Source organism: Methyloligella halotolerans (assembly GCF_001708935.1).
GTDB classification, from domain to species: domain Bacteria; phylum Pseudomonadota; class Alphaproteobacteria; order Rhizobiales; family Methyloligellaceae; genus Methyloligella; species Methyloligella halotolerans.
Window position 1 is genome coordinate 1 of sequence record NZ_MASI01000012.1, and the last position, 53,299, is coordinate 53,299.

At 64.2% G+C, this 53,299-nt stretch carries 48 protein-coding genes, 1 tRNA gene and 5 pseudogenes; 24 read left to right on the forward strand and 30 right to left on the reverse strand.

The genetic code is table 11. From position 1 onward, the window contains the following. A partial coding sequence (locus A7A08_RS14740) for an autotransporter outer membrane beta-barrel domain-containing protein (protein ID WP_208430651.1) occupies positions 1 to 2,050 on the reverse strand: 2,050 nt, incomplete at its 3' end. Positions 2,051 to 2,328: 278 nt separating this feature from the next. Between A7A08_RS14740 and fmt the strand changes: the two are divergent. From fmt to murJ, 3 genes and pseudogenes are all read left to right on the forward strand, one after another. Continuing rightward, positions 2,329 to 3,254: pseudogene (fmt, locus tag A7A08_RS14745) on the forward strand (methionyl-tRNA formyltransferase). Between the two features lie 9 nt (positions 3,255 to 3,263). Then, positions 3,264 to 4,000: pseudogene (truA, locus tag A7A08_RS14750) on the forward strand (tRNA pseudouridine(38-40) synthase TruA). A 10-nt stretch (positions 4,001 to 4,010) separates the two neighbouring features. After that, complete coding sequence (gene murJ, locus A7A08_RS14755; protein WP_069096231.1) at positions 4,011 to 5,636, forward strand: murein biosynthesis integral membrane protein MurJ; 1,626 nt, start codon at positions 4,011 to 4,013, stop codon at positions 5,634 to 5,636. 15 nt (positions 5,637 to 5,651) lie between these two features. Here the strand turns inward: murJ and murI are convergent, their stop codons facing one another. The 12 genes and pseudogenes from murI to A7A08_RS14815 all read right to left on the reverse strand — a co-directional run bounded on the left by murI (position 5,652) and on the right by A7A08_RS14815 (position 15,265). Beyond that, positions 5,652 to 6,479 carry a glutamate racemase gene (murI, locus tag A7A08_RS14760; RefSeq protein WP_069096232.1) on the reverse strand — a complete coding sequence of 276 codons (828 nt, stop codon included), beginning with the start codon at positions 6,477 to 6,479 and terminating at the stop codon, positions 5,652 to 5,654. Between the two features lie 14 nt (positions 6,480 to 6,493). Further along, positions 6,494 to 7,675 (reverse strand): succinyl-diaminopimelate desuccinylase, encoded by a 1,182-nt coding sequence (dapE, locus tag A7A08_RS14765; RefSeq protein ID WP_069096233.1) that lies wholly within the window; start codon positions 7,673 to 7,675, stop codon positions 6,494 to 6,496. Positions 7,676 to 7,693: 18 nt separating this feature from the next. Next, a complete protein-coding gene (locus tag A7A08_RS14770) occupies positions 7,694 to 8,179 on the reverse strand; it encodes a DUF805 domain-containing protein (RefSeq protein ID WP_069096234.1) in 486 nt (161 codons plus the stop codon). A gap of 14 nt (positions 8,180 to 8,193) precedes the next feature. After that, positions 8,194 to 9,035, reverse strand: a pseudogene (gene dapD / locus A7A08_RS14775) (2,3,4,5-tetrahydropyridine-2,6-dicarboxylate N-succinyltransferase). Positions 9,036 to 9,066: 31 nt separating this feature from the next. After that, positions 9,067 to 9,834, reverse strand: coding sequence for a pyrimidine 5'-nucleotidase (locus A7A08_RS14780; RefSeq protein WP_069096235.1), 768 nt, complete (start codon positions 9,832 to 9,834; stop codon positions 9,067 to 9,069). Further along, the gene (gene argB / locus A7A08_RS14785) at positions 9,831 to 10,679 is read right to left on the reverse strand and encodes an acetylglutamate kinase (RefSeq protein ID WP_083226842.1); all 849 of its coding nucleotides are present in this window, start codon (positions 10,677 to 10,679) and stop codon (positions 9,831 to 9,833) included. Before argB ends, A7A08_RS14780 begins: the two co-directional genes overlap by 4 nt. A gap of 243 nt (positions 10,680 to 10,922) precedes the next feature. Next, positions 10,923 to 11,573 carry a ribosome biogenesis GTP-binding protein YihA/YsxC gene (gene yihA, locus A7A08_RS14790; protein WP_245290960.1) on the reverse strand — a complete coding sequence of 217 codons (651 nt, stop codon included), beginning with the start codon at positions 11,571 to 11,573 and terminating at the stop codon, positions 10,923 to 10,925. Positions 11,574 to 11,697: 124 nt separating this feature from the next. Beyond that, positions 11,698 to 13,524: a membrane protein insertase YidC gene (gene yidC, locus A7A08_RS14795; protein ID WP_069096237.1), complete on the reverse strand. Its 1,827-nt coding sequence runs from the start codon at positions 13,522 to 13,524 to the stop codon at positions 11,698 to 11,700. A gap of 129 nt (positions 13,525 to 13,653) precedes the next feature. Further along, positions 13,654 to 14,034, reverse strand: a complete 381-nt coding sequence (gene rnpA / locus A7A08_RS14800; RefSeq protein ID WP_141694028.1) for a ribonuclease P protein component — start codon at positions 14,032 to 14,034, stop codon at positions 13,654 to 13,656. A gap of 28 nt (positions 14,035 to 14,062) precedes the next feature. After that, positions 14,063 to 14,197 (reverse strand): 50S ribosomal protein L34, encoded by a 135-nt coding sequence (gene rpmH, locus A7A08_RS14805; protein WP_069096272.1) that lies wholly within the window; start codon positions 14,195 to 14,197, stop codon positions 14,063 to 14,065. A 214-nt stretch (positions 14,198 to 14,411) separates the two neighbouring features. Beyond that, positions 14,412 to 14,762: a hypothetical protein gene (locus A7A08_RS14810; RefSeq protein ID WP_069096238.1), complete on the reverse strand. Its 351-nt coding sequence runs from the start codon at positions 14,760 to 14,762 to the stop codon at positions 14,412 to 14,414. Positions 14,763 to 14,989: 227 nt separating this feature from the next. Beyond that, positions 14,990 to 15,265 (reverse strand): hypothetical protein, encoded by a 276-nt coding sequence (locus tag A7A08_RS14815; protein WP_069096239.1) that lies wholly within the window; start codon positions 15,263 to 15,265, stop codon positions 14,990 to 14,992. A gap of 356 nt (positions 15,266 to 15,621) precedes the next feature. Here A7A08_RS14815 and A7A08_RS14820 point away from each other — a divergent pair, with 356 nt between their 5' ends. From A7A08_RS14820 to A7A08_RS14830, 3 genes are all read left to right on the forward strand, one after another. Then, the gene (locus tag A7A08_RS14820) at positions 15,622 to 16,236 is read left to right on the forward strand and encodes a TVP38/TMEM64 family protein (protein ID WP_083226837.1); all 615 of its coding nucleotides are present in this window, start codon (positions 15,622 to 15,624) and stop codon (positions 16,234 to 16,236) included. A 164-nt stretch (positions 16,237 to 16,400) separates the two neighbouring features. Beyond that, on the forward strand, positions 16,401 to 17,825 hold the full coding sequence (locus A7A08_RS14825) for a dihydrolipoyl dehydrogenase family protein (protein ID WP_069096240.1): 1,425 nt from the start codon (positions 16,401 to 16,403) through the stop codon (positions 17,823 to 17,825). 40 nt (positions 17,826 to 17,865) lie between these two features. Beyond that, positions 17,866 to 19,323 (forward strand): sensor histidine kinase, encoded by a 1,458-nt coding sequence (locus A7A08_RS14830; RefSeq protein ID WP_245290961.1) that lies wholly within the window; start codon positions 17,866 to 17,868, stop codon positions 19,321 to 19,323. Positions 19,324 to 19,487: 164 nt separating this feature from the next. Here the strand turns inward: A7A08_RS14830 and A7A08_RS14835 are convergent, their stop codons facing one another. After that, positions 19,488 to 19,850, reverse strand: a complete 363-nt coding sequence (locus A7A08_RS14835) for a hypothetical protein (RefSeq protein ID WP_141694029.1) — start codon at positions 19,848 to 19,850, stop codon at positions 19,488 to 19,490. 202 nt (positions 19,851 to 20,052) lie between these two features. On the opposite strand from A7A08_RS14835, the gene A7A08_RS14840 reads away from it, so the two are divergent. The 4 genes from A7A08_RS14840 (at position 20,053) to A7A08_RS15760 (ending at position 23,153) form a co-directional block, all read left to right on the forward strand. After that, a tRNA-Arg gene (locus A7A08_RS14840) sits at positions 20,053 to 20,129 on the forward strand. A 79-nt stretch (positions 20,130 to 20,208) separates the two neighbouring features. Then, positions 20,209 to 21,735, forward strand: coding sequence for a mechanosensitive ion channel family protein (locus tag A7A08_RS14845; protein ID WP_069096242.1), 1,527 nt, complete (start codon positions 20,209 to 20,211; stop codon positions 21,733 to 21,735). Between the two features lie 18 nt (positions 21,736 to 21,753). Beyond that, positions 21,754 to 22,404, forward strand: coding sequence for an OmpA family protein (locus A7A08_RS14850; protein WP_280948858.1), 651 nt, complete (start codon positions 21,754 to 21,756; stop codon positions 22,402 to 22,404). A gap of 83 nt (positions 22,405 to 22,487) precedes the next feature. Next, entirely contained in the window at positions 22,488 to 23,153 is a 666-nt protein-coding gene (locus tag A7A08_RS15760) for an RDD family protein (protein WP_083226839.1), read from the forward strand. Between the two features lie 118 nt (positions 23,154 to 23,271). On the opposite strand, the gene A7A08_RS14860 is transcribed toward A7A08_RS15760, so the two are convergent. The 3 genes from A7A08_RS14860 to A7A08_RS14870 all read right to left on the reverse strand — a co-directional run bounded on the left by A7A08_RS14860 (position 23,272) and on the right by A7A08_RS14870 (position 25,568). Further along, positions 23,272 to 24,018 carry a hypothetical protein gene (locus tag A7A08_RS14860; protein ID WP_069096244.1) on the reverse strand — a complete coding sequence of 249 codons (747 nt, stop codon included), beginning with the start codon at positions 24,016 to 24,018 and terminating at the stop codon, positions 23,272 to 23,274. Beyond that, positions 23,982 to 24,356 carry a hypothetical protein gene (locus tag A7A08_RS14865; RefSeq protein ID WP_069096245.1) on the reverse strand — a complete coding sequence of 125 codons (375 nt, stop codon included), beginning with the start codon at positions 24,354 to 24,356 and terminating at the stop codon, positions 23,982 to 23,984. The genes A7A08_RS14860 and A7A08_RS14865 overlap by 37 nt, the downstream gene beginning before the upstream one ends. 207 nt (positions 24,357 to 24,563) lie before the next feature. Next, positions 24,564 to 25,568, reverse strand: coding sequence for an OmpA family protein (locus tag A7A08_RS14870; RefSeq protein WP_069096246.1), 1,005 nt, complete (start codon positions 25,566 to 25,568; stop codon positions 24,564 to 24,566). Positions 25,569 to 25,740: 172 nt separating this feature from the next. Here A7A08_RS14870 and A7A08_RS14875 point away from each other — a divergent pair, with 172 nt between their 5' ends. Then, positions 25,741 to 26,709 (forward strand): helix-turn-helix transcriptional regulator, encoded by a 969-nt coding sequence (locus A7A08_RS14875; RefSeq protein WP_141694030.1) that lies wholly within the window; start codon positions 25,741 to 25,743, stop codon positions 26,707 to 26,709. Between the two features lie 5 nt (positions 26,710 to 26,714). Here A7A08_RS14875 and chrA read toward each other — a convergent pair whose 3' ends face one another. Together chrA and A7A08_RS14885 are read right to left on the reverse strand one after the other, a co-directional pair. Beyond that, complete coding sequence (chrA, locus tag A7A08_RS14880) at positions 26,715 to 27,947, reverse strand: chromate efflux transporter (protein WP_069096248.1); 1,233 nt, start codon at positions 27,945 to 27,947, stop codon at positions 26,715 to 26,717. Positions 27,948 to 28,108: 161 nt separating this feature from the next. Beyond that, a complete protein-coding gene (locus A7A08_RS14885) occupies positions 28,109 to 28,579 on the reverse strand; it encodes a MarR family winged helix-turn-helix transcriptional regulator (protein ID WP_069096249.1) in 471 nt (156 codons plus the stop codon). A 66-nt stretch (positions 28,580 to 28,645) separates the two neighbouring features. On the opposite strand from A7A08_RS14885, the gene A7A08_RS14890 reads away from it, so the two are divergent. From A7A08_RS14890 to A7A08_RS14910, 5 genes are read left to right on the forward strand one after another with little or no spacing between them, the layout of a single operon-like run. After that, complete coding sequence (locus A7A08_RS14890) at positions 28,646 to 29,014, forward strand: DUF1428 domain-containing protein (RefSeq protein WP_069096250.1); 369 nt, start codon at positions 28,646 to 28,648, stop codon at positions 29,012 to 29,014. Positions 29,015 to 29,037: 23 nt separating this feature from the next. Continuing rightward, positions 29,038 to 29,445 (forward strand): VOC family protein, encoded by a 408-nt coding sequence (locus tag A7A08_RS14895; RefSeq protein WP_069096251.1) that lies wholly within the window; start codon positions 29,038 to 29,040, stop codon positions 29,443 to 29,445. 53 nt (positions 29,446 to 29,498) lie between these two features. Then, positions 29,499 to 30,176 carry a glutathione S-transferase family protein gene (locus A7A08_RS14900; RefSeq protein WP_069096252.1) on the forward strand — a complete coding sequence of 226 codons (678 nt, stop codon included), beginning with the start codon at positions 29,499 to 29,501 and terminating at the stop codon, positions 30,174 to 30,176. A gap of 32 nt (positions 30,177 to 30,208) precedes the next feature. Beyond that, a complete protein-coding gene (locus tag A7A08_RS14905; RefSeq protein ID WP_069096253.1) occupies positions 30,209 to 30,706 on the forward strand; it encodes a VOC family protein in 498 nt (165 codons plus the stop codon). A gap of 37 nt (positions 30,707 to 30,743) precedes the next feature. Next, on the forward strand, positions 30,744 to 31,289 hold the full coding sequence (locus A7A08_RS14910; protein ID WP_169823029.1) for an SRPBCC family protein: 546 nt from the start codon (positions 30,744 to 30,746) through the stop codon (positions 31,287 to 31,289). Here the strand turns inward: A7A08_RS14910 and A7A08_RS14915 are convergent. Together A7A08_RS14915 and A7A08_RS14920 are read right to left on the reverse strand one after the other, a co-directional pair. Next, positions 31,286 to 33,016 (reverse strand): SulP family inorganic anion transporter, encoded by a 1,731-nt coding sequence (locus A7A08_RS14915; RefSeq protein WP_069096254.1) that lies wholly within the window; start codon positions 33,014 to 33,016, stop codon positions 31,286 to 31,288. The two genes, A7A08_RS14910 and A7A08_RS14915, sit on opposite strands and share 4 nt — an antisense overlap. Before the next feature lie 27 nt (positions 33,017 to 33,043). Continuing rightward, positions 33,044 to 33,310, reverse strand: coding sequence for a helix-turn-helix domain-containing protein (locus A7A08_RS14920; RefSeq protein ID WP_069096255.1), 267 nt, complete (start codon positions 33,308 to 33,310; stop codon positions 33,044 to 33,046). Positions 33,311 to 33,446: 136 nt separating this feature from the next. Between A7A08_RS14920 and A7A08_RS14925 the strand changes: the two genes are divergently transcribed. The 6 genes and pseudogenes from A7A08_RS14925 to A7A08_RS14955 all read left to right on the forward strand — a co-directional run bounded on the left by A7A08_RS14925 (position 33,447) and on the right by A7A08_RS14955 (position 40,245). Beyond that, entirely contained in the window at positions 33,447 to 33,857 is a 411-nt protein-coding gene (locus tag A7A08_RS14925; RefSeq protein ID WP_069096256.1) for a DUF2946 family protein, read from the forward strand. 246 nt (positions 33,858 to 34,103) lie between these two features. Further along, a complete protein-coding gene (locus A7A08_RS14930; protein ID WP_083226841.1) occupies positions 34,104 to 34,658 on the forward strand; it encodes a copper chaperone PCu(A)C in 555 nt (184 codons plus the stop codon). Positions 34,659 to 34,770: 112 nt separating this feature from the next. Continuing rightward, positions 34,771 to 36,026: pseudogene (locus tag A7A08_RS16615) on the forward strand (MFS transporter). A 122-nt stretch (positions 36,027 to 36,148) separates the two neighbouring features. Then, positions 36,149 to 37,846, forward strand: coding sequence for a YbaL family putative K(+) efflux transporter (ybaL, locus tag A7A08_RS14945; RefSeq protein WP_069096259.1), 1,698 nt, complete (start codon positions 36,149 to 36,151; stop codon positions 37,844 to 37,846). A gap of 118 nt (positions 37,847 to 37,964) precedes the next feature. Next, the gene (locus tag A7A08_RS14950) at positions 37,965 to 39,713 is read left to right on the forward strand and encodes a cation:proton antiporter domain-containing protein (protein ID WP_069096260.1); all 1,749 of its coding nucleotides are present in this window, start codon (positions 37,965 to 37,967) and stop codon (positions 39,711 to 39,713) included. Positions 39,714 to 39,804: 91 nt separating this feature from the next. After that, positions 39,805 to 40,245, forward strand: a complete 441-nt coding sequence (locus A7A08_RS14955; protein WP_208430654.1) for a DUF4112 domain-containing protein — start codon at positions 39,805 to 39,807, stop codon at positions 40,243 to 40,245. 149 nt (positions 40,246 to 40,394) lie between these two features. Here the strand turns inward: A7A08_RS14955 and A7A08_RS14960 are convergent, their stop codons facing one another. Together A7A08_RS14960 and adh are read right to left on the reverse strand one after the other, a co-directional pair. Next, entirely contained in the window at positions 40,395 to 40,763 is a 369-nt protein-coding gene (locus tag A7A08_RS14960) for a DUF779 domain-containing protein (protein ID WP_069096261.1), read from the reverse strand. A gap of 164 nt (positions 40,764 to 40,927) precedes the next feature. Continuing rightward, positions 40,928 to 42,448, reverse strand: a complete 1,521-nt coding sequence (gene adh, locus A7A08_RS14965) for an aldehyde dehydrogenase (RefSeq protein WP_069096262.1) — start codon at positions 42,446 to 42,448, stop codon at positions 40,928 to 40,930. 147 nt (positions 42,449 to 42,595) lie between these two features. Between adh and A7A08_RS16410 the strand changes: the two genes are divergently transcribed. Continuing rightward, positions 42,596 to 42,757 (forward strand): hypothetical protein, encoded by a 162-nt coding sequence (locus A7A08_RS16410; RefSeq protein ID WP_169823028.1) that lies wholly within the window; start codon positions 42,596 to 42,598, stop codon positions 42,755 to 42,757. 11 nt (positions 42,758 to 42,768) lie between these two features. Here A7A08_RS16410 and A7A08_RS14970 read toward each other — a convergent pair whose 3' ends face one another. The 5 genes from A7A08_RS14970 to mobA all read right to left on the reverse strand — a co-directional run bounded on the left by A7A08_RS14970 (position 42,769) and on the right by mobA (position 49,777). Then, positions 42,769 to 43,755 (reverse strand): zinc-dependent alcohol dehydrogenase family protein, encoded by a 987-nt coding sequence (locus A7A08_RS14970; RefSeq protein WP_069096278.1) that lies wholly within the window; start codon positions 43,753 to 43,755, stop codon positions 42,769 to 42,771. 90 nt (positions 43,756 to 43,845) lie between these two features. Continuing rightward, entirely contained in the window at positions 43,846 to 44,481 is a 636-nt protein-coding gene (locus A7A08_RS14975) for a hypothetical protein (protein WP_069096263.1), read from the reverse strand. Positions 44,482 to 44,636: 155 nt separating this feature from the next. Then, positions 44,637 to 46,547 carry a hypothetical protein gene (locus tag A7A08_RS14980; RefSeq protein ID WP_069096264.1) on the reverse strand — a complete coding sequence of 637 codons (1,911 nt, stop codon included), beginning with the start codon at positions 46,545 to 46,547 and terminating at the stop codon, positions 44,637 to 44,639. A 143-nt stretch (positions 46,548 to 46,690) separates the two neighbouring features. After that, the gene (locus A7A08_RS14985) at positions 46,691 to 49,054 is read right to left on the reverse strand and encodes a transglycosylase domain-containing protein (RefSeq protein ID WP_069096265.1); all 2,364 of its coding nucleotides are present in this window, start codon (positions 49,052 to 49,054) and stop codon (positions 46,691 to 46,693) included. Positions 49,055 to 49,150: 96 nt separating this feature from the next. Then, positions 49,151 to 49,777 (reverse strand): molybdenum cofactor guanylyltransferase MobA, encoded by a 627-nt coding sequence (gene mobA, locus A7A08_RS14990; RefSeq protein WP_069096266.1) that lies wholly within the window; start codon positions 49,775 to 49,777, stop codon positions 49,151 to 49,153. An 84-nt stretch (positions 49,778 to 49,861) separates the two neighbouring features. On the opposite strand from mobA, the gene apbC reads away from it, so the two are divergent. Further along, positions 49,862 to 51,112, forward strand: coding sequence for an iron-sulfur cluster carrier protein ApbC (gene apbC / locus A7A08_RS14995; RefSeq protein ID WP_069096267.1), 1,251 nt, complete (start codon positions 49,862 to 49,864; stop codon positions 51,110 to 51,112). Positions 51,113 to 51,143: 31 nt separating this feature from the next. Here the strand turns inward: apbC and A7A08_RS15000 are convergent, their stop codons facing one another. Both A7A08_RS15000 and A7A08_RS17500 read right to left on the reverse strand, forming a co-directional pair. Next, on the reverse strand, positions 51,144 to 51,968 hold the full coding sequence (locus tag A7A08_RS15000) for a putative bifunctional diguanylate cyclase/phosphodiesterase (protein WP_342586702.1): 825 nt from the start codon (positions 51,966 to 51,968) through the stop codon (positions 51,144 to 51,146). A 63-nt stretch (positions 51,969 to 52,031) separates the two neighbouring features. Then, positions 52,032 to 53,098, reverse strand: a pseudogene (locus tag A7A08_RS17500) (diguanylate cyclase domain-containing protein); the annotation flags it as partial. Between the last annotated feature and the right edge of the window lie 201 nt (positions 53,099 to 53,299).

The following is a 53,299-nucleotide window of genomic DNA, read 5'->3' on the forward strand; positions in this document are numbered from 1 at the left end:
CACCGTAAGATGCCTGGACCAGACGCCCCATCACCGCATCGCGCACATGCCGGCCCTCATCCAGCAACGCGCCGCCAACGCTCGCATGAATCTCGCCGGACAGAGCATCGAACGCCTGGCGCGCCCCGGCCGCCGTCTGGTTCAGGACGGCAAGGTAAAGCGCATTGTCTAGGGAGAAGTCGTTCAGCGCTCCCGCCACTGCCCGCTGGTTCGGCGTATTCGCGATGCCGGTGAACGAGACATTATTCCGGGTCAGAATGAGATAGACGTTGTTCGGGTCGTAGGTGAGCGACGGCGTGAGAAAGGCCAGATTGCTGGTCACGCCGTTGAAGGTTCCATTCACGCCCGCGCCCGCGGTCAGGATCGTGTAGGTCGTTATCCCGTCATACGTCCCGCTCTGAGCCAGCACCTCGACCGTGCCGCCATTGAGCGTCGCCGTGCCCGAGGCGTTGATCAGATCGGAATTCCCCGCCGCGTCAACCTCGACCTGATAGGTCGAACCTGAGTTGAAGGTGACGTTTCCGGCCACATTGAGCGTGCCGATCGAGTTGCCCGGCGCGAATGTGCCGCCGCTCATGATCGTCGTGCTGCCCACGGTACCAGTGCCGCCGAGAGCGCCGCCATTCACCGTTACGGTAGAATTGGCGATCGAGCCGTTCACGGCCAGCGTGCCCGCATTGACGAAGGTGGACCCGCTATAGGAGCTGACGCCGCTCAGGGTCAGCTCGCCGGAGCCAGCTTGGGTGAGGGTGCCGCCACCGGAAATCGCGCCGGCAAAGCCGAAATCGTCTGAGCGGTTGAAGACTAGCGCGCTGTTATTCGTGACGTTGCCGACGATGGATCCCGTGGTGCCGCCATTGCCGATCTGCACGGTGCCGCCGGAAATCGTCGTGCCGCCCGTATAGGTATTCGCGCCCGAGAGTGTGAGGGTACCCGTTCCCGTTTTGACCAGGGAGCCGCCGGTGGAGCCTGAAAAACTGCACTGCGATCCGGTCGCGCCGCAGTCGCTGATAACGCCGCCAACCTCGGTCGAGAGGTTGTTGCCGCCCACGCCAAGTTCGTTTGGCCCGAGATAGTATCGGCCCGCGCCGGCGATCGAGCCGGCCGTAAGCACCCCGTTGTTGCCGGGGCCGGCGCTCGCGGAGAAGTCTGTCACGCCGGAGGAATTGGTGACGATGCTGGCGTTGCCGGCGGTGGCGTTCGTTCCGAACGTCAAAGAATTGTTGTTGATGATGCTGGCGTTGCCGGCGGTGCTTGCGAGATTGAAACTGAGAACGGCCTGGTTGGTGATGTTGGCGTTGCCGGCGGTGCTTAGGCCGAGAAACGCTAGTGCACCACCGACTTGGTTGGTGATGTTGGCGTTTTCGGCTGAGCTGCCGCCGTTGAAATTCAGGAAGCTGCTGTTGAAAATGGTGGCGCTGCCGGCGTCGCTGTTACTCTCGAAGTTCATGAAGTCAGCGTTGGTGATGGTCGCGCTTCCGGCGGTGCTGTTTCCGTTGAACGAAAAGTTGCCGACACCGCCGGCAAGATTGTTGATGGTGGCGCTACCGGCGCTGCTGTCGTTGTTGAAGGTAAGATCGTTGCTGTTGTTGATTGTGGCGTTGCCGGCGGTGCTGTCGCCGTTGAAGGTCACACTTTCGGCGTTGTTGATTATGGCACTGCCGGCGGTGCTGGAATTGATGAACCGCAAGTCGCCACCCGCGATGGTGTCGATGGTAGCGCTGCCGCCAACAACACTGATGCCGGCATCATTGAACACCAACCGTCGATCCAAGCTGAAGTCGTAATCGTCAGCGCCCGCGAGGAAGGTCCACCCGCCGACTGTCGTAATAGCCGAGAACGTCAGGCTGGTGGTGAGCGACGTGCCGAAGAAGGCGGTGTCGTCTGGAACCTGAGTGTTGGGGTCCCAGTTCGCCGCAGTGTTGTAGTCGCTCGTGCAAACGTCCGGAGAGGGGCACCAAGTGCCGTCTGCCGCCTGGGCAAAGGCGACCGGGAGGGTGCAGGAGGCAGCAAACGCGACGCAACAATACCAACGCGCGAGACAATTCATCCGGCTCCGCCCCCCATGCGCCTCAGCCTGATGATTTTTCTCGCTCGATCCGAGATGCCAGCCAAGGTGTTACCTGACTCTAGAATGCACCTCTAAATTGCGGAACGTACAAGGATTTGTGCACCGGAGAGCCGCCGCTTTCTATGCGCTGTGACTTTTGTGCCGCTGAAATGTCGGGTATCCGACATTGCTAGGGTGCAGGAGCGCGTTCACCGGGCGCGCGGCTTCGCCCCCATCTGCGCCACGCGAATCGCCCGTCCTCATGCTAAACAGCGCTCATGCGCATCGTCTTCATGGGCACGCCGGATTTTGCCGTGCCAACCCTCAAAGCAATTCTCGCAGCGGGCCACGAGGTCGTCGCGGTCTATAGCCAGCCGCCGCGGGCCGCCGGCCGCGGTATGAAGCTGCGGCCCTCTCCGGTCCATGCCTTCGCCGAGGAGCAGGGGCTGGATGTCTTTACGCCCGAACGTCTGAAATCGGAGGAAGAGCAGGCGCGGTTCGCGTCCTTGAACGCCGATGCCGCCGTTGTCATCGCCTATGGGCTGATCCTGCCGCGTGGGATACTGGAGGCGCCTCGCGAAGGCTGCTTCAACGTTCATGCATCCCTGCTACCGCGCTGGCGCGGTGCCGCTCCGATCCAGCGGGCGATCATGGCGGGCGATGCCGAGACCGGCACCACAATCATGCGCATGGATGAAGGTCTCGACACCGGCGATATCTGCCTGCAGGCCGCGCTGCGGATCGCGCCGGAGATGACCGCAGGCGAGCTTCATGACGCCTTGGCGGAGCAGGGAGCATCCCTCATGGTCGAGGCTCTGGGCCGGGCCGAAGAGGGGCAGCTGACATGCACCCCTCAGCCGCCGGAGGGCGTCACCTACGCGGCGAAGATCTCTTCCGCCGATGGCCGCATCGATTGGACGAAGCCGGCCAGCGAAATCCACGACCAGATCCGCGGCTTGAGTCCCTATCCGGGTGCTGGTGCGAGATCGAGCGGGAGGGGAAGGTGGAGCGTCTCAAGTTGCTCCTCTCAGAGATCGCCGATGGAAAGGGAGAACCAGGCACCGTGATCGCCGACCCACTGGTCGTTGCCTGTGGGAAGGGAGCTATCCGGCTGCTCCAGATCCAGCGCGCGGGCAAGCGGCCCATGGAGGCCCAGGACTTCCTGCGCGGCGTGCCCCTGGCGCCTGGCGCAAAGCTCCTCTAGGGAGGAGATATGCCCCGCTACAAGCTGACAATCGAATATGACGGCACGCCCTATTGCGGCTGGCAGGCGCAAGGCGATGTGCCGTCCGTTCAGGAGCATTTGGCTCACGCTGTGAAGGCGTTTTCAGGTGAGGATTTTATCCCGCGCGGGGCAGGGCGGACCGACGCCGGCGTGCACGCTCTGGGGCAGGTGGCCCATCTCGATCTGGAAAGGCAATGGGACCCGGAGACCGTCCGCGACGCCATGAACGCCCATCTCAGGCCCGAGCCCATCGTGGTGCTGGCGGCCGAAGCGGTGGATGACGATTTCGATGCCCGGTTTTCGGCGACGAAGCGCTATTACATCTATCGCATCGTCAATCGGCGCAGCCGCTCGCCCTCGACAAGAACCGGGCCTGGGTAGTCTTCCGCTCTCTCGACGCGGAAGCCATGCACGACGCGGCGCAGCGCCTCGTGGGCCGCCATGATTTCTCCACCTTCCGGGCCGCGGAATGCCAGGCGAATTCGCCGGAGAAGACCCTGGATGCCATCGAGGTTACGCGCGCGGGCGACGAGATCGTCATCCGAACTCATGCGCGGTCCTTTCTGCACACCCAAGTCCGCTCTATGGTCGGATCGTTGCAGCGCGTGGGGGACGGAAGTTGGACAGCGCAGGATCTGAAGGCGGCACTGGAGGCACGCGACCGGGCCGCTTGCGGGCCGCTCGCCCCGCCTTATGGGCTCTACCTTTCACGGGTCGACTATTGAGCGCCCATCCATGATCCGTCACGTCTTCACCGTCGGCGGGTTCACCCTGCTGTCCCGCGTCACGGGCTTCATTCGCGACGTGGTGATGGCGGCCGTTCTGGGCGCGGGGCCTATAGCCGATGCCTTCTTCATCGCTTTCCGGCTGCCCAACCATTTCCGCGCCATCCTGGCCGAAGGCGCCTTCAACTTCGCCTTCGTGCCCGCCTATGCGCGGGAGCTGGAACAGGCGGGGCAGATGCGCGCCAGGCTGTTCGCCGACCGGGTGGCCGCGGCGCTGCTCGCGGTCAATATCCTGATCCTGGCGCTTGCCCTTTTCTATACCCCGCAGCTCGTGGGCTTGCTGGCCCACGGGCTTCAGGACGACCCGGAGCGCTTCCAACTCGCGGTCACCCTGACCCGTATCACCTTTCCGGCGCTCCTGCTGGTGTCGCTTCAGACCCTGATCTCCGGCGAGCTGAACGCCAATAGCCGCTTCGCCGTCGCCGCAGGAGCGCCGATCCTGCTCAATCTATGCATGATCGCCACCCTGCTGCTGGCGTTCTGGTTCCCGACCGCGGGTCACGCCGCGGCTTGGGGCGTTTTGATCGCCGGTGTCGCGCAGCTCGTTCTCGTCGGCATCGACGCGGAGCGTCACGGCTTCGGCCTGCGCATCCGACTCCCCGTCCTGGACAAGCCGACCCGTCGGTTCCTGAAGGCGCTCGGTCCCGCAATTATAGGCGCGGGCGGCGTCCAGCTCGCCCTCTTCGCCGATACGCTGATCGCGAGCTTCCTACCTGCCGGCGCGCTCTCCGCCCTCTACTATGCCGACCGTATCAATCAGCTCCCCATCGGGGTGGTGGGCATCGCGGTGGGCATCGTACTCCTGCCGGAGATGTCTAAGCGCTTGGCGGCGAACGATAAGCAAGGCGCCGCCGACGCCCAGAGCCGGGGCATTCAGCTGGCGCTGCTCTTGACGCTGCCAGTGCTGGCGGCAAGTCTCACCGTGCCCGATCTTATCATGCGGGCCCTGTTCGCCCGCGGTGCCTTTACGGCGGAGGATGCCGCCGCCGCAGGCGCTACGCTCGCCGCCTACGCCGTGGGCATGGTGCCCTTCGTCCTGATGCGGAGTTTCACCGCGCCCTTCTTCGCCCGGGGCGACACGGCGACACCTGTGATCGCGGCCCTGTCGGCCGCCGCCATCAATATCGGTCTCAAATTCCTGCTTATGGGCCCGCTGGCTCAGGTCGGCCTGGCGCTGGCCACCGCCATCGGCGCCTGGATCAATCTCGCCCTATTGGTCTGGTTCGCCGAGCGCCGCGGCTTCGCCCTGTCGCTCGGAAGGCTCGGCCCGCCGGTCGTGAAGTTGCTTGCCGCCGGGTTCATTCTCGGCGCGACGCTGTACGGCGCCTATCTGGTTCTTCCGGGCCTGCTGCAGGGGCTGCCGGCCTTCCGCGACGAGACGGCGCTGGGTTTGCTGGTCGTGATCGGCGCCGTGGTCTACGGCCTCGTGCTGCTTCTGCTCCTCGGCAAAGGCTGGCTGCGGAGCCTCCTCCGCGAGGCCGGCAGCGGCAACCTCACGGCCAAAGACCTGGCCGAGGAGGAAGAGGCTCGCGCCATCTCCGGCGCACCGACCGGCGAAGGGACCGAGGGGCGGTAGAGGCCGCCTCTCGACCTACAAATCCACCTGCTCGATATCGTCGGCGTCGAGCCTGCGCCCCAGAAAGATCTCGCCCACCCGGGCGAAGCGCTCCGGGGAATCCGTGGCGAAGATCCTGGCCGCATGATCGGCGTCCGGAGCCTCATGGCTCTCGATCCCGAGACGCGAAAGCGCCTCGGCCACCGCATCCGCCGTGGTGCGGGCGGAATCCACGATGGCAACCTTGGGTCCGGCCACCTCGCCCAGCATCTTGGCCAGCACGGGGAAATGGGTGCAGCCCAGGACCAACGTGTCCGGCGCATCCTCCCCCGCGAACACGGCCGAAAGATACTGTTCTGCAGCCGCCCGCGCCGCCGGCCCGTCGGTCCAGCCTTCCTCCGCCATGGCCACGAAGACTTGGCAGGGCTGCTGCAGGACCCGGGTCTCCGGGCTGATGGCATGGATCGCCCGGACATACGCGTTGCCCTTCACAGTGCTCTCCGTCGCAAGCACTGCGATATGCTTGTTCTTGCTGGCAGCGACGCCGGCTTCCGCGCCGGGCTCGATGACGCCCACGACGGGGATCGGCGCGAGCGCATCGGACAAGGGGCCGATCGCGACGGATGAGGCGGTGTTGCAGGCGATGACCACCATCTTGACCCCTTCCGCCAACAGTAGCCGCGTCGCCTGGAGCGCGTAGGCCTTGATGGTTTCTGGGCTCTTGGTGCCGTAGGGCAGGCGGGCCGTATCGCCGAGATAGACGAAGCGCTCGTTGGGCAGGCGTTCGGCCATGGCGCGCAAGACCGTCAGTCCGCCCATGCCGGAATCGAAGACGCCGATTGGGCGCGTGTCGCCTTGAGTCATGGTGCGTGGCCCGCCTAGCTCGCCGTCCCGCCGTTGAAATAGAGATCGAGGAAGCGCCTGTAGATCACCGCGAGCTTCTCAAGATCGGCAACGGACACCCGCTCATCCACCTGATGCATGGATTCCGTTGTCAGCCCGAATTCGACCACCGGGCAGTAATCCTTGATGAAGCGCGCATCGGATGTGCCGCCCGCCGTCGAGAGCTCCGGCGTCAGACCCGTGACGTCGCTGATCGCCTCAGAAAGAAGCGTGCTCAGCGTGCCGGGCTCGGTCACGAAGACCGGGTTCGCGGGCTCGTAGTCGAAGATCGCTTCCAGCCCCGAACCCTCGAGCGCCATGAACGCTTTCTCCCGCGCCCAGGATTGCAGGGATTCCGGTGTGTGATCGTCGTTGAAGCGGATGTTGAACAGGGCCTCCGCCTTGGCGGGGATCACGTTGGTTGCCGGATTGCGCACATCGATGGTCGTCACCTCCAGATTGGAGGGCGCGAAATGGGCGTTGCCGTGATCCAGCGGCTCCTCGTAGAGGCTGGACAGCACCGCGATCAGCCCGCGGATCGGATTGTTTGCCAGCGCCGGATAGGCCACATGGCCCTGCACGCCTTTCACGGTGACCTTGCCGTTCAGGCTGCCCCGTCGCCCGATCTTTATGGTCTCGCCGAGTTGGGTCGCGTTGGTCGGCTCGCCGACGATCGCGTGATCGAGAACTTCGTCATGAGCGGCCATCCATTTCAGCACCTTGTCGGTGCCGTTGACGGCAGGGCCTTCCTCGTCGCCCGTGATGAGGAGGCTGATGGAGCCCGCCGGTTCGCCCCGCGCGAAGGTCAGGTAATCGAGAGCGGCCGCGACGAACGCCGCGACCCCGCCCTTCATATCGGAGGCGCCGCGCCCGTACAGCAACCCCTGGTCTATATCGCCGGCAAACGGCGCATGGGTCCAGGCATCGTCGTCGCCGGGCGGCACCACATCCGTATGGCCTGCGAAGCAGAGATTGGGCCGGCCCGTGCCGATCCTCGCATAGAGATTGTCGACCGTCGGCGTGCCCGCCGCCTCGAAGGGCAGGCGGTGGCAGGTGAAGCCCGCGGCCTGAAGCTTCGTCTGCAGATAATCCAGCGCGCCGCCTTCGTCCGGCGTCACGCTCTTGCAGCGGATCAGCCCCTGGGCGATCTCGACGGCATCTTCGGAAAGGCTGGCCATCGGCCGTAAATCCTGTGGTTAGGAGGCGGTATTGCCTTCCGTCGCTTCCAGCGGGTCGGGCCCGTATGCGTTCGACCCGCGCGTGCCCCGCATGATGCCGAGCTCAATGATGAGCCAAAGCAGGATGCCGAGCCAAAGGGCCGTCAGCATGTTGCCGAGGGAGGTGAAACCCACCGGTGTCATCGCCAGCCCCGACGACGTGGCGACGAAGATGCCCGCCAGGCTCACCGCATAGAGACCGGCCATCCACCAGCCTGATTTACCCCGGTCGTGCAGCCGCTTTACGCAAACCGCGATGAAGCCGATGAGGAACGCAGCGCTCACGACCATGATCATGCCCGAGGCGAGCGCCCCCATGACTTGGTTTCCTGCCATGGAGGCAGCCATGACATGGATGAGGATACTCGCCACCCAATACGCGACGAAAAGCGGGATCATCGCCATCCAGAAGGTCTGGCGGCCGATCCGTCCCCGCAGCGTCAGATAGAGATGCTTCAGATCCATTGAACCGGGAAGCCTTACGTGCGCAGCAGGTCGTTGATGGAGGTCTTGGCGCGGGTCCGCTCGTCAACCGTCTTCACGATCACGGCGCAGTAGAGCGACGGTCCCGGCGAGCCGTCCGGCAGGGGCTTGCCTGGCATCGTGCCGGAGACCACGACGGAGAAGGGCGGCACGTGGCCATGGAAGATCTCGCCGGATTCGCGATCCACGATCTTGGTGGACTGGCCGAGATAGACGCCCATGGAGAGCACCGAGCCCTCGCCGACCACGACGCCCTCGGCCACCTCGCGCGCGCGCCGATGAAGCAGTGATCTTCGATGATGACGGGATTGGCCTGCAGCGGCTCCAGCACGCCGCCGATGCCGGCACCGCCGGAAATATGCACGTTCTTGCCGATCTGCGCGCAGGAGCCCACGGTCGCCCAGGTGTCGACCATCACGCCGCTGTCCACATAAGCGCCGAGATTGACGAAGGAGGGCATCAGCACCACGCCCGGCGCGATATAGGCGGAGCGGCGCACGATGGAGCCGGGAACGGCGCGGAAGCCGGCCTTCTTGAAGTCCTTGGCTTTCCAGTCGGCGAACTTGCTGGGCACCTTGTCCCACCAGGTGCCGCCATCGGTGCCGCCTTCCATCTTGTGGGAGTCTTCCAGGCGGAAGGAGAGCAGGATGGCCTTCTTGGCCCACTCGTTGACGGTCCAATGGCCGTCCACCTTCTCAGCCACCCGAAGCTCGCCCTGGTCCAGGAGCTGCAGCGTCTCTTCGATGGCGTCGCGGGTCTCGCCCTTGGTCTTCGGCGAGATCTCGTCCGCCTTGTCGAACGCGGCTTCGATGATGGGCTTCAATTGCTCTTTGCTCATAACGCGAACCTATGGTCTTGAGGATCGTGGGTCAGCCGGCCCGAAAGCCGGCATCGGAAAAGTTTGGCTGCTCCGCCTCCGCTTCGCCCTTCAGCCGGGCGTAGACCTCCCGCAGGAACGGCGCCAGGGCGTCGGTCTGGTGATGGATGTGGGAAGGGAGCTCCGTCCAGCTCGCGATGGCGTGATGGTCCGGATGATCGGTCGTCCCGCAGGCAACCAGCACCGTCGTCATGCCCAGCGCGTGGGCTGGCTTCAGATTGTGGGGTAGGTCGTCGAACATCGCCGCCTCCGGCGCGCTCACCCCATGGGCCTCCAGGAACCGGTCATAGGTCGCCGGATCCGGCTTCGGCACGAATTCGGCGGAGCGGATGTCGAACATGTCGTCGAAATGCTCGGCCAGCCCCAGCTTGTTCAACACGCGTTCGGCATGCTGCATGGAGCCGTTGGTGAACACGTATTTCTGGCCCGGCAGCTGGTCGATGGCAGCGCCAAGCTCCGGCGCCGCATCCACCACGTCGAGATCGATATCGTGGACATATTCCAGGAAATCGTCCGGGTGCACGTCGTGCAGCCGCATCAGCCCGGCCAGCGTGGTGCCGTACGTGTAGTAGTAGTGCTTGCGGAGCCGGTGGGCTTCCTCCGAGCTCACGCCCAGACGCTCGGCGATGAACGCCCCCATCCGGGTGTCGATCTGGCTGAACAGGTTGCAGTCGGCCGGATAGAGGGTGTTGTCGAGATCGAACACCCAGGCCTCCGTCCGCTCGAAGCCGCGCCGCTGGTGATCCGCGATCTTGGTCATGGGGCAGGCGCTCCCGACCGCTCGATCAAGGTGCCGGCGCCGTGCTCGGTGAACAGCTCCAGCAGCACCGCGTGGGGAACCTTGCCGTTCATGATGACGACCGCCTCGACGCCCTTGGCGACGACGCCCAGGCAGCTTTCGACTTTGGGAATCATGCCACCGGAGATGGTGCCATCCTCGATCAAAGCCAACGCCTCTTTGGTGGTAAGCGCCTTTACCAGCTTGCCCTGCTTGTCGAGCACGCCCTCGACATCGGTCAGCAGCAGAAGGCGCTTCGCCTTCATGGCGGCGGCCAGCGCGCCGGCAAACGTATCGGCATTGATGTTCAGGGTCTCGCCGTCCTCGCCCACGCCGATCGGCGCGACCACGGGGATCAGGTCGGACTGGATGATAACGTCGACGATATGGGGATCGACCTGATCCGGATTGCCGACGAAGCCGAGATCCACGATCTGCTCGATATTGGAATCCGGGTCGCGCCACGTGCGGGTGATCTTCCGGGCGCGCATGAGATTGGCGTCCTTGCCGGAGATGCCGACCGCCTTGCCGCCATGGGCGTTGATCGCCGCGACGATCTCCTTATTCACCGAGCCGGCGAGCACCATCTCGACCACGTCGACCGTTTCCCGGTCGGTGACGCGTAGCCCGTCCTTGAACTCGCTCTTGATGCTCAGCCGCTCCAGCAGCTTTGCGATCTGCGGTCCGCCGCCATGGACGACGACCGGGTTCACGCCCGACTGCTTCAAGAGCACCACGTCCCGTGCGAAATCCTGGGCGAGCTTCGGATCGCCCATGGCATGGCCGCCATATTTTATGACCACCGTGGCCTTGTCGTAACGCTGCATGAACGGCAGCGCCTCTGACAGAAGGTCCGCCCGCTGGAACACGGAAAGGGACGCAGCACCCTCCGGCGCGTCTTCGTCCAGCTTCAATCCGGGCAGCCGCGTGCTGCCATGGCCAAGCTCGGCTTCCGGGTCGGGCTTTACGTCAGGGAGATTTGGCTTCTCGTCGGTCACGGGCGCTTTATAGCGGGGCGGGGGTTAAGGGGAAACTCCCGTTTCCGCGGATTCTCTGCGTCGGATTGGCGATCAGGTAACAGCACAAGCAGCCACGGCCGCGCGCAGTTCCGATAGCCCATGGCCTTCCCGGGAGGATGTCACGAGGATCTCCGGATGGGCGGCCGGGTGCTTGGCCAGCTCGGCTGAGACTTTCTCCAGCACCTTGGCGAGCTCTTCGGATTTCGGCTTGTCTGCCTTTGTCAGCACGACCTGGTAGGAGACCGCGGCCTCGTCCATGAGCGCCATGGTGGCCCGGTCCGTCTCCTTCAGCCCGTGGCGGCTATCCACCAGCAGGAAGAGCCGGCGCAGTTCCTGGCGCCCTTTCAGATAGTCCTCGATCAGCCGGTTCCAGCCCTTTACCTGGCCCTTGGGCGCCTTGGCGTAGCCGTAGCCGGGCATGTCGACCAGATAGAGTAGGCCGTCCTTGCCGAGGGTGAAGAAGTTGAGCTCGCGGGTGCGGCCTGGCGTAATGGAGACCCGCGCCAGCGCTTTCCGTCCCGTCAGCGCATTGATCAGGCTGGATTTTCCGACATTGGAGCGCCCGGCAAAGGCGACCTCGTTCCGCCCGTCCGCGGGCAGACCGTCCATCTTCACCACGCCTTTGACGAAGTCGCACCCTTGCGCGAAGAGCTTGTCGCCCGCGGCTGTGTCGGCTGAAGAATCGATGTTTTCCGCGGACAATGCACGTCTCCCGGTGTCATGCTCGGCCTTATGCCAAGCATCCATAACCCCTGCTTTCGACATTTCTCAACGACGGTGGTCATGGATTGCCGGGACAAGCCCGGCAATGACGCTTGAGTGGGGGCTACCCCTTGCTCTCGCTCTCGGCTTTGTCGTCTTTGTCTGACGCCTTCTTGAGCCCGAGATTCTCCAACAGGGGAATGTCCACGCCCTGGCGGTGCATGATGAATGACTGCTGGACCACGGAGAGGAAGTTGTTCCACGCCCAGTAGATCACCAGACCGGCCGGGAAGCTGGCCAGCAGATAGGTGAAGAAGACCGGCATCCAGGTGAACACCTTCTGCTGCACCGGATCCGGTGGCGCGGGGTTCAGCTTCATCTGGACGAACATGGTCACGCCCATGATCAGCGGCCAGATGCCGATCATCAGGAAGGTCGGCGGATCCCAGGGGATCAAGCCAAACAGGTTGAACACCGATGTCGGATCGGGCGCGGAAAGGTCCTGGATCCAGCCGAAGAACGGCGCGTGGCGCATCTCGATGGTTACGAAAAGCACCTTGTAGAGCGAGAAGAAGATCGGGATCTGGACAAGGATCGGCAGACAGCCCGCGGCCGGGTTCACCTTCTGCTTCTTGTACAGCTCCATCATCTCTTGCTGCTGCTTCATGCGGTCGTCCGCATAGCGCTCTTTGATCTTCGCCATCTCGGGCTGCAGCTTCTTCATCTTGCTCATCGCCACATAGGATTTGTTGGCGAGCGGGAAGAGCACGAGCTTGATGCAGAGCGTGACGATCAGGATGGCCACGCCGAAATTGCCGACGAGCTTGTAGAAGAAGTCCAGCGCGAAGAACATCGGCTTCGTCAGGAAGTAGAACCAGCCCCAGTCGATCAGCAGGTCGAACTTGGCGATGCCGAACTCATCGGCATAGCGGTCGACGACGTTGACCTCCTTGGCTCCGGCGAACACCTCGCCCTGAACCGTCTTTTCCTCGCCGGGCCCGATAGTCAGGCCGGACTGGAGATAATCCGTCTGGAAACGTGCGCGGCCGTTCTCCTGCTTGCCGGAGAAGCGCGCGGTGAATTCCTTGCCCTGCTCGGGAATGACCGTGGTTGCCCAGTACTTGTCGGTGATGCCGAGCCAGCCGGTCTTCGTCTTGTAGACGGTGGGCTGAGCCTCCAGCGCATCGTCGTAATCGATCTCTTCGAGCCCTTGGTCGCCGGTGACGCCGATCAGGCCTTCATGCAGAACGTAATAGCCGGAGGTCTTCGGCATCTCGTGGCGGGAGACGAGGCCGTAGCGGTAGAGCGTCACCGGCTCCTCGCCGGAATTCGCCACCGTCTCCTCGATGGTGAACATGTAATTGTCGTCCACCGAGATGGTGCGCGTGAATTTCAGCCCCTGGCCGTTGTCGTAGGAGAGGATGGCCGGGCTGTCCTTGGTCAGCGGCCCGTCGCTTTCCTGGGTCCAGACGGTTTCGGCGTCGGGAAGCTTCAGATCCTTGGCGTCTGCACCGCCAACCCAGCCCGATTCCGCGTAATAGGCGTGGGGCGTGCCGGCGGGCGACAGCAGAATGACGTTCGGACTGTCCGGCTGAACGGTGACCCGGTAGTCCTTGAGGGTGAGATCGTCGAGGCGGGCGCCTTTCAGCGCGATGGAGCCGGACAGCGAGGGGCTGTCGATTTTCAGGCGCGGGCCGTCGGCAATGGCGTCTTCGCGGCTGCGCTGAGACTCGGTATTGCCCGGCCCGGGAGAGATCTGACCTTCGATCTCGCCCTCGACGAGGGGAGAGTCGCCCGGCTTCTGAGGCCCGGTCTGAGCATCCTGCTCGACCTGGGTCTTCTCCGCTTTCTGCTGCTCCTGTTCGGGCAGGGCAAAGAAGAATTGCCAGGCAAAGAGAACGCCTATCGAGAGAATGATGGCGAGGATGAAATTGCGATTATTCTCGTCCATATCGCCCTTCGCTCTGTCCCTTCCGCAACGTTGGAGAGCGGCCCGGCAGCAGACCGTTCAACCGCCTTCCCACCGGCCGGAAGGGATGGTGGGGTCTCAGAAGATGCCTTGACCCGTGATTTTGAGCGTTCAGCGCTTCGTTTGGCTCGGCCGATGGATCTTGGCGAGTGCCCGCTCAAGATCGCTGATGAGCTCTGGAAAGGGCCGTTGTAGCGTTCCCTGCCTTGCGATCAAGACATAATCAAAGCCATTTGCCGCATGCTGGGGGCCGTGAAGCCGCACCAGCTCCTTCAGCCGGCGGCGTGCCCGATTGCGGTCCACCGCCTTGCCGACCCGCTTGCTGGCCGTAAAGCCGAAGCGGGAAGGGGCGCCGTCGCCCGCCTTGGAACCTTCCGTCTCCGCCTCGTCCCGGGCACGCGCCTGCAGCACGAGGCCAGGCGTGACAAAACGAGCGCCGCCCTTGACCCTTAGGTATTGGGGGCGCTTCGTCAGTCGTGCGATGGGTGTCACGAGCGTGGTTCGCCTCGGCGGCTACCGGCTACGCAGAAAGGCGCTTGCGGCCTTTGGCTCTGCGGCGCGCCAAAACCTGGCGTCCAGCCTTGGTCGCCATGCGTGCGCGAAAGCCGTGGCGCCGCTTGCGGACGATCTTGCTGGGCTGAAAGGTGCGCTTCACTTGAGCGGTCTCCAATGAATTCGAGTTTGGCCGCGCTTATAGGAGGGCGCCGCTTACAAGTCAATCTGTGGAGCGCCGATCTATCGAAAAGCGATCCAAGGAAGCCGATCTGTCTCAAGTCGGTCGGCCCAAAAAAGCAAGGCCCTCTCAACCCGGAGGCGAGAGGGCCCGCTGAAAGCTCCTAGAGCTTAAGATCTGAAAACGGGGAACGAGCCTATTCGGGCTCCTCCTCCTGCTCGATCATGTCGCCCTGCTCGCCGGTGTCGACGTCGTCCATGGCGGGATCGCCACTTTCGCCTTCCATCATGGTGCCATCGGAATCTTCGGATTCCATGACGCCATCTTCGTCACCGGCCGTGGAGTCGCTGGTGGCGCCGTCGGCGTCGCCCATCATCTCGTCGTCGGAATCCTCGGCTCCGCCCACGGTGTCGTCGGCAGCGAGGATGATTTTTGCAGCGCTGGCTTCCTTGCCGGATGTGCCCATCGGGCACGCGCTGGCGGGCGCAGCGAACGCGGTTGCGGCAAACAGCGCGGCCACGGCGGTGGTGATCAGTCGTCCGTCCATTCGGATTCCTCCCTATCTCTGGCCCTTAAGTCCCTCGGCGCAAACAGGCCAACGTCGGAATCTTGCCTGACCCAGGCCGCTTTAGGAAGGGCAATATGATCACAATCCGGGGATGAACCATCCCGGGAAAGCAAATCTTGGTTGTGCAGACGTGAAACCAATGCCAACCGCGAGATGCTTTCCCGAGACGGATTATGCAAACCTGAGAACAGGTTGAGCGCCGGGACCTACATGGCCTCGTCTTCGGATTCCATCTCCTCGTCGCCCATCATGTCATCGCCGGGCTCGTCGTCCATCATGTCGTCTTCCATCGCCTCGTCGTTGCCGACGGTGCCGTCATCGCCTTCCATCATCATCTCCTCGTCGTCGGCGACGAGAATGATTCGGGCGGCATCGGCCTGGCTGTACTGGGGGCTGAGCGGTGCGGCCGAAGCGGTGGCGGGAAGCCCAAAAGCGACGGTCGCGGCGGCGGCAAAGGCAAAAGCGATGATACGGGAAAGCATGGGAGAGTCCTCCTGTTCTGAAATTCAAGTCTCACGGTGCCGCCGAGATCCGGCGACATACGGAGTCTTGCCGCACCAACCCTCCCATAGAAAGCGTTTCTCAATCACTTCTGGTGACGGCTCATCACGACCGCGCGATGTTTCATTTCGGAAACCATGATCGCGGACATATCTAGGAACATGCCGTTGATCTCAGAGCCCACAGAGAAACCGAGAGCCCTTCAGGGCCTGGCGGGCCTGCGCCGTTTCTGGCCGCTTGCGCTCCTCGCGGCCGCGGGCGTCGGGGTCTATCTCATGGGATGGCACCGCTACCTCACCTTCCGTGAGTTGGCCGAAAGCGAGATGCGCTTCACGACATGCTGGCGAGCCATTGGGTGCTGACCGTGGCGCTCTACATCGTTCTCTATGCAGCCAGCGTCGCGCTTTCTGTTCCCGGCGGCGCGGTCCTAACCCTGGCCGGCGGCTTCCTGTTCGGCTGGCTGTGGGGCGGCGTGGCGGCGGTCGTCGGCGCCACTCTCGGTGCCGTGATCGTCTATGTCGCCACCCGCAGCGCCCTGCGCAATCTACTCCTGGACAGGCTGGAAGACACCCGGCTCGACCGTTTCCGCAAGGGCTTCGGCGAGAACGCCTTCAGCTATCTGCTCTTCCTGCGCGTTGTGCCGGTCTTCCCGTTTTGGCTGGTGAATCTCGTGCCCGGCCCCCTGGGGGTCTCCTTCCGGACCTATACCCTGGCGACCCTTATCGGCATCATCCCTGGCACCTTCGCCTTCTCCATCGCCGGGGCGGGGCTCGACAGCGTCATCGCCGCTCAGGGCGCACGCTGCGCCGCGGAGGGGATGCCCCGTGAGAATTGCCTGCATTTCGACGCCACCTCCATCTTCACCCCCGAACTGATTGTGGGCTTTATCGCTCTGGGCGTGCTGGCACTGGTGCCCGTGCTCGTGAAGCGCTATCGCAGAAGACCGTATTGAGACGATTGGCGAGAGTGCCGGACCGGCCGCGCGGCACCGTCCGGTTGATCCGCGCCATCCGTTGGGGCAGGACGAAAGGGCGCCCGTGACAGGGAGCGTCTCCGTCATCGCGACCATCGGAGCCCGAGGGAAAACCATGAAGAGGCCGCAATGAGGAAGCTGCAATGAGCGAGCTGCTGCGCCCCGACCTTTGCATCATTGGGGGAGGCTCCGCCGGCCTCACCGTCGCGGCAGCGGCGGCTCAGTTCGGCGTTCCCGTTGTCCTGATCGAGCGCGGCCGCATGGGCGGCGATTGTCTCAATACGGGGTGCGTGCCGTCGAAGACCCTGCTTGCGACCGGCAAGAGAGCGCAAGCCATGCGCGATGCCGGCAGATTCGGCATCGAACCGGTTCAGCCGCGGATCGACTTCGCCGCGCTCCACGACCGCATCCATTCGGTCATCGCGTCCATCGCCCCCAACGATTCCGTCGAGCGCTTCACCGCCCTCGGCGTGCGTGTCATCCAGGACGAGGCGCGCTTCGTCGACAAGCGCACCGTCCAGGCCGGCGACATTCGCATCAAGGCGCGCCGCTTCATCATCGCCACCGGCTCGTCGCCGGCGATACCCGATATTCCGGGGCTCTCGACCACGCCCTATCTTACCAACGACACGATCTTCGAGCTGACCGAGCCCGTCTCCCATCTCATCGTTCTGGGCGCCGGCCCGATCGGCATGGAGCTCGGCCAGGCCTATCGCCGCCTGGGCGCACAAGTAACCATCCTGGATCGCGGACGACCGCTCTCCCGCATGGACGAAGAGGCCGCCCGGCTGGTCCGCCGCCGTCTGGAGGACGAGGGCATCGTGATCCAGACCGAAGCGGCGGTGACCAAGGTCGAGAGCGTCGGCGGACGCGTGAAAATCCGCTTCGAGAAGGGCGGCGATGCCATGGAGATCGAAGGCAGCCATCTTCTCGTCGCCACCGGCCGCATGGCCAATATCGATAGCCTCGATCTGGCGAAGGCCAAGATCCGCACCACCGACCAGGGCATCCGGGTCAACAAGCGTATGAAGACCCGGAACGGCAGCGTCTATGCGATCGGCGACGTGACCGGCCCGCCCCAGTTCACCCATCTCGCCTCCCACCACGCGGAGATAGTCCTCCGCAATGCGGTCTTCCGCCTGCGCCCGTCCCTCGACCTGACCAAGGTGCCGCGCACCCTCTACACCGATCCCGAGATCGCCGAGATCGGCCTCACGGAAGCGGAGGCACGGAAGCGGCACAGAGACGTCCGCATTCTGCGTTGGCCCTATGCCGACAACGATCGGGCCCAGGCCGAGGGGGAGACGGGAGGTTTCATCAAGATCCTGACCGACAAGAACGGCTATATTCTGGGGTGCGTCATCGCTGGCGCGAACGCCGGCGACATGATTCCGATGTGGAGTCTCGCGATCGCCAAAAGCGCGACGGTCGGGGATATCGCCGGTTTGGTCTTCCCGTATCCCACGCTCGCAGAACTCGCGAAGCGCGCCGCCATCACCTATTATCGCCCGCTGTTGAGAAAGCCGTATCTTCAGCGGCTCGCAGCCTGGCTTCGCAAGCTGGGCTGAGGGCGTGAGGTCGGCGCCAGACTGAGGCGAGTGCGCGAAGGTGGACGAACGAACCCCGGCGGCGGAGTTGGAGAGGCAGGACTTCGCCTATAGGGGGCCTGGCCTTTCGGCCAAGCTCCTCTTCCTGACGATCGTCTTCGTCATGATCGCCGAAGTGCTGGTGTTCGTGCCGTCGGTCTCGAACTTCCGGCGCCAGTGGTTGCACGACCGTCTGGTGGCGGCTCAGCTCGCAGCGCTTTCCGCGGAAGCCGCCCCAAACGGCAACCTTCCCATGAACCTGCGCGACGAGCTACTCATGAAGGCGCGGGTGCTCTCCATCTTCATGCGGCGCGCCGACAGCCGCCGCATCATTCTCAACATGGACAAGCCGACCGAGATCGACGCCTTCTTCGATCTCCGCTCCCCGAGTTGGCCGGAGCTGATCCGTGACGCGATGATGGTGTATTTCGCGCCCGACGACCGCGTCATCCGGGTCATCGGCGAGCCCGGCATGGGCGGTGGAGAGGTCATGATCGTGGTCATGGAGGAGGGGCCGCTCAAAGCCGCCATGATCGATTACGGCCTCCATATCCTTGGCCTCTCGATCTTCATTTCCGTCATCACCGGGGCCTTGGTCTATCTCACCCTCGTGACCCTGCTGGTGCGGCCCATGATGCGGCTCACGGGCAACATCGTGCGCTTTCGGGAGAAGCCGGAGGACCCCACCCGGATCATAGAGCCGAGCGGGCGCCACGATGAGATCGGCCAAGCGGAATACGCGCTCTCCTCGATGGAGAACCAGCTCGCCAGCACCTTGAGCCAGAAGCGCCGGCTGGCGGCGCTCGGCCTCGCTGTGAGCAAGGTCAGCCACGACCTGCGCAACATGCTGGCGAGCGTTCAACTGCTTTCGGACCGTCTCGGAACGGTGGACGACCCCACCGTCCAGCGGGTGGTTCCGAAGGTGCTGGCCTCCACCGAGCGCGCGATCCGCCTCTGCGAGAACACCCTCGATTACGGTCATGTGCAGGAGGCGAAGCCGGCCCGCAGCCGATTCCGCCTCGAGGGGCTGGTCGATGAAATCGCCGATGGGCTGAGCCTGCCCAGGGACGATATCGGCTGGCGGACGGAAATCGGGAAGGGGCTGCAGGTCGAGGCTGATTACGACCAGCTCTTCCGCGTCATAAACAATCTGCTGAGCAACGCCGTCCAGGCTTTGGAGAACGCGCGCGGCAATGACGGGCAGATAGCCCTGCGCGCCGGCCGGGAGAAGGGGGCCACCGTCATCGAGATCGCCGATAACGGTCCTGGCGTGCCGGCCATGGCGAAAGCCCATCTCTTCGAGGCCTTTCAGACCGTCGCCCGCAAAGGCGGAACGGGGCTTGGCCTCGCCATCGCCGCCGAGCTGATTCAGGCCCATGGAGGCGAGATCGTCCTCGTGGACACGGAGGAGGGTGCCACGTTCCGGCTTACGCTCCCGGACATCAAGGCGAAGCGCCGCGTGACGCGGGAGAAGGCCTAGGCGGTCAAGCCTCGCCGAAAGGGTTGCAGCCAGTCGCAAAAACGAAAGGCGCCTGCCGGATAGGGCGAGGCGCCTTCGTCAGAAGCCTGTGATGCGGCGCACCCCGCCTCGCCAACTGAGAACTCAAAGGGCAAGGCGGAGCGCCGCGTCGACCGACAGGGTCGTTACTCGACCTTCTCGACAGCGTCGGTCTTCATCTTGTCCTTGGGCTTCTCTCCCTTCCAGGCGCTTTTCACGAACGTGTCGCCCTTCATTTTGATCTTGGTGGTCCAGCCATCGGCCCAGGAGATCACGGCGGCGGACTTCTTTTCTTTCCACGTGCCGGAAAGCGACTCGCCGGAGCGTTCGCCGCTGGCCTTGCCGTCATCCATCAGCGAGATGGTCATCGGCTTGCCTTCGGTATCGACGGTTTTGTATTTGCCGACGAAATGGTGCTCGGCCAGGGCAGCGCCCGTGGTCAGCACGAAAGCGAGCGCGATCGCGCCGAGGGCGGCGGTCGCCTGCTGCAAAATTCCGAGATTCCGCATTGGGGGCTTCTCCCTAACGTTTTGGTTGCGATAGGTGGAAAACAGCTTGTAGCCGCTCAAGTTCCGCGCTTTTCGCTGTTCTGCCAGCCTAAGCTTGCCATTGGCGAGCTTAGGTATTAGGTAGGCGGATCGAAGCGCCCCGGCGACGTGGCGCTCTTGTCTTTCGCGATTCCGGGACAATTCCATCAGGGATCGCGCCTCAGCGCCGGTAGCTCAGCTGGATAGAGCACCAGACTACGAATCTGGGGGTCGGGAGTTCGAATCTTCCCCGGCGCGCCATTACCTTTCGGCACGGTAGGTCCTGCGGACCTCGCCGACGTCGCGAAATCTCCTCCTGAAGCAATCGGATTTGCAGCTCATGCGGTTCCTTTGCGGTTTTCTCGCTCTCTTCCTGTTCCTCAACGGAGCCGTCGGCGCCGGTACGGCCGCGGCACAGTCCATCATGCCGGGGGCCGAATCGTCAGCCCCTGCGAAGAAGGACGAGGCGGCAGAGCCCGAGAAGCCCAAGGACGAAGCCGCCCCTGAGGAGAAGGCGGCCGCCGACCCGGACATCCCGAAACAGCTGCTGAACCCGTATATCTCGAGCGCCGAGCTCAAGATGCGGCTCACCCCCCTCACCAAGGACGAGCTCGCCACCGTCGCCGCCAAGTGGTTGGACCTGGTCAAGGACCGCACCACCATGGTGATGAACGAGCAGGTCGAGCTGCTCAAGGCCAAGGGGGATCGCGCCACCGCCAGCCGCGAGGATCTCGTCCGTCTCACCAAGGAGCGGAACGAGCTGCTGAACAAGCTCAGCCTCGTGGTCGACGCGTGGGAGACCAAGGGCGGCGACGAAGCCAAGATCAAGACATTCCGCACCTACCGCGCGGCGATCCTGTCCGAGGAAGCCAAGTCCACCGATTTCGAGACCTTCATGGTCCAGTTCGAGGCGTGGTTGTCGTCCCCCGACGGCGGCATCGAGGCGGGCGTCAACATCGGCATCGTAATTACGGCGATCATCGTCTTGCTGATCATCGCCGGTCTCATCCGGCGGGTCACACGGCGCTGGATCGGCCACATAAAGCACATGTCGAAGCTGCTCCAGGCCTTCATCGTGACCTTCGTCTACTGGATGGTCTTGGCCCTGGGCCTGCTGATCGTAGTGTCTGCCATCGGTATCGATGTCGGCCCGGTCTTCGCCCTGATCGGCGGTGCCTCCTTCATCTTGGCCTTCGCCTTCCAGGACACGCTGGGCAACCTGGCCTCGGGTCTGATGATCATGATCAACCGTCCATTCGACGAAGGCGATTACGTCGACGTCGCGGGCGTCGCCGGCACGGTGAAATCCGTCAGCATCGTCGCCACCAAGGTGCTCACGCCGGACAACCAGATCATCGTCATCCCCAACAAGCAGGTCTGGGGGCAGGTGATCACCAACGTGACGGGCTCCAAGACCCGCCGCGTCGATCTGACCTTCGGCATCGGCTACAACGACAGTATCGAGACAGCTCAGAAGGTGCTGGAAGAGACCGTGGATGCCCACCCGCTGGTGCTCCGGGAGCCGGCGCCCAACATCCGTGTCTCCGAGCTGGCCGACAGCTCCGTCAACTTCATCGTCCGCCCCTGGGCGAAGAGCGAGGATTACTGGACGGTCTATTGGGACCTCACCCGCCAGGTGAAGGAAGCCTTCGACCGCGCCGGCATCTCGATCCCGTTCCCGCAGCAGGACATGCACGTCTATCAGGTCAACGCCCAGCCCGAGCAGGCGGCCGAGGACAAACCGGCACGCCGCCGCCGCGCCTCGAAGCCCACAGCCAAGCCCAAGCCGGCGAGGCAGACCCGCGCCAGCCGCGCAAAGGCTCAGGCCCAGGGCGGAGAGGGCTACGACTCCGACGATACGCGATAGGGAGCCGACATTCCCCTGCTGCGGGTCGTCTTCGACACCCGGGTCTTCTTCGATTTCGATCGTGCGGAAATGCGGTCCGACAGCGCCAAGATCATCGAAGCGGTGGCGGCGTCCCTCCGCAAGGAGCCTCCGGACGTGGCCCTGGTGATTGCCGGACACACGGATTCCGTCGGCACGGAAGGCTATAACCGCGCGCTTGGTCTCGCCCGGGCCCGCACCGTGGCGCAAGCCTTGGTGACCGAGGATCTACCTCAGATCCGCATCTTCAGCGTCTCCTTCGGCGAGGCGGTCCCCATAGCGCCCAATGCCTCCGCCGCCGGCCGCGCCCAGAACCGGCGTGTCGAATTCCTCTTCGCCGCCCATTCCAATGCCATCGCATTCTGGCTCTCAAAGCAGAACGCGTCCGTCTGCGGGAATGCGAAGACCAACTGCCGGTTCGAGGTCACCATGGAGACGCCGCAGAGAACGGCTGTGCGCCTGCCGGAGAAGGAGCGCGCCACGGCCAGGCTCCCTGCGCCCCGGAAGCACAGCGTCACGCCCGAGGAGCAGAAGGAGCAAGCGGCGAACGTCGCCCTGCCGGAAGAGAAAGCCACCGCCCAGCTTGCGCCGAAGCGCTATGTCATCGACCTCGCCGAAAAGCGGTTCGAGGTGCCTGCGCCGCGGTATTGAGGTCGATCCTCCGCTGACCTCATTCCCCTCCCACGCGACCTGTGCTGATATCGGCTCGCGATTTCCGAAAGGGGAGGGAACCCATGCCCTACTGTCCGGACTGCCGAGCCTATGTGTCGAGCCGCGACAGGTTCTGCTCGTCATGCGGGGCGACGCTGACCGAAGAGGCGGCGGAGGATCGGCCGAGCGGCCCCGCAGCTGCCGTGCCGCCCGCTGGGAGCTCTGTTCCGACGGCAGGCGCTTCCAATCCTGATCCGGGATATGAGACCAGCAGCGCCACGCTTCGTGCCGACATCCCCGAGGCCCGCGCACCGGCCGGCATGACCTATGCCGGGCTGGCCTCCCGCGGCTTTGCGCAGATCATCGACATGATCATCGTCTTTGTTCTGTACTGGTTTCTCGGTATCGCGATCGCCGTGCAAGTCGGCGGCCGCACACCGGGCGGCTTCGAGCTTGAGGGCGACCCGGCGCTATGGCTGTTCGGTCTGTGGATCTTCGGCGCGCTGCTCTACTACGCCGTGCTCGAAAGCTCCTGGAAGGGGCAAACCGTCGGCAAGATGATCGCTCGCATCAAGGTGGCGAGCGAGACCGGTGCAAGGTGCAGCTTCTCCCAAGCCCTGATCCGCAATCTCGTTCGGCCCATAGACTTCATTTTCTTCTATGGGCTGGGCGCGTTCTTCATCCTGATATCGCCGATGCGTCAGCGCCTTGGCGACCGGGCAGCGAAGACCATCGTGGTCCAGGCCTAACGGTGGTCCAAGCCTAGAGATTCGGAAGCGCGGCAGCTGCGCCGGAAAAGCAAAACGCCGGACGGTTTCCCGTCCGGCGCATTTTACGCCTTAAACGCGGCTCCCTCGCGCGCAGATTCTATTGCACGTCCTCGTGCTCTAGATCGTCGAATTTATACCGAAACTCCTGCATCCAGATACCGTCTTCTTCGACCGGCACCTTGTGCAGCTTCACGTCCGTCACCTTCAGCTTGCCGCTGGACTCGTCCAGCCAGAAATCCACATCGTAATAGGCGTTCTGGCTGCCCATCTTGCGGAAGTCGGTGCAAACAAAGAATTCGCCGTCGCCCTTGAGGCGGCGCACCGGCTGATGGATCTCGATGAACTCCAGCGAAATCGACTGGCCGGTCTTATCGTCCTTGATGATCAGCGCGCCGTCCTTGTCCTTGTTGTCGGCGATGTAGTTATGGATGGCGCTCATCACGTGCCAGGCCCGGGTCACCTCCGTGTCGCCCGGATGTTCCGAGACCGGCAGCCACCACCAGGCGACCGGCAGGCGGGTTACCATGATCCAGCCGTCGCCTTCCTTCTTCGGGCCTTTCTGGACGCGGATATCCTTCAGGTCGAGCTGATCGCCGTCCTCCCGGTACCAGAAGTCCAGCGCGTACTGCTTCTTCTCGTTCTCCTTGTCGTGGAAGATGAGATTGGCGAACCAGCCATACCCCTCCATGCCGCGCACGATCCGGGTCTGCTCGTAGACCAGCTCAAGCTCCTGGTTCGTGCGCGAGTCGTGATACTGGAAGGCGCCGTCCTTGCTCCGCTCGTCGAGCGTCTTCTCCACCGCCTTGTTCACGTCTTCCTCGGTGAATTCCTTCGAGCCCGACATCGCTGTCTGGTGCAGGAGCTCTGGTTCTTCGCCGCCTGCTTCGTCTCGAAATAGGCTTCGGCGCGGGAGATGTTGTCCTCCGGATGCTCCAGGAATGCCTCTTTCGATTTGTCGGTTGAGAAGCAGTAGAGCTTGTTGTCCGGGCCGATCCAATTGATGGAGCAGTCCGTCTTCACCTGCTGCTTCGAGGCGAGGCCCATGGCGCAATAATTGTCGAATGCGCCGCCCGCCGCCGAGACCGGCGAGCCGAACGTGGCGCCCATGGCAAGGCCGAGCGCGACCGCCGCGCCCGTGACGATAGCCGGGCTCCGAACCCGGCAGCTTCCCAAAAAGAACATATGCTTCGCTCCTCCCAGCTCATCTCGGGCGCCGCACGCAGGCGGAGTCCCGCACCGTGTTTTTCCGCCGCCCAGAAGGGCGGCGACTCTGTCCGCTGGGATAAGCAGGCGCCTGACGGAATGTCGCGTCAAGGTTGAAAAAGATTAGCTCGCGGCAACGTGAAGCGAATTGAAGCCTGCCTGGCGAGCGGCGAGCGCCTGCACGCCTTAGCGTTGCACAAGCTCCACCCGCCGGTTTTTCGCGCGGCCGTCGTCGGATCCATTATTGGCGACCGGAGCCAGCGGACCGACCCCCGCCGGAATGGTGCGCGTCCGGTCTATGCCGTGCTGGCTTGCCAACGCCGCGACCACCGCTTCGGCCCGCGCTCGCGAAAGAGCGAGGTTGGCTTTGTACGCGCCGACGGAATCCGTATGGCCCACGATGTAGACGCTCATCTCCGGATGCTGGGTCAGCAGCTTGGCCATTTCGGAAAGGGCGGCATCGGATTCAGGCCGCAAGGTCGCCTTCCCGAAGTCGAAATAGATGTTCTCGACCGCAACCTTGCCCGTCTCGGCGATGCTCTTCGCCATGGCCTCCGCATCGACCATCTTCTCTTCCATGGCGGCGACCTGGACGATGTCGAGATGCACGATCGCGTGCCGGTAGCTCTGCTTGAAATAGCTGAAATTGTTCTGCGCGATGTAGAGGCCGACATAGGTCGTGCCGTCCTTGCTGCGCGCGGCGAGATAGTGATCGTCCTTCAGACCGGTGAACGCCATGCTGGAGAACTGGCCGCTGGTCGTGATGGCCCGCTCGCGCGGATAGATCACCCATTGGCCGAGGGCCACGGGACGGGCGCCGCACTCTTCACCGGAGCAGGCAAACAAGGTCTCGAAACCCCGCTCCTTCAGGGCCTTTTCGTAATTGCGATAGACCTCCAGGGTGGAACGGTCGGCCGGAGCCACGTAGAGCAGCCGCGTCATCTCGCCTTCGAGCTCGATGGCTGACTCCGTGGTCCACCTGTTGTCCTCTTTCAGCGCCGGTCCTGTGGGCAGGTCGTACGCTTCGAAGCTCTTGTGCTCGTATCCGATCAGGCAAGATCCCTCGTAGCGGGGGATGTTGGGGAAGTCGGCGAGGCCTTCCGCATCCTTGCACGCATCCTGGCCGAAGGCGGGCATGGCGCCGAACAGAAACAACGCCCCGGCGATCGCGAAGCGGGCAAGTTGTGTCATGGTAGGAGGCTCCCGGGCACTTGGGATTGGCAGAAAATATCCGGCGGGCCGCGAAGCAGGCACATCGCCATCGAAAACATGTCAGTCTAGATCGCCGGGTCCCGAGGGTTTTCGAGGAAAAGCTTAGGAGATCCGACATTCGGTTGTGAATTTCCGCACTCGGAGCCGGATCATGGAAACCAGCATCGATTGGCAGTTCGATCCCGCCATGGGCTGCATCCGCGCGCCGCGCGAAGGGGCCGCCACGTTTCAGTCGGTCCCGTACGCGGCGGCCTGCGAACGCCTGGCCTTCGGCGAAGGTTTTGCTGTTTGCGGCGTGAGCGCCTGCTGCGAGACGGAGATGGCTTTCCAGGCGCCGCCAGCCCGGGAGGGTCTGCTTCACCTGCAATTCCTCGCCTCGGGCGCGTGCACCTTCTATTCCGACGATAGGAGCCGCCGCTTGGCGCCCGGCCGCGATGTCCTGTCGTCCTTTCTCTTTGCCTCCCGCAGCGTGGCGGGCTGGTCCGTGCCGGCGGATTCGCCCCTGAAGATCGTCAGCATCGATCTCTCCGAGGGCCAGCTCGGCGAATGGTTCGGCCACACTTTGCCGCGCCGTCTGCGCACGATGCTCTCCTCGCGAGAACCCGGAACCGTGGCCGTCTCGCCCGCCGCCGCACCTTTCCTCAACGGGCTTGCCGCCCGTATGGCCGGAGCAAAGCCAAACGGCGCAACCCATCGCATCGCGATCGAAGGGGCCGCCCTGCAGGCGGTTGCCGCCGCTCTGGAGCCGCTCGCCGAAGAGCGGCTGACGGGAGAGACGGGTCTCAATTTCCGGGAAGAACGCGCGCTCGATCGGGTGCGGGAGAGACTGCTCGCCGATTTGCGCACCCCACCCGATCTGACCACGTTGGCAGGGGAGGCGGGCATGGCGCCTCGCCGGCTGCAGATGGCATTTCGGGTGCGTTTCGGTCTCAGCCTGTTTCAGGCGTTACAGAACGCCCGGCTGGATTATGCCAAGGCCGTGTTGCAGGAAGGGGAATGCTCGGTGAAGGAGATCGCGTGGCGCACCGGCTATGCTCACCCCGCCAGCTTCACCCATGCCTTCCGGAACCGCTTCGGGTTGCCGCCGAGCGCGTTCATGGCGCCCCGGCGAAGAGGCTAGCGGCCTCAGCTCGCAGGAATGAGGGCAAAGATCACCGCCCCGGCCATCATCAGCACAACGACCATCCAAGGCGGGGTCTTCCAGACCGTAAGCAGCACGAAGGCGATCAGCGCCAGCGCGAAATCGTATGGGCTGAGAATGGCGCTGGTCCAGACCGGGCTGTAGAGCGCCGCGGCCAGAATCCCGACGACGGCCGCATTCGTCCCGGCCATGGCCGCCTGCATCTTCGGTCGCGTCCGCAGCGCATCCCAAAAAGGCAATGTGCCGAGCAGGAGCAACATGCCCGGCAGGAAGAGTGCGATCAGGCAAAGCGCCGCCCCCAGAACGCCATTGGGCTCCGGCCCCATGGCCGCGCCCAGATAGGCGGCGAAGGTGAACAACGGGCCGGGAACGGCCTGGGCCGCGCCGTAGCCCGCGAGGAACGAAGTCTCGCTGATCCAGCCGGGCTGAACCACCGCCTCCTCCAGCAGCGGCAGCACCACATGGCCGCCTCCAAACACCAGCGCGCCCGAGCGGTAGAAGGCATCGAGATAGGCCAGCGCCTGATTGCCGAAAGCCTGATTGAGGAGCGGCAGACCGATCAGCAGTAGGAAGAAAAGAAGAAGCGCCGCGGCCCCGAAGCGCCGTCCGATGGGGAACCGGGTGTGCAGGGGCGAGGGAACGTCGAGATTCCGGCAGAGCACAAGACCGAGCAGCGCGCCAAAAACAATAGCCACGATCTGGCCGAGGGACCCCGCCAGCACAATTGCAATCAGCGCTCCCGCCACGGCGATGCCGGCTCGTTGCTTGTCTGGGCACAGCTTCTGCGCCATTCCCCAGACGGCTTGAGCGACCACGGCGACGGCCACCAGCTTTAGCCCGTGGATGATGCCCTCGCCTGTCGGCCCCTGGAACAGCGAGGCGCCATAGGCGAACAGCACCAGCAGGATCGCGGACGGAAGCGTGAAGGCGGTCCAGGCGGCGAGCGCGCCCGGCAAGCCTGCCCGCTTCAGTCCGAGCGCGAAGCCGACCTCGCTGCTCGCCGGGCCGGGCAAGAACTGGCAGAGCGCCACGAGATCCGCGTAAGCCTGATCGTCCAGCCAGCGCCGTCGCGTCACGAGCTCGTCGCGGAAATAACCGAGATGGGCGATGGGGCCGCCGAAGGAGGTGAGGCCGAGCTTCAGGAACGCGCCAAACACCTCGCCCACGCTGCCCTCGGGCTGCACGGCGGTGCCGGCGTCCATGTCAGTATCGCTCATGCCGCAATTATAGAGGCTGCGCGCTCAACCATCTCTGTCGAATAGCGAGCGAATATCGCGCTCCATGACATCGCGCTGCCATAACATCAGGCGTCGATGACATCGCGCTTCCCTGACAATGGCGAAGGGCGCAGCGACAGCGCCGAAGAGCGCGGGGCAGGTCAGGCAGCCTCGGCGGCTTTGCTTTCCGGCAACTCCGAGACCGCGCGCAGGCTCGACCGGAAACGGTCGGCATCCCCGGGAAGATCCGCTTCGATCTCGCCGTGCACGCGCCGCCAGATGGGAACTGCCTCGGCCAGAACGGCGCGCCCGGCATCCGTCAGCACCAGGCGGCGGGAACGCTTGTCCTTCTCGTCGACCCGGGTCTCCACCCAGCCGCGGCGGGTGAGGGGTTTGAGATTGGCCGTCAGCGTCGTGCGGTCCATGGCGAGAAGCTCGGCCACCGAACCGATGGTCGGCGGCTCGGGCCGGTTCAGGGACATCAACAGCGAGAACTGCCCGCTGGTGAGATCCAGCGCCCGCAGCTCCTCATCGAACACGCGCGCGATCCGCCGCGCCGCCCGCTGCAGATGCAGGCAGAGGCAGTGATCGCGGACGTGGAGCGTCGTCGAGAATGGAATCTCCGTTGACATGATCCATAGTATGTTGATATCAACCTAAATCGTCAAGCGGCGATCAAGCCGCCGTGGAGGGTTCCGATGCAATATGTGGATGGTTACGTGCTGGCGGTCCCGACCGCGAAGCTCGACGAGTATTTCGCGATGGCGGAGACCGCTTCGGCCGTCTGGCTCGAACATGGCGCCTTGGAGTACCGCGAGGCTGTGGGCGAGGATCTCGAGGTGAAGGGCGACATGCCTTTCCTGAGCTTTTCCAAGATGGCGAACGCCAAGCCCGACGAGACGGTGGTCTTCGCCTGGATCGTCTACAAGTCCCGTGCTCATCGCGACGAGGTGAACGCCAAGGTGATGGCCGACGAGCGCCTGAAGGACATGTGCGAATCCGGCGACATGCCGTTCGATATCGAGCGCATGGCCTATGGCGGATTCGAGATCAAGGTCGCCGCATAGGCCCGCCTTACGGAGCAATCCTCATGCCTCTCACTCCCTATCTCTTCTTCAATGGCCGCTGCGACGAAGCCCTTCAGTTCTACAAGGAGGCCATCGGCGCCAAAGTCGATGCTCTGATGCGCTACAAGGAGGCGCCGGACCAGAGCCAGATCGCGCCGGAGCAAAAGGAGAAGGTCATGCACAGCGCCTTCCATATCGGCGACGCCCAACTGTTCGCCTCGGATGGCCATTGCACCGGCACGCTACAGTTCGAGGGGTTCGGTCTGGCCCTGAACGCCAGGGATGTCGCCGAGGCCGGCAAGCTTTTCGAAGCCCTCGGCGAGGGCGGTCAGGTCAAGGCCCCGCTTTCGGAAACCTTCTTCGCCAAGAGCTTCGGCGTCGTCGACGACAAGTTCGGCGTGACCTGGATGGTCCTGGCTTACGACGACTGAAGCGCCTTTCGTCCGCGCGGAGTCCACACATCGCCACACGGGAAGTCCCTGCAATGTCCCTGAAGCTCTACTACCACCCGCTCTCCTCCTTCTGTCACAAGGCGCTCATCGCGCTTCACGAGCACGGCGTCGATTTCGATCCGATCCTGGTGAATTTGGGTGATGCGGACTCAACCGCCGAGATGTTCGCCCTCTGGCCGATCGGCAAGTTCCCCGTTCTGCGGGACGAGAATCGCGGTCAGACCGTCGCCGAGGCGACGGTCATCGTCGAATATCTCGACCTTCACTATGCCGGTGACCGGCCGCTGCTGCCGGCCGATCCCGATCTCGCCTGGAAGGCGAGGATGTGGGACCGCCTCTACGATCTCTATGTCAATGTGCAGCTCCAGAAGATCGTCACCGATCGCTTGCGGCCCGCCGAGGCGAGAGACCCGCTCGGCGTGGAGCAGGCCGAGTCCATGATCCGCAAGTGCTACGGCATGATCGAGACGGAGATGGCCGGAAAGGAGTGGGCGATGGGCGAGGATTTCGGCATCGTCGATTGCGCTGCCGCGCCGGCCCTGTTCTACGCAAGCTTCGCCGTGCCTGTCCCTGACAGCGCAGCCAATGTCGCGTCCTATCTGGACCGGCTGATGGCGCGGCCGTCCTATGCCCGCGTGCTGCAAGCGGCAGAACCCTACTTCAATCTCGTTCCCCTTGAGAGGAAGCCTCGGCTTCCCGAGGCGGCCTAGCGGACTGCCGAAGCGGAGGAGGAATACCCGACATGCATCTCAGCCATCCCCTAACGCCCTGCCTCTGGTTCGACACCAAGGCCGAAGACGCCGCCAGGTTCTATTGCTCGGTGTTTCCGCACTCCAGGATCACCCAGGTGACTCACTTCCCCGATGCGGGGCAGGAGGTTCACGGCAAGCCGGCGGGCTCCGTGCTCATGGTGGTCTTCGAGCTCGGAGGCCAGCGGTTCAGCGCCTTGAACGGTGGGCCGCAGTTCACGTTCGACGAGGCGGTGTCCTTCCAGGTCCTATGCGAGAGCCAGGATGAGATCGATCACTATTGGACGGCGCTCACCGCCGATGGCGGCGAGGAGGGACCTTGCGGCTGGCTGAAGGACAAGTTCGGCCTGTCCTGGCAAATCGCCCCCGCCGAGATCGGCGAGATGCTCAGCGCCGATCCGGAGTCGAGTGCGCGGGTTATGAGCGCCATGTTGAAGATGGGCAAGATCGACCTGGGCGCGTTGCAAAACGCATTCCGGCAGGCTGGCTGAGGCGGCGCGATAGACCCCGCAATTGGAGGGACATTCCGTGATTGCGAAGATTCTCATTACCGTGTTGGTGGTGCTGGCGGTGGGCGTCACGGCGGTACTCGCCTACGCCGCGACGAAGCCGGACGATTTCCGGTACGAGCGGTCCACCGTGATCGCCGCGTCGGCCGAAGCCATCTTCCCCTATCTGAACGACTTCAAGCTCAGTCAGGAATGGTCGCCCTTCGAGGAGCTCGATCCGGACATGGAGCGGCGGATGAGCGAGCAGACCGCGGGTGAGGGGGCGACCTATGCCTGGAACGGCGACAGCAATGCGGGCGAAGGCAAGCTTACCATTCTGGAGTCCGTGCCCAACGAGCGGGTGACCATGGACATCACGTTCGTGCGTCCAATGGCGGGGAGCAGTACCGTCGATTACATCCTGACGCCCCAGGGCGACCAGACGAAGATGACCTGGGCGATGCATGGCCCCCAGCCTTATCTCGCCAAGCTGATGAGCGTCTTTATCGATTGCGAGAAGATGATGACGGAGAGCTTCGAGAAGGGCTTCGCCAATCTGAAGCGCGAGGTTGAGGGCAAGGCCTAGCCGGCATCCTTCGTCTGCGTGGCATCCTTGCCCAGCGCCTTCCGCGCATCCCGAAGAGCGGTTTCGAGATCCTGCCGGTAATGCACCGCCGGCGGTGCAAGCTCATGGCTGTGGAGCAGCTTGCGGATCGGCGACGTGGCGCCGGCGATGAAGATCGGCGCGCCCCGCTGCAGTCCCGATTTCAGGAATCCCGCAATGGTCGTGGCCGCGGTGGAGTCGAGAAACGGAACCGCCGAAACATCGATCACATAGGCTTTCGGCTGGGCCGCTACCCGGTCCAGTGCATTGGCGACGCTGGCCGCCGCACCGAAGAAGAACGCGCCGGAGATGCGGCACACGGCAATCTCCCGCCCGCCGGCTTCCGACGGATCATAGGCCGTCCGCTCTTCGCCCGGCGCCTCGTCCGCCTGGTCCTCTTCCAACAGACTCGTCCCGGCCTCCACCTCCACCGACTGAGACATGCGGTGCAGGAAGAGCAGGGCGCTGATCGCAAAGCCGACGAGAATGCCCGTTGTGAGATCCACGAAGACCGTGAGCAGGAACGTCGCCAGCAGCACCACCGCATCGCCGCGGCTGGCGCGCAGGAGCGTTGCGAAGGCATGCCGCTCGGCCATGTTCCAGGCAACCGTCGCCAGCACACCGGCCAAGGCGGCGAGAGGGATAAAGGCGGCGAGGGGCGCAGCCGCCAGCAAGAACAACAAGAGGAAGGCCGAATGCAGCATGCCGGCGATGGGGCCCCGCGCGCCGGAGCGAATATTGGTCGCCGTCCGCGCGATGGTGCCGGTGACGCAGAAGCCGCCGAAAATGGGCGCTGCGATATTGGCGATACCTTGGGCCACCAGCTCGCAATTGGAGCGGTGCCGGCGGCCAGTCATGCTGTCGGCCACGACCGCCGAGAGCAGGCTCTCGATGGAGCCGAGCAGCGCGAAGGAGGCCGCCGCCGGCAGCACCGCGACGAACTTCACCCAGGTGATCTCAGGCAGGGTCGGGCTCGGCAGGGTCGAAGGGATGCCGCCGAACCGCGTGCCGATGGTCTCCACGGGAAGGCCGAGCGCCCAGGCGACGATTGAGGCCAGAACCACCGCCATCAGCATGGAGGGCCAGCGCGGCAGGGCCCGGCGCATAACGACGATGACAAGGATGCTGCCGAGACCCAAGGCGACGGCGGCAGGCGTTATGCTGGGCAAGGCGTGGGCCAGTGCGACGATCTTCGGCAGCAGCGGTGATGGCTCGCCGCCCGGAAGGTTGAGCCCTAGAAGATCCTTCACCTGGCTTGCAAAGATGATCAGGGCGATGGCAGCCGTGAAACCGACCGTCACGGGATAGGGGATAAACTTGATGAACGTGCCGAGCCGGAAGAGCCCGGCAACCAGCAGGAAGACGCCGGAGATCATGGTCGCCAGCAGCAGCCCTTCGACGCCGTGGGTCGCGACCGTGGCGGCCACCACCACAATGAAGGCGCCTGCCGGCCCGCCGATCTGAAAGCGGCTGCCTCCCAAGGCCGAGACGAGGAAGCCACCGACGATGGCGGTATAGAGCCCGCGGTCCGGCGTCACTCCGGAGGCGATCGCGATCGCCATGGAGAGAGGCAGCGCGACGATCGCCACGGTCAGCCCGGCGAGGGCGTCGGAGCGCAGATCGGCGAGGCCGTAGCCTTCCCGCAGCGCGGTCACGAGTTTCGGTGTGAAGAGCGCCGTGAAGCTCGGCCCGTCAGGCGTTGCTCCCATGATCCGAAATGGCCTCCGTGGTCTTACCTAGTCGTTTCGCGAAGCCGGGTCGGCTTTGAGGCGCACGCCGCGGCCCCCGCCGCTGCTGACCCCATTCTCGCCGATGAGTTCGACGCCGGCCCGGTCGAGCGCCTCGACCACCTTGGTCAGGCTGCCCACGACGCCGCGCACCGTCCCGTCGCTCGCCTCCATTCGCTGAATGGTCGGCAGAGACACGCCGGCAAGCGCAGCCAGCTGCCGCTGATCGAGGCGGAGCAGGGCGCGGGCGGCACGCATCTGTGCGGCAGTGATCATGAGCGGATGATAGCGAATGTTTCTAAAATCAGAAATGCGGCATGATGAATGATGTTTAAAACATCAATCGATTGCAGTCCTCGGTCAGGCGAATCTGCCGCTGGCGCGGTTCAGATGAATTTGCCAAACTCCTGCCATGGGAGCCCTCCGCGGCCATAACCGCCGGCCCATCGTCCATGGGATGATCGCGACGCTGGTGTTCTATTCCGTGCTGCTGGCGTGGCAGGTACCCGCTATGGCGCTGGCCCGGGCCTTGGCGCCTGAGCTAACGGCCCAGACCACAATTCTCTGCACCGAAAGTGGCCCGCGCGTCGTCGCACTCGATGCCGATGACAATCCGGTCGAGGATTCCCACATTCCGGACCACGCCAAAGCCTGCCCCATCTGTCAGGGCGTGGCCGGCGCGGTCACCCCCCTGGCCCCCCAGCCGCCCCAAATCGGCATCTCCGCCGTTTGGGTGTCAGTCGACTTCGCCTCAGAGCACGACCGGGGCGAAGGGCGCTCCGTCCTCAGCCGGCGCGGCCACGACCCTCCGCTCTCGTCCTAGCCTCACGACAATTGACGGCCTGAGCTCGCCTCCGCCGGATCCCGGCGTGGCGCGCGAAGGCCTATCCGGCACTGTCTATCTAGGATTGGAAGAATGCAGACGAACCACGTCTTGGCGCACCCCGCGCCAACTCCCGCCGCGCCTTCGCGTTCGGCGTACACCTCTATCAGGATCTCTACGGTCTCCAGATGGAAGGGACTATCAATTCACCGTCGGCTGGCAGAAGGCATTTTAGGATCGAGTATCATGCATAGCATTCTGAGAAGCGCGTTCGTCGCCCTGTCCCTCATTGCCGTCGTTCCGGCGGCGCAAGCCCACGACTACACAGCCGGCGACCTCAAGATCGACCGCCCCTGGTCCCGGGCCACGCCCGGCGGCGCGGAAGTCGGCGCCGGTTACCTGAAGATCGAGAACAAGGGCGAAGAGGCCGACCGGCTGACTGGTGGCTCGACCCCCATCGCCGATGCTCTCGAAATCCATTCCATGACCATGGAAGGGGACATGATGAAGATGCGGAAGCTCGACGGGCTCGACATCCCGGCCGGCGGTTCCGTCGCCCTGAAGCCCGGCGGCAATCACATCATGTTCATCGGCCTGAAGGAGCCGATCGAGAAAGGCAAACCCTTCACTGCGACCCTGACCTTTGAGAAGGCCGGCGAGGTTGAAGTCGAGTTCAATGTTGAAGGAATCGGCGCGAAGGCTCCCGAAGGCGGTCACCATGACCACGGCGCCATGCAGGATAGCGAAGACGGCGCAATGGACGGCGCCATGGAAGAGATGGATCATCACGACCATCATTAGCTAGCGTCAGCCAGCTGCGATCCGCCTCCTCTGCTGTTTCGGAGGGGGCGGATCTTACTACCCCTCACGTCGCATTCCGCCTCGGCCTGCCGGGTCTTATGGTGGGGGCAGAATGCAGGAACCTTCAGAGCAGTTCATCGAGCGAGGCACCCGCGAATTCCGGCTGGTGAACATCGCCCTCTTCGCCGCGGGCTTCACCACCTTCGCGCTGCTCTACTGTGTTCAGCCGATCCTTCCGGTCTTCTCCTCCGAGTTCGGGGTGAGCCCGGCCGAGGCGAGCCTCTCCCTGTCCTTCACAACCCAGTTCCTCGCCGTCTCCATGCTGGTCGCGAGCGCATTGTCGGAGGTCTTCGGCAGGAAGCGGGTGATGGTGATCTCGCTCTTCTCGTCGTCCTTTCTGATGATCGCCTCCGCCTTTGCCCCGAACTGGGAAAGCTTCCTCGTCCTGCGCGCGCTCGCCGGCATCGCCTTCTCGGGACTGCCGCCCACCGCCATGGCCTATGTCGGCGAGGAGATGCATTCGGATTCCGCCGGACTTGCATGGGGCTTTACATCGCCGGCACCGGCCTCGGTGCCCTGGGCGGACGTTTCGGAGTGGGCCTTGCCGCCGATCTCGGGTCTTGGCGCGCAGGGCTCTTCGTGGTCGGCTGCCTTGCCCTTCTCTGCAGCATCGTCTTCTGGAAGGCGCTGCCGGCATCGCGCCATTTCACTCAAGGCACGCTCCATCTCGGCAAGCTGCTTTCCGCCTTCGGGGAGCATCTCAGGCAGCCGGTGCTTGTCAGCCTTTTCATCGAAGGCTTCCTGCTCATGGGCGTCTTTGTCACCCTGTACAATTACACGGGCTACCGGCTGATGGAGGCCCCCTACGACTTCAGCCAGACCGCGGTCAGCCTGATCTTCGGCATCTCCGTCATCGGAATTCTTACATCCGCCTATGTCAGCGACCTGGCGAGCCGGCTCGGCCGCGCCCGCGTCTTTTGGATCCTCGTGGCGATGATCTTCGCCGGCGTGCTCATCACCCTCGGCGAGCACCTCTGGACCATCATCGCCGGACTGACCCTGGTGACCTTCGCGTTCTACGGCGCCCACTCGGTGCTCGCCAGCGGCGTCGCCACCCGCGCGACCCGGGCGAAAGCGCAGGCCTCTTCCCTCTATCTCTTCGCCTACTACACCGGCTCCAGCGTGATGGGGTTCGTCGGCGGCCTGGCTTGGTCGGCGTATCATTGGCCGGGCGTCGTGGCCCTCACCAGCCTCTCCCTGATCCTCGCCATGGGCATTGCGATCTGGCTCGCCGTCACGGTCGGCCGCTTCGGCAAGAATACGACACCGCCCACGGTGGGTTCCGGCCTCACCCCGCCGATCGACTGACCCTAGCGGAGCGGCAAACTCGCTTCGTATCGTCCGTCGCCCTTCTGGCGCCGCGATTGCATGTCAGGCTGTGTACGGATGAATAAGGGCCTCCGCCCAAAGGAGCTGGATACACACGAACGATGCTGCACGCGACACCGCTGATCACGACGATAGCCATCGGCCTCACACTCGCTTTCGCCTTCGGTGTCATTGCCAATCGCTTTTCGCTGCCGCCCCTCGTCGGCTATCTCCTCGCCGGCGTCCTGGTCGGACCCTTCACCCCCGGCTACGTTGCCGAGCAGGATCTCGCTGCCCAGCTCGCCGAGATCGGCGTGGTGCTGCTGATGTTCGGCGTCGGTCTGCACTTCTCGCTGCAGGATCTGCTCTCGGTCCGCAAGATCGCGATCCCCGGCGCAATCGTCCAGATCTTGAGCGCGACACTCCTCGGCATGGGGCTGGCCCATTGGCTCGGCTGGTCGGCTGGCGCGGGTCTCGTCTTCGGTCTGGCGCTTTCCGTTGCGAGCACCGTGGTCCTTCTCCGAGCCATGCAGGAGCGCCACCTGGTGGAGACCGAGCGCGGCCGCATCGCGGTGGGGTGGCTGATCGTCGAGGACATCGCCATGGTCCTCGCCTTGGTGCTGCTGCCGGCTACGGCGGGGCTCATGAACGGGGCGGGTTCCGATCCCTACTGGGGCATCCTCGCCGAGAACCTGCTGCTCGCGCTCGGCAAGATCGTCGCCTTCGTCCTCACGATGCTGATCGTCGGAAGGCGGGTCATCCCGTGGATGCTCCACTACATGGCCCATACGGGCAGCCGGGAGCTGTTTCGCCTCGCGGTCCTCGTCATCGCTCTCGGCACGGCCTTCGGCGCCGCGGAGCTGTTCGGCGTTTCTCTCGCGCTAGGCGCCTTCTTCGCCGGCGTGATCCTGAGCGAGTCGACCCTGAGCCAGCACGCCGCGAAGGAGACGCTGCCCCTGCGTGATGCGTTTGCGGTCTTGTTCTTCGTCTCCGCCGGCATGCTGTTCGATCCGTCGATACTGATGCGCGACCCGCTTCCCGTCGTCGCGACCCTGCTCATCATTCTCGTCGGTAAGTCCATCGCGGCCTACCTGATCGTCCGGGCATTCGGCTACGGCAATACGAGCGCGCTGACCGTCGCCGCCTCCCTCGCCCAGATCGGCGAATTCTCGTTCATTCTGGCGGCACTCGGAACGGAGCTGGAGCTCCTGCCCACGGAAGGGCGCGACCTGATCATTGCCGGCGCCATTCTTTCCATCCTTCTGAACCCGCTGCTCTTCGCGGCGGTCGATCGCGTGCTCGGGCGCCATGCGCCACCCGAGGGCGAATCCGCGGCGCCGGATGAAACGCCCACACGGCTTGCGATCCCGGCCACCGAACTCACCGACCACATCGTCCTCGTCGGCCATGGCGATTTCGGCGTTGCGCTGCGCAATCGCTTGCGGGCGGCCGACGTCCCGCTGCTGGTCATCGAGAGCGAGGAGGATACGGTCGAGGCACTTCGCGAAGAAGGCGTCGAGGCGATCGCCGGCAATGCTGCCGATCCGGAACTCGTGGCGGCCGCCAATCTCGGCGCCGCACGCTGCCTGGTAGTCGCCATTCCGGACGGCTACGAGGCCGGCCAGGTCGTCGAACAGGGCAGGGCGATCGACAGCGCGTTGCCCATCATCGCACGCGCCCGCTCGGACGAGGCCGTGGAGCATCTCGAAGCGCTCGGGGCCGATACCGTCGTCCTCGATCGGAACGAGGTGGCTGCCGCCATCGCGAATCTGGCTCTGAAAAAGACGCGCCGTCCGGGCCCCTCGGCCAAGACAACCTAGGCGTCTTATGCTTCATTGGAGGAGAGGAGGAGAAATGCGGCGCGAGCAAGCTTTCGCGCTGGCCTGAAAGCACGCTTGAAGCTGCGCAGTTTGGCGCGGCAGGGATAGAGAACGCTTTATGCTCCACGCGACCCCGTTGATCTCCACGATCACGATCGGCCTTTTCCTAGCGTTTGCCTTCGGCGTCGCCGCACAACGTATCCATCTCTCTCCCCTGATCGGCTATCTCGTCGCCGGTATCGTGATCGGCCCGTTCACGCCGGGCTTCGTTGGCGACCAGAACCTCGCCAGCCAGCTTGCCGAGGTCGGCGTGGTCCTGCTGATGTTCGGCGTTGGACTGCATTTCTCGCTTGAAGACCTGCTCTCGGTCCGCGCGATCGCCATCCCCGGCGCCCTCGCCCAGGTGGCGATCTCCATTCCCTTCGCCATGGTGCTCACCTGGTCCCTGGGTTGGGGTTGGGAAGCCGGCCTGATCTTCGGACTCTGTCTGTCGGTGGCTTCGACCGTGGTTGTCCTGCGTATCCTGCAGGAACGGCGTCTCCTCGATACCGAACGCGGACGCATTTCCGTCGGCTGGCTCATCGTCCAGGACATCACCATGGTGCTGGTGCTCGTCCTGCTCCCGCCGATCGCCGTCATGATGAAGGGCAATGTCGAGACCCTCGATCCGGCGAAGATCGCGACCACCGTCGGCTTCACCCTGGCGAAGATCGGCGCTTTCACCCTGCTGATGTTCGTCGTCGGCAAGAAGGTCGTGCCGGCCACCCTGCATTATGTGGCGCATACCGGAAGCCGGGAGCTGTTCCGTCTCGCGGTCCTCGCCATCGCATTGGGCGCGGCCTATGTGGCCGCAGAGTTGTTCGGCGTCTCCCTCGCTCTCGGCGCCTTCTTCGCCGGCATGCTGCTCTCCGAATCCAGGCTCAGCCAGCAGGCTGCCCAGGAGTCGCTTCCGCTTCGCGACGCCTTCGCCGTGCTGTTCTTCGTCTCGGTGGGCATGCTGTTCAACCCCACCATCTTGGCGGAGCAGCCCCTGGCGCTTGTCGGCACGGTGCTGATCATCGTATTCGGCAAATCCATCGCCGCCTATCTGATCGTCCGCGCCTTCGGTCATAAGACGACGACCTCTCTGGTGGTGACGGCCTGCCTGGCGCAGATCGGCGAGTTCTCCTTCATCCTCGCGACCCTCGGCGTCCGGCTCGAGATCCTGCCGGCCGACGGACGCGACCTCGTCCTGGCCGGCTCGATCATCTCGATTCTGATGAATCCGTTGCTCTTCATGGCCATCGACAAATGGTATTTCCGCCACGAGCGGCACAGAACCGAGCTTCCCGACGAGCAGGAGGAAGAAGAGGTGCGGACCCGGGAGCCCATCGTGCCGACCGCCCTCGAAGGCCACGTGGCGCTTGTCGGTCATGGGCGGGTGGGCGCATTCATCACCAATGTCCTGCCCGGCGAAGGCTTGCCGGTCTACGTGATCGAGGACGATCCCGACGCGGTCGACGCGTTGCGGGAGCAGGGCGTCGAAGCGGTGCAGGGCAACGCGGCCGATCCGGAGGTCATCGCTGGAGCGAACCTGGAAAAGGCGTGTTGCCTGCTTGTCGCGATACCGGACGCTTTCGAGGGCGGGCAGGTCGTGCAGCAGGCGCGCGAGATCAACCCCGGTCTGCTGATCATCGCCCGGGCCCATTCGGAAGCCGAGACCGAGCATCTGTTGGCCCACGGCGCCGACCAGGTGGTCATGGGCGAGCACGAGATCGCCAAGGCCATGCTCGACCGGGTGACCCATCTGCCGCCGCCGTCTGCCAGTCCGCCGGATGGCGAGACCGCCGCCGAGGCACGCGAGACCGCGGCACCGCAGACGAGCTAGCCGCATCCCGGATCGGGGAACGGATCGGCCGGGATTGGGGTTGTTCGATGGAGTTTAATTCAACCCCAACCGGATAACCCCAGGGATCGGCATGGCAAGCGAGACATTCACGGGCTCACGCATGGGCGGCGACAAGGCCGCCGTGAACGATTTCCTGCGGCAGATGACGGCCGGCATGAGCCACCGCGAGCGGCTGGAGCAGACCCGCTGGCTTGCCCGCATGATGGACGATCAGTTCTCCATCCCCGGCACCAATTTCCGCTTCGGGTGGGACGCGATCATCGGCCTGTTCCCCGGCATCGGCGATGCCGTCACAAGCGCTATCTCACTGCTTATCGTGCACCACGCTTGGCAGTCCGGCGCAGGGCCCCTCACGATCGCGCGTATGCTCGGCAATGTGGGCGTGGATCTCGTCTTCGGCGCCGTTCCCCTGGTGGGCGACGTGTTCGACGCGGCCTGGAAGGGCAATCGCCGAAACCTGCGGCTCCTCGAGCGCCATCTCGCCAGAGAGGCCGACAAGCGGCTCGGGTAGTATCCCATCGCGGATGTCATGCTCGGCAAGGGGCCAGCTTCGCCCGGCCCGAGCCCGAGCCCGAGCATCCGTACGTCCGATCTTACGGAGAGTCATGGATTGCCGGGCAAAGCCCGCCGATGACCGATCAGGCGCGCGCCATCAGGACGTTAGATCGCGCCGGCGGCCTCCAGCTCGTCCGACTCCTGATCGGTGAAAACGCGCCCGCGCGTGAGGAACCGCACGCCTTCCGGAGCTTCTAAAGAGAAGCCCGAACCGCGGCCCGGCACCACGTCGATGATCAGCTGAGTGTGCTTCCAGTAGTTGAACTGGTCGCGGTCGATAAAGACCTGCGACCCGCCGATCTCCCCCAGGAGCACGTCGTTGCCGCCCGTCTTGAACTCGTCCTTCGGGTAGCACATGGGCGCTGAGCCGTCGCAGCACCCGCCCGACTGATGAAACATCAGCGGTCCGTGCTTTTCCTTCAGGGTTTCGATGAGATCGAGCGCTTTGTCCGTCGCGGTGACTCTGTCGACCATAAACACCTCCTAGGGCGTTAGCGTCATCCTGAGCTGCGCGGGTTAAACCCGCGCCTCGAAGGATAAACGCGGGAAGAATGGCCCGCCGCCGCCCTTCGGGGACCGCTTAGGAGCGGCCGCCTCAGGGTGACGGCGGACGTGTTCTGTAGCCTAGACCGTCGGGCCTAGAAGAAGCCCATCGGCTTCGGGCTGTAGCTCATCAGGATGTTCTTCGTCTGCTGATAGTGGTCGAGCATCATCTTGTGGTTCTCACGACCGATGCCCGACTTCTTGTAGCCGCCGAAGGCCGCATGCGCCGGATACAGGTGGTAGCAATTGGTCCACACACGGCCGGCCTGGATGCCGCGGCCCATGCGATAGGCCGTGTTTACGTCCCGGGTCCAGAGGCCGGCGCCGAGGCCGTACAGCGTGTCGTTGGCGATCTCGAGCGCCTCTTCCTCGTCCTCGAAGGTCGTGACCGACAGCACGGGGCCGAAGATCTCTTCCTGGAAGATGCGCATCTTGTTGTTGCCGGCGAACACCGTCGGCTTGACGTAGTAGCCTTCCGAAAGCTCGCCATCGAGGCTCGCCCGCTCGCCGCCGGTCAGCAGCTCCGCGCCTTCCTCCTTGCCGATATCGATATAGGAGAGGATTTTCTCCAGCTGATCGTTGGAGGCCTGGGCGCCGATCATGGTCTTCGGGTCGAGCGGATCGCCCTGGCGGATGCGCTCCACGCGCTTGATCGCCTGCTCCATGAAGCGGTCGTAGATCGACTTCTGCACCAGCGCGCGGCTGGGGCAGGTGCAGACTTCGCCCTGGTTGAGGGCGAACATGGCAAAGCCTTCGAGCGACTTCTGGAAGAAGTCGTCATCCTTGGCCATCACGTCTTCGAAGAAGATGTTCGGGGACTTGCCGCCGAGCTCCAGGGTCACGGGGATCAGATTCTCCGTGGCGTACTGCATAATCAGACGGCCGGTCGTCGTCTCGCCGGTGAAGGCGATCTTCGAGATACGGCTGCTCTGGGCCAGCGGCTTGCCGGCCTCGACGCCGAAGCCGTTGATGATGTTGAGCACGCCCGGGGGCAGGATGTCGCCGACCAGATCCATCAGCACCATGATGGACATCGGCGTCTGCTCGGCAGGCTTCAGCACGATGCAGTTGCCCGCAGCCAGCGCCGGCGCGATCTTCCACGCCGCCATCAGGATCGGGAAGTTCCAAGGGATGATCTGACCGACCACACCCAGGGGCTCGTGATAATGGTAGGCGACGGTGTTGTCGTCGAGTTCGCCGATGGAGCCTTCCTGGGTCCGGATGCACGCCGCGAAATAGCGGAAGTGATCGATGGCCAGCGGAATATCGGCCATCCGCGTCTCGCGGATCGGCTTGCCGTTATCGATGGTTTCGATCTGCGCCAGGATGTCCAGGTTCTCCTGCATCCGGTCGGCGACCTTGTTCAGGAGCTCCGCACGCTTGGCGGGAGCGGTCTTGCCCCAGGAGTCCTTGGCTGCATGAGCTGCGTCCAGCGCCTTCTCGACATCGGCGGCGGTGGAGCGCGCAATCTGACAGACCGGCTTGCCGGTCAGCGGGCTGATATTGTCGAAATACTGTCCATCGGCGGGAGCGACCCACTCGCCACCGATATAGTTGTCGTAACGGGACCTTATCGCGACCCGTGAATTCAGAGTTTCAATCACCTCGTGAAGCATTGGATTATCCTCCCTTCCACGACCTGTTTTATTTTGCCTTACCCTACACCCTTCGGCGCCGCTTTGGCATCAATTAGATAGTCTCGGGCATCGGGAACCTCCAGACCCTGAGACAGTTAGGCTCCGCGATAATCAACGGAGGGATCTATGGCTGAACGACGCGGTGGCATTAACTCGACCATGGCTTTTCTTCTCGGGGCGGCGGTCGTCGCGCTGGGGGTGATCGGTTATCTCTATTACGATCACACCCAGAAGGACGTCGTGGAGATCAACGTGCCCGGCTTCCAGGGCGAGATTGAGAAGGAGTAGGCCGGCGTTCCTCAGGGGATCAGCACGGCGGCACCTTCGAGCTTGCCGTCCCGCAAGCGCTCCAGTGCAATATTCGCGTCCTTAAGCGGCATGGGTTCCACGCTCGTCTTCACCGGGATTGTCGGGGCGAGCGCCAGGAACTCTTCCGCGTCGGCGCGGGTGAGATTTGCGACCGATTTCACCACCCGCTCCTCCCATAGAAGATCGTAGGAGAAGGCCGGGATCTCACTCATATGAATCCCGCCGGAGACGACCGTGCCGCCCTTACGCACGGCTTTCAGCGCAGCCGGAATGAGCGCTCCGACCGGCGCGAACAGAAGCGCCGCATCGAGCGGTTCCGGCGGTGTCTCGTCGGAACCCCCGGTCCAGACGGCGCCGAGCCTCTTGGCGAACGCCTGGGCGGCATCGTCACCCGGCCGGGTTAGGGCATAGACGTCTGCGCCCTGTCCGATAGCCACCTGGGCTATGATATGGGCCGCAGCGCCGAACCCGTAGATGCCCAGCCGCTTCGGAAATGTGCCCGCAAGCTTGAGCGTCCGGTAGCCGATCAGCCCGGCGCAGAGCAGAGGCGCGGCCTCGGCATCCGAATATGCTTCCGGCAAGTGGAAGCAATATTCATGGTCGGCGACCGTGTATTCCGCATAGCCGCCATTGATGTCGTAGCCGGTGAAGCCGGGATTGTCGCAAAGGTTCTCCCGGCCCATGCGGCAGTAGGGGCAGGTGCCGTCCGTATGGCCGAGCCAGGGCACCCCGACCCGGTCGCCCTCCCTGAAGCCTGCAACGCCCTCGCCGATTCCGGACACATGGCCGACGATCTCGTGACCCAGCACGAGAGGAAGCTTCGGCCTGGTCAGCTCGCCGTCGATGATGTGGAGATCGGTGCGGCACACCCCGCAGGCCGCGACCTTGATAAGGAGTTGGCCAGGCCCGGGCGTCGGCATGGGCAGCTCTTCGAGCCGAAGAGGCTCGTGCGCCGCATGCATCACCATGGCCTTCATCGTATTCGCCATGGGCTCATGCTGCCCCGGATTGGCGGTTCAGGCCAGGGGGTGCAGAGGGGAAGCAGATGAAATCGTCAGCCTGCGCGCCTAATGGCGGAAGAACGTGAAGTTGGCGAAGGCCGGCTCGGCGCGGCCGAAATCGATCGGATCTTCCTGGGGAAACGCATCCGGCTCCCGCATGCGGGCCACCGCGGCAATCAGCCGGCGCTCGGAGACGGGCTCGGCCGCATGCCAAAGAGCCGTGAAGCCTAGCTCCGCCAGGCGTACCATGTCCGGCGCGTCGGCAGCGAAGAGCGAAAGGGAATTACGGCGACTCGGGTCGCGCCCCATGGCATCGCCGGACCAGCACTGGGTAGTGCCGAGGATAGCCTGCTCATGAGCGTCGAGAAGCTTGGGGTTCTTCGTCCAGCGAATGGCGCCGCTGTCGGACGTGCCGCCGTAGATCTCGGTCATCAGCGCGGCCAGCTGCTCGAGCTCTTCGCGGGGCTCCAGCTTGGCCAGGATGATCTTGGGCATCACGCCGGCCTCGCGAATTTCCGAGCCAAGGCTGAGAAGAGCCTTGGCCGGCCCGGAAGCGGCGGATCGAAGGATCAGGGTGAGGGAACGCTCTTTGGGATCGGTGGCCTGCCGCGCCCGCTCGACGAAGCGCGTCATCGCGCTGAGATGACGGCTATGCTCCAGCGGAGCGTTGGGCAAACTGTCGGAACCGGCCTTGGCGAGCATCTTCCCCCCTCGAAGAATCGTCGGATCTGCGCGTCGCGGCGAGGGCGTGAAGCCCCAGCCACGCCTCGCGTGCAGACCCATGATTAGCAGTCAGGGGTTAAAGAAGGTTTGATCCGCTTCCCGTTTCGAAACGGGTAACCAAGGCCGCAGAAATCTCAGGCGTCAGGCGGCCGGCGGCCGTTCCCGTTCATGGGGCCGGGCAACGCACGGAGCGGCGGCTCGCCCTCGTCGTCCCGTGGTTCCTCCGGCCCATTCGAATCTTCCCGGTGGGCGTCGTTGGCGGCCTCTTCCAGACGTTCGGCGAGAGAGCGCCCATTGCCGTTGCGGACGTTCTCGTTCGCCGGAGAGGGGCGTTCGGCTTCCTCCTCCGCGACGTCGCTTTCGGGCTGCACGCCTTCGGCGCGCCGGCCGCTTGCGGTACCGAGGATCGAGTCCAGCACCAGTTTCGACCACGCCCCGTCCCGGAAACGGTATAGGCGGAAAGCGGTGGCGTCGGCGAACTTGCTTCCCTGCTGGCGAAGCTTGCGGCGTACCATTGCCGGCGGCGGCAGCATGGCCCGGTCGATGATGCCCTTGCCTTCGAGACCGACGAAGAGATTGGTCAGGTAGAGCGCTTCCATGCTTTGGGCGTTGAGGGGGACGGCCACGTAGTAATCCCCCATGAAGTCGAACACCGCGTGTTGGAAAACCTCGAACTCGCGCGCGAGCCCTTCCTGATGGCTGTCGTGGAATCGGGCGAGGATCTCGCCGACCGGTCCCTCCCGTGCATCGCGCACCGTATGGAGCAGCTTCTGAAACCGGTTGATCGGCCGATTGATCGAAACCAGAAGCAGGCAGAAATCGACGAAGATGGCGACGAAGAGCGGGATGTAGTCCCGGCTGCCGAGACCCGCCTGCTCGTTCGCAACCGCCGTCACCTCCTGCGGGTTTTCCGCCCGCTGGATGGCCTGGCGTTGGCGGTCGCGCAGCTCGTCGGGCGAGGGCGGCAGCTCGAAATGCAGTGCGCCGATCAAGGTTGTGGTCAGCCGCCGGAAGGCTTCAACCACGGCCTCGGAGCCTTCCACCGCGGCGATGTCGGTCTTCTCGATCACCGGTAGGCTGTCGATGGCCCGCACGACGCCGCGCAAAGCGGACTGCAGCTGCGGATCGGGGCAGGCGAACGTCCCGCCGCTCCCCGTATCGAAACTCGTTTTGTCGGCTCGCTGAGCCAGCATGTCCCGCTGCTCGGCCAGCTGGGGATCGGTCTTGAGGGCGTTGAAGCGCGTGATGGTGAGGTCGAGCTTCCGGTTCAGCCCGCGCATGAACTGGTTCCGCGTGCCCGTGTTCGGATCGAGCGTAGAAGGATCGCGGGATAGCACCTTCGCGAGATCGGCGTTCAGGGAATCCAGATCCTTCTGGATCGTGCCCGATCGTGCCTTGATGAAATCCGAGGTGAAGGCGAAGCGCTCCGCGTCCGAATCCCGCAAGCGCCGCCGCGGCCCGTCGCCCGGCGGCGAGTTGGGGCAGGTGCCGCCTTGCTCGCGCTCCGTAACCGCCTTCTCCGCCGAGATGGTGGTCAGGGAATCCAGCGTCGCACCCAGCTGGGCGATGCGCGTCTTACCCTGCTCCAGGGCCTGCTGCACCTGGCCGATCGCCGCTTCCGCCGATCGCGTCGCCTCGGCGCGCGATTCCAGCACCTTCCAGAAGAACCCGAAGCCGAACCCCACCGAGATCAGGGTCAGGAAGATGTAGCCGCCGATATAGAGGATCCGCAGCCACCAGGAGATGGGCGCGAAAAGGGAATCCAGGATGTACAGGACCATCAGCATCAGCGTCGCCACGGCGAAGCCGATGGCGATCTGCTGCATGACCGGAACCTCGCCCGTATTGGCGGTGATCAACTCCAGCATGCCCGTATAGGTCGCGTACCAGGAGATCAGCGCCAGGAAGAGCACCAGCACGATCTTCTTGAAGCTCGGGAAGGTGCGCCTGAGCCGGTCGAAGCGATTATTGTGGGATTCGAGCCGGTCCAGCATGCGGTCGAGCCGATCGGCCGCGGTGTCCGGCGGGTTTGGGGGCACAGCCATAGACGATCCGAGATTCCCAACATTTTGGCCGGATCATCGCCCCCCAGCGACCGGCCAACCGGCTCTAGGTTTAATGGATGCTGCGGCGCGAAACAAACCTTTAAACGTAGTGTTAAAGGGGGTGGTTCGCGTGGGGCGAGCGCTCACTCCGCGCTGGTCACCTCATCCGGCTCCGGCACGGGCTGGCGCTCCAGATCCTCCAGCAACACGCGCACCAGAGGCTCCGCGATCTGTCCGGAATAGAGATCCCGCGCCCAGGGCTGCGCAGGCGTCCCCGTGCCGACCACGACCACATAGGAATAGGCAGCACCGGTCTCGAACTGGATGCCGCCGGCGACCCATAGATCGACCGTGTCGTCGGCATTCGGATCGGCGGCGCCCGTGCCCCGGGTTCCGGTCTTGGCGAAATGCAGGCTCACGCCCTTCCGGTTCGCCGCGCACCAGTCGGAGAGATGCCGCATGGTCCCGTGGGCGTAGCAGACCGGCGCGGTCAGGAAGTCCCGCAGGCCCGCGCGTGCCGACGGCTTTGCGATGTCGTTCGGCACGACGTTATCGGTGCCTGCGGTGACGGCATCCTGGCCGACCAGATCCAGCCGCGCATTCAGGGTTGGCGCGGCAAGCGGCTGCGCCCCTCGGCCCGTCAGGTTCGCCAGCACCACGCCGGCCATCCGGTGCACCGTGCGCGGGCTCGCCGCAACATGGCCCACCACGATGGACTTGGCGAGATTGGCGGCCGAGGTCACCGGCTCCGTCAGGGTGATGTCGAGCTTCTCCGTCAGACCACGCAGATCGGACAGCGGCACCTTCGCCGTGCGCCAGAGCAGCGGGGTGTTGAGGGAGCAGGCGAAGGAGACCTCCGCCGTTCGAAGCCTGCGCAGATTGCCTCGCCCGCAAGCCTCCAGCCCCACGGCAGGCGCATCTGTATCCAGCCATTTGGTATCCGCCCGGTCGCGTCCCTGATTGGCGATGGCGATGCCCGCCAGCATCTTGCCGACCGACGCGATGGCGCGAGCTTCCTTCGCTTCATCGTAATGGCCGGTCGTCCGATCGCGCGCCGAGGACGAGCCGAAATAGGCGGCGTTGAAGTTGGATTCGAAGTACCGCACCAGCCGTCCGTCCGCATCCGCCGCGGCGATGATGATGTCCGGGTGGGGCTTCGCGGAATCGAGATCGAGGCTGTAGGCATCGTTGATGCGGTCCGCGTAGCGCGCGTCCAGCTTCGCCAGCACCTGCTTCTCCGCCTCCCGGAAGCGGAAATTCTCCGCCGCGTTCAGGGTCAGATGCACACCGCTGACATCCGCGCGCCAATCGAAGCCGAACCGCTCCTTCAGCTCTTCCCGCGCGCCGTATTTCACCGACGGCAACAGCACGTTGCTCCGGTAGACCGGGTTTGCGCCGGCCCGGGCCCGCCTGTCGGGCGAAAGGCTCGCCAGGATCTCTTCGCCCCAAGGCAGGGGATGTGGATCCGGAGGACGCGCGCTCAAGCGGGCCAGCTCATCGAGAGTGGTCTTCCGTTCGGTCGGATCGTCGATCAGAGCGTTGGCGCAGATCTTCGCTCGTCCCTTGGTCAAACTCTGCCAGTTCGCGAGCCGGATGCGCTCGATCGTCTCCGATCCGCCAAGCAGGATGATCGGCTTGTTCACCGCCGCCGCGAGCACGTATTGCTCGGCCCGCGAAAGCTTCGAGGCGGGCTTACCGAACACGATCAGGCTCGTCTGCTCTACCCCGTAGAGTGCCTGGCCGCCTGTGCGTTGGGCCAGCGGAAAATGGTTCGCCGCCCAGTGCTTCATGCGCGTGGTGTCGCCGGGCTCGACGAGCTGCCACTGAATTACGGGTGCCAGCCACCATTCCTTGAGCTTGCGGGAGATTTTCTCGCCGGCGCTCTCGTCGGGCGAGGGCGGCGTCTTGAAGAAGATCCGGGCGAGCTGCATGGACAGCGTCGAGCCGCCCACGCCGAGGCTCACCCCACCAGATGAGAGCGAGCGGCTGACGGTCGAGTAGGGGATTTTCAAAACGCCGTAGAGATCGATGCCGAACGGGTTGATGAGCCCGCCGAGATGCCGGTCCTCATGGTAGGAGAGGCAGTTCCAATAGGCCTCCGGGACCCGGCCCACATGGAGCGATTTGTGGTCCGGGTAGGCGATGTAATCGGGCAGCGCGATCGGCCGGTCCGTGTAGTTGAAGTCTTCCTGGCTATCGAGAATAGGATCGAAGATGCCGACGAAGTTCTCGTCCCGGTCGTAGATCGCCGTGGCGAGCGACCGCTCATCCGCATAGGCGAGCGCTTTCCCCATCCAGAGCTGGCCGGTCAGACCGCGGATCGGCGCGTAGACATAGGTGAGGGTGAGCGCGAACAGCACATAGAGCACGACCGGTCCGACGATCAGCCGCATCCGCCCGAGCTTCGGGTTGAAGGCGAGCCGCGTGAAGACGAAGCGCAGCACCTTCAGGGGGAAGGCGATCAGGAATTCGAAGCCGTGGAAGATCCAGCGGACCAGATGCAGCATGAGGCGACTCTGAAGATTCTTCTTCCCCGTTCACGCCCCCGGCACCCCAAGCCATCCGGAGACTAGCCGAACGCGCATTCCCTGTCGCGTCTGCCGTCAGTCCCGCTGCAGCAGCGCCTCTGCCGCTTCGCGCTGGTCCGGCCGGTTGATGTTGAAGAAGGGGTCCACCAGCTCGCCCTTGATCTCCACCGCCGGGAAAAAGCAGATCGCGGCCTCCTGGCGCGCCATCCAGTCATGCAGCTTCCGCCCGCCGCGCTCCAGGTAGTCCGCGAGCTCCGTCTCCAGTCCGGCCGGCCAGAGCGCGAACGTCGGATGGGTGCCGCTTTCCGAAGCGGCCATGACGAGCGACCGCCCGCGGCTTTGGCTCAGCATGGTCTCCACCAGGGTCTCGGGGAAGAACGGCGTATCCACCGCGGCGGTGACGAGGGCCGGGATTTCCGGCGAGGTCTTGCGAAGCCAGATCAGCCCGGCAAGAACGCCGGCCAGCGGCCCCGCATAGCCCGCGATGGGGTCGGCGATCACCGGCAGGCCCGTCCCGGCAAAGCCGGCCGGATCGCCATTGGAGTTGATCGCCAGCCGAGCCACCTGGGGCTTCAGCCGGGCGATGGCCCGGTCCACGAGCTGAGCGCCATCCAGCGTGGCGAAGCTCTTATCCGCGCCGAATCGGCTGGATCGCCCCCCGGCGAGCAGCAATCCGGCGGCGGGGTGTCCTGAGAACGACATAGAGATCCTTTGCAAGCGCCGCGATCGCGCTGCCGCAGCAACTGCCGGGTGACGAAGCGGCTCTGGCCGACTAGATATACGACCATGAGTGAAGCAGTGACCAAAGAACAAGTGCTTGACGCACTGAAGCGAATTCCCGGACCCGACGGCAAGGGGGACATCGTCGCCCAGGGCCTCCTGTCCGAAATCGTCATCACCCAGGGGAAGGTCTATTTCTCCATCTCCGTCAATCCGGACCGTGCCAAGGCGCTCGAGGGCATGCGTGTCGACGCCGAACACGCGGTGAAATCCCTGCCCGGCGTCGAGGGCGCTCTCGTCACCCTCACGGCCGATCGGGAGCCTGGCAGCGCTCCGCCGCCGAGCCAGTCTGGCAACGGAGCAGGGGGGAACGGAGCGAGTGCGCAAAGCTCACCCTTCGACAGCAGCGGCCCGGGTCAGCAGGCGCCCACCGGCAGTCCCGGCAAGGGACCGGGCAAGCCCCAAGGCCTGGGAACGCCCGGCCAACAGAACGCACGGCCGAAAGGCACGCCGGTTCCGGGGGTGAAGAGCATCATCGCCGTGGCCTCAGGCAAGGGCGGGGTGGGCAAATCCACGACCGCCGTCAATCTGGCCCTGGGGCTGAAGGCCCTCGGCAAGACCGTCGGCATTCTCGACGCCGATATCTACGGGCCCTCCATGCCGCGGCTGCTCGCCCTCGAAGGCAAGCCCCAGGAGCTCGCCGGCAACAAGCTTCAGCCCATGGAAGCCTTCGGCATGAAGGTCATGTCCATGGGATTCCTGGTGGATGAAGAGACGCCGATGATCTGGCGCGGTCCAATGGTGATGTCGGCCCTCAGCCAGATGCTGAAGGACGTGGAATGGGGCGAGCTCGATGTTCTCGTCGTCGACATGCCGCCTGGCACGGGCGATGCCCAGCTCACCATGGCCCAGCAGGTGCCGCTGGCCGGCGCCGTCATCGTCTCCACGCCCCAGGACCTGGCCCTGATCGATGCCCGGAAGGGCCTCAACATGTTCAAGAAGGTCGATGTGCCGGTGCTCGGCATCGTGGAGAATATGAGCACCTTCATCTGCCCCCATTGCGGCGGCCAGTCCGACATCTTCGGCCATGGCGGCGCGCGTCACGAGGCGGAGCGTCTGGGCGTGCCGTTCTTGGGCGAGGTGCCGCTCACCATGGAGGTCCGCGAGACCTCCGACAGCGGCGAGCCCCTGGTGGTCAGCGCGCCCGACAGCGAGCCGGCCAAGGCTTATCTCGAGATCGCACGAAAGGCCGCAGCCGAACTGGATCAGGCGAAGGGCGGCGGCCGAGCCGCGCCGAAGATCGTCATGGAGCAGTAGCGGAGTTTTTCGCGAGCCCTGAAGCTTAGGCTTAGGCCGCGGTCGTGTGCTTGGAGAGCGTGCTCACCTTGGGCTTCGCGTGGCCTGCCTCTTCCGCCGAGATCGGCTGGCTGTAGAGGAAGCCTTGCACCTCCGGGCAGCCGAACTCGCGCAACATGCGGGCCTGCTCCACCGTTTCCACCCCTTCGGCGGTGATGGTGATATCGAGGGATTTACCGAGCGCGATGATGGTGCGGACGATCGCCTTCACCGCGGGGTCCTTTGTCATGGTCTGGATGAAGTGGCGGTCGATCTTGATCTTCGAGAACGGGAAGCGCGCCAGATAGGAAAGGCTCGAGAAGCCGGTCCCGAAATCGTCCATGGCCACGGCGACGCCGAGCTTCCGGAACGTCTTCAGCTTCTGCAGAACCTCCTCGGTGTCGTTGATGAGGAGGTTCTCGGTAATCTCCAGCTCCAGCCGCTCCGGCGGCAAGCCGGTGTCCTTCAGCACGCTGGCGACCGTCTGGACGATATCGCCGTCCCGGAACTGGGCCGGCGACAGGTTGACCGCGACGGTTAGCGGCTTCTCCCACTTCACGGCGTCGGAGCAGGCGCGGCGCAGCACCCACTCGCCGAGTGGAACGATAAGTCCCGTCTCCTCGGCCACGGAGATGAAGTGCGCCGGTGCGATCTTGCCGTGCACCGGATGGTGCCAGCGGATCAGCGCCTCGGTTCCGCACGCCTCTTCGGTCTCCAGTGAGAATTGCGGCTGATAGAGCAGATCGAACTCGTCGCGGCCGATGGCGAGGCGGAGCTCGTGCTCGACCATGCGCCGGCGTTGCAGCGCCTTGTCCATGCTGCGCTCGAAGAAGCACATGCGCTGACCACCATCGTATTTGGCGCGGGTCAGCGCGATGGCCGCGTGCTTTAGGACGACGTTCGCGGTCTCTCCGTCGCCGGGCGCGAGAGCGATGCCGACGCTGGTCGTGCAGACGATCTCTTTGTCATCGACCACGAAGGGCTCGCGCATCGCCTCGACGAGACGATTCATGAACGCCATCACGTCGCGAGGTTGGTGATCTCGACCAGGGCCACGGCGAACTCGTCGCCGCCGAGCCGACCGAACAGATCGCCCTTGCGGATCGTGGTGCCGATCCGCGTCGCGATCTCGCGGAGCACCACATCGCCGCCCGCGTGATCGAGGGAGTCGTTGATCTCCTTGAACTTGTCAACGTCGACGCAGAGCACCGCGATATGGGTTCGGTTGCGGTGCATATGGTTGAGAGCGTCGCTCAGCAGCCGCGTGAAGGCGGCGCGATTGGGCAGACCCGTCAGCGCGTCGTGATCCTTCAGGAAGCGAAGCTGCTCTTCCGCCTGGTAGCGCTCCTTGCTCCGCATCCAGGCAAAAGCGACCGGCGCGGCGATGCCGACGGCCAGCAGCAGCATCGTCACGACCGCAATCAGGCCGAAATATTCGGCGAGTACCCGGGCCTGTTCGCTCTGGTCGAGATAGACCGTGAGCTTGCCCTCTGGCTGGCCTCCCAGCTTGATCGGAATCGAGAGAGCCGCGAAATAGTCCGGCGCCCCCAGGCCTCCACCTTGGTAGAGTTTGATCGAGGAGTACGGCGAGGCGTCCCCTGTGGCGGTTTCCGCGTCGCTGGCTTCGAGATCCGGTGTCAGATCGAAGGCCGAGTTGCCGCTCGTGAAGACGAGCTGGCCGTCCTTGTCGTAGATCTCATAGCGAAGGACGCGGGGCCCATAGCCCATCTGCTCCAGCAGCTCGCCGACGCGCGGCGCGAGGGAGCGTTTGGCTAGGGAATCGAACAGATAACCGGGTTCGTCCGTGATCTGCTCCGAGATACGGCTTGCGGCTGTCTGGGCCTCGCGTTCCAGCTGCATCTTGCTCACGCGAGCGGGTGCAAAGAACGCAATTGCGCAGATCAATAGCCCCAAGAACGCAAACGCGAACCAGTGCCCGTTCTTATTCAGCGTTGCCATCGAAAGCATCGAGTTTGGCCGCAACTTCCCATCCTAGCAAACCGGACCGTATTGGGGGCCGGTTAAGATCGGCGTAATGAGCGTGCTTAACAAAACGATGCCAGACTAAGGCAACTGACTAACAGAGAACGATTTTTTTGCACCCTATTGGGAAACGATCAGCCGCCGGTCGTTGACATAAATCTGGGTACGGACGGTTTCTTGTCCCGT

What these genes read in the sequence shown, in the direction of transcription:
- murJ (WP_069096231.1), top strand. Translation starts at nt 4,011, where the DNA reads ATGATCCGTCACGTCTTCACCGTCGGCGGGTTCACCCTGCTGTCCCGC.
- murI (WP_069096232.1), bottom strand. Translation starts at nt 6,479, where the DNA reads ATGACTCAAGGCGACACGCGCCCAATCGGCGTCTTCGATTCCGGCATG.
- dapE (WP_069096233.1), bottom strand. Translation starts at nt 7,675, where the DNA reads ATGGCCAGCCTTTCCGAAGATGCCGTCGAGATCGCCCAGGGGCTGATC.
- A7A08_RS14770 (WP_069096234.1), bottom strand. Translation starts at nt 8,179, where the DNA reads ATGGATCTGAAGCATCTCTATCTGACGCTGCGGGGACGGATCGGCCGC.
- A7A08_RS14780 (WP_069096235.1), bottom strand. Translation starts at nt 9,834, where the DNA reads ATGACCAAGATCGCGGATCACCAGCGGCGCGGCTTCGAGCGGACGGAG.
- argB (WP_083226842.1), bottom strand. Translation starts at nt 10,679, where the DNA reads ATGCAGCGTTACGACAAGGCCACGGTGGTCATAAAATATGGCGGCCAT.
- yidC (WP_069096237.1), bottom strand. Translation starts at nt 13,524, where the DNA reads ATGGACGAGAATAATCGCAATTTCATCCTCGCCATCATTCTCTCGATA.
- A7A08_RS14810 (WP_069096238.1), bottom strand. Translation starts at nt 14,762, where the DNA reads ATGGACGGACGACTGATCACCACCGCCGTGGCCGCGCTGTTTGCCGCA.
- A7A08_RS14815 (WP_069096239.1), bottom strand. Translation starts at nt 15,265, where the DNA reads ATGCTTTCCCGTATCATCGCTTTTGCCTTTGCCGCCGCCGCGACCGTC.
- A7A08_RS14820 (WP_083226837.1), top strand. Translation starts at nt 15,622, where the DNA reads ATGCTGGCGAGCCATTGGGTGCTGACCGTGGCGCTCTACATCGTTCTC.
- A7A08_RS14825 (WP_069096240.1), top strand. Translation starts at nt 16,401, where the DNA reads ATGAGCGAGCTGCTGCGCCCCGACCTTTGCATCATTGGGGGAGGCTCC.
- A7A08_RS14835 (WP_141694029.1), bottom strand. Translation starts at nt 19,850, where the DNA reads ATGCGGAATCTCGGAATTTTGCAGCAGGCGACCGCCGCCCTCGGCGCG.
- A7A08_RS14845 (WP_069096242.1), top strand. Translation starts at nt 20,209, where the DNA reads ATGCGGTTCCTTTGCGGTTTTCTCGCTCTCTTCCTGTTCCTCAACGGA.
- A7A08_RS15760 (WP_083226839.1), top strand. Translation starts at nt 22,488, where the DNA reads ATGCCCTACTGTCCGGACTGCCGAGCCTATGTGTCGAGCCGCGACAGG.
- A7A08_RS14860 (WP_069096244.1), bottom strand. Translation starts at nt 24,018, where the DNA reads ATGTCGGGCTCGAAGGAATTCACCGAGGAAGACGTGAACAAGGCGGTG.
- A7A08_RS14865 (WP_069096245.1), bottom strand. Translation starts at nt 24,356, where the DNA reads ATGTTCTTTTTGGGAAGCTGCCGGGTTCGGAGCCCGGCTATCGTCACG.
- A7A08_RS14870 (WP_069096246.1), bottom strand. Translation starts at nt 25,568, where the DNA reads ATGACACAACTTGCCCGCTTCGCGATCGCCGGGGCGTTGTTTCTGTTC.
- A7A08_RS14875 (WP_141694030.1), top strand. Translation starts at nt 25,741, where the DNA reads ATGGAAACCAGCATCGATTGGCAGTTCGATCCCGCCATGGGCTGCATC.
- chrA (WP_069096248.1), bottom strand. Translation starts at nt 27,947, where the DNA reads ATGAGCGATACTGACATGGACGCCGGCACCGCCGTGCAGCCCGAGGGC.
- A7A08_RS14885 (WP_069096249.1), bottom strand. Translation starts at nt 28,579, where the DNA reads ATGTCAACGGAGATTCCATTCTCGACGACGCTCCACGTCCGCGATCAC.
- A7A08_RS14890 (WP_069096250.1), top strand. Translation starts at nt 28,646, where the DNA reads ATGCAATATGTGGATGGTTACGTGCTGGCGGTCCCGACCGCGAAGCTC.
- A7A08_RS14895 (WP_069096251.1), top strand. Translation starts at nt 29,038, where the DNA reads ATGCCTCTCACTCCCTATCTCTTCTTCAATGGCCGCTGCGACGAAGCC.
- A7A08_RS14900 (WP_069096252.1), top strand. Translation starts at nt 29,499, where the DNA reads ATGTCCCTGAAGCTCTACTACCACCCGCTCTCCTCCTTCTGTCACAAG.
- A7A08_RS14905 (WP_069096253.1), top strand. Translation starts at nt 30,209, where the DNA reads ATGCATCTCAGCCATCCCCTAACGCCCTGCCTCTGGTTCGACACCAAG.
- A7A08_RS14915 (WP_069096254.1), bottom strand. Translation starts at nt 33,016, where the DNA reads ATGGGAGCAACGCCTGACGGGCCGAGCTTCACGGCGCTCTTCACACCG.
- A7A08_RS14920 (WP_069096255.1), bottom strand. Translation starts at nt 33,310, where the DNA reads ATGATCACTGCCGCACAGATGCGTGCCGCCCGCGCCCTGCTCCGCCTC.
- A7A08_RS14925 (WP_069096256.1), top strand. Translation starts at nt 33,447, where the DNA reads ATGGGAGCCCTCCGCGGCCATAACCGCCGGCCCATCGTCCATGGGATG.
- A7A08_RS14930 (WP_083226841.1), top strand. Translation starts at nt 34,104, where the DNA reads ATGCATAGCATTCTGAGAAGCGCGTTCGTCGCCCTGTCCCTCATTGCC.
- ybaL (WP_069096259.1), top strand. Translation starts at nt 36,149, where the DNA reads ATGCTGCACGCGACACCGCTGATCACGACGATAGCCATCGGCCTCACA.
- A7A08_RS14950 (WP_069096260.1), top strand. Translation starts at nt 37,965, where the DNA reads ATGCTCCACGCGACCCCGTTGATCTCCACGATCACGATCGGCCTTTTC.
- A7A08_RS14955 (WP_208430654.1), top strand. Translation starts at nt 39,805, where the DNA reads ATGGCAAGCGAGACATTCACGGGCTCACGCATGGGCGGCGACAAGGCC.
- A7A08_RS14960 (WP_069096261.1), bottom strand. Translation starts at nt 40,763, where the DNA reads ATGGTCGACAGAGTCACCGCGACGGACAAAGCGCTCGATCTCATCGAA.
- adh (WP_069096262.1), bottom strand. Translation starts at nt 42,448, where the DNA reads ATGCTTCACGAGGTGATTGAAACTCTGAATTCACGGGTCGCGATAAGG.
- A7A08_RS16410 (WP_169823028.1), top strand. Translation starts at nt 42,596, where the DNA reads ATGGCTGAACGACGCGGTGGCATTAACTCGACCATGGCTTTTCTTCTC.
- A7A08_RS14970 (WP_069096278.1), bottom strand. Translation starts at nt 43,755, where the DNA reads ATGAAGGCCATGGTGATGCATGCGGCGCACGAGCCTCTTCGGCTCGAA.
- A7A08_RS14975 (WP_069096263.1), bottom strand. Translation starts at nt 44,481, where the DNA reads ATGCTCGCCAAGGCCGGTTCCGACAGTTTGCCCAACGCTCCGCTGGAG.
- A7A08_RS14980 (WP_069096264.1), bottom strand. Translation starts at nt 46,547, where the DNA reads ATGGCTGTGCCCCCAAACCCGCCGGACACCGCGGCCGATCGGCTCGAC.
- A7A08_RS14985 (WP_069096265.1), bottom strand. Translation starts at nt 49,054, where the DNA reads ATGCTGCATCTGGTCCGCTGGATCTTCCACGGCTTCGAATTCCTGATC.
- mobA (WP_069096266.1), bottom strand. Translation starts at nt 49,777, where the DNA reads ATGTCGTTCTCAGGACACCCCGCCGCCGGATTGCTGCTCGCCGGGGGG.
- apbC (WP_069096267.1), top strand. Translation starts at nt 49,862, where the DNA reads ATGAGTGAAGCAGTGACCAAAGAACAAGTGCTTGACGCACTGAAGCGA.
- A7A08_RS15000 (WP_342586702.1), bottom strand. Translation starts at nt 51,968, where the DNA reads ATGTGCTTCTTCGAGCGCAGCATGGACAAGGCGCTGCAACGCCGGCGC.